This window comes from Streptomyces sp. NPDC005811, from assembly GCF_040630405.1.
Lineage (GTDB): Bacteria > Actinomycetota > Actinomycetes > Streptomycetales > Streptomycetaceae > Streptomyces.
This window is the reverse complement of sequence record NZ_JBEXXK010000011.1, coordinates 114426-172096: the sequence shown is the minus strand read 5'-3', so window position 1 is coordinate 172096 and position 57671 is coordinate 114426. Positions and strand designations below refer to the sequence as shown.

Below are 57671 nucleotides of genomic sequence, written 5' to 3'. Positions count from 1 at the left end.
ACGGTGTAGGGAGCGGGCCCGGTGGTCTCACGCGGGTGAGCGCGTCGTACTCGACGCCGCCTCCGCCACCATCCGCGCCAGCTCCACCCGTGAGTGGATCTGGAGCCTCTGGAAGACGTGCCGCAGGTGGTAGTCCACGGTGTGGGGCGACACGGACAGCAGCGCGGCCGTCTGCCGGTTGGTCAGACCGCGCGCCACATGCACCGCCACCAGCCGCTGCGCCCTGGTCAGTTCGGCCCACTCCAGGCTCCGGACCCGGTACGGCGCCGGGACCCGCGGCGGCCGGGCGGGCGCGGTCAGCCGGACCACCGCCCCCACCAGCGCGCGGCCGGCCCAGACGCCCTCGCAGAGCCCCGGGCGCGCCCCGGACGCCAGCACCACCCCCGACGGCGGCGGAGCCGGAGCCTCCGTCCGGGACGCGACCTCACGGCGGGCCCACTCCCACAACGGCGCGCGGTCCGCGGCCCGTGCCAGGACGGCCGCCGGGCCGTTCACCAGGAAGGTGCTGTCGCCGACCGCCACGACGGGGCCGTCGGCCGTGCGCCGTGCCCTGAGGAAGCGTTCACGCAGCAGCCGGGGGTCGTCGATGATCGTCGGGTGCATGGGGTCTCCACAACGCCTTTCACGGGCCTCGGACTCAGCGGGTCCCGACGCTACGCGGGGCGCGGTGCGGGATATGTGACCGGAAGGTGACCCCCGGTGCCGCGTTCCGTTCCGGCCGCGACCTCGTAGACTCCGGTCCTGTGCGTGTGACGGTTCTCGGCCCGCTGCGGGCCTGGCGGGAGGGGACGGAACTCGAACTCGGCCCGCCCAAGCGCAAGGCCCTGCTGGCGCTGCTGCTGACCCAGGCCGGCCGGCCCGTGCTGACGTCCGAGATCGTCGAGTTCCTGTGGAGGGAGAGCGCCCCGGACAGCGCGGTCAACGTCGTGCACCGGCACATCGGTGTGCTGCGCGGAACGCTCGGTCCGGTGCTGGTGCGGGCCTCCGGCGGATACCGGCTCCAGCTCGAGACCGAGCAGCTGGACCTGCTGCGGTTCCGCGCGCTGCGGGCCCGGGCGGCGGAGAGCCGGCGGACGGGCGACGACATCGCGGCCGTACGGCATCTGCTGGCGGCCCTCGCCCTCTGGCAGGGGCCGGTCGCCGACGGACTGCCGCCGTCGCTGCGCGCCCACCCGCTGTTCTCGCGCGTCGAACGCGAATACCCGGACGCCGTCAAGGAAGCCGTGGATGCCGCCCTACAGGCCGGTGACGTCCATCTGGAGCGTCTGCTGACGCCGCTGCGGCAGGCCGCCCGCGCCCATCCACTGGACGAGGCGCTGCACGCGCGGCTCGTCACCGCGCTGGCCCGCACCGGGCACACGTCCGAGGCACGGCGGGCCTTCGAGGCCGTCGGCGAACGGCTCGACGAGGAGCTCGGCCTCGATCCCGGCCCGGAACTGACGGAGGCCGCGGCCCGTCTGCACCCGCTCCCGGAGGACCGGGCCCCGTGGGAGCCCACCGGCTCAGTCTCGTGCGAGCCCACCGGCCCGGCCTCGCGCGAGCCTGCCGGCGTGGCCCCGTGGGAGCCCACCGACCCGGCCCCGTGGGAGCCCGCCGACCCGGCCTCGCGCGAGCCTGCCGGCCCGGGCTCGCGGCAGTCCGCCCGCCCGGCCCCGCTGGAGTCCGCCGATCCGGGCGCTGTCTCGTCCGCCCCCTCGGCCGCCGCCCCGGCCGACGGAGTCATCCGCACCCGGCCGGCCCAACTCCCCCCGGACCTGGGCGTCTTCAGTGGCCGGAAGGCCGAGATGGCCCTCGCCCGCAGGCTGCTGCCCGTGGCCGGACCATCGGCCCGGTCCGTCGTCATCAGTGCCATCGGGGGCATGGCCGGGGTGGGCAAGACCACGCTGGCCATCCACTGGGCGCACGAGGCCGCCCCGCACTACCCCGACGGACAGCTCTACGCCGATCTGCGCGGCTTCGATCCCGGCGGCGCGACGGTCGCTCCCGCCCAGGTCCTGCGCAGCTTTCTCGACGCGCTGGGGGTGGCCGCGCACGACGTCCCGCCGACCGTGGAAGCCCAGACGGCGCTGTACCGGAGCCTGCTGGCCGGCAGACGGGTCCTGGTCGTGCTGGACAACGCCCGGGACACCGAGCAGGTACGGCCGCTGCTGCCCGGCGCCGACGGCTGCCTGGCCGTCGTCACCAGCCGCGACTCGCTGTCCGGACTGGTGGCCGAGGGCGCCCGGCCCATCGCCCTCGACGTGCTGGACGAATCCGCCTCCCGGGCCTTCCTGGTCCGTCGCCTCGGCGCGGAACGGCTCGCCGCGCGACCCGACGCGGTCCGCGACATCGTCCAGGCGTGCGCCGGGCTGCCGCTCGCCCTGGCGATCGTCGGCGCCCGGCTGTCCATGAACCCGTACGGCGACCTCGACGTCCTCGCGGCCGAGCTGACGGAGGAGGACGACCGGCTCGGCGTGCTCTCGGCCGGTGATCCGGCCACCGACCTCAGAACGGTCTTCTCCTGGTCGTACCGCGCACTCACCCCGCTCGCCGCCCGCCTGTTCCGGCTGCTGGCCCTGCACCCCGGCCCGGAGGTGTCCCCCGGCGCGGCAGCCGGGCTGCTCGGGCTGCCCCCGGCCGAGGTACGCCCCGCGCTGGCCGAACTCGCCGGTGCCCGCCTGCTCACCGAACGCTTCGCCGACCGGTTCCACTCCCACGACCTGTTGCGCGCCTACGCGGGCGAACTGCTGCGGACCCATGACACCGAGGAGGAACAGGTTCTGGCGCTACGGCGGTTGCTGGACCATCTGCTGCACAGCGCGTACCGCGCGGTGGCCGTCCTCGCACCGCGGCAGGAGCGGCCGGCCCTCACCGAGCCCGCCGCCGGAGCCGCCCCGGCCCGGTTCCACGACCGCGAAGAGGCGGCGCACTGGCTGGAGACGGAGCGTGCCGTCGTGCTCGCCGCGGTCGCCCACGGGCCCGCCCGCGCCCACGCGGCGTCCCGCTGCTGGCAGTTGGCCGCCACGGTCGAACTCCACCTGGACCGGCTCGGCCGCTGGCAGGAGCAGCTCACCCTGCAGAGCGCCGCGCTCGACGCCGCGGAGCGTTCCGGGGACCGGTCCGGGCGGGCCCACGCCCACCGGGCCCTGGGCTTCGTGCACGGAAGGCTGGGCGACGCCGCGGCGGCCGTCCGCCATCTGACCGTCGCCCTGGAGCTGTTCGGGGCGGTGGCCGACCGGGCCGGGGCCGCGAGGACCCAGCGCTATCTGGCCTTCCAGGCGAACCGGGGCGGCCGGTACGAGGACGCCCTTGCCCACTACGGCCTCGCCCACACCCTGTACACGGACGCGGGCAGCCGGATCGGACAGGCCCAGGTGCATAACGAGGTCGGCTGGACCCACATCCTGCGGGGCGACCACGCCCGGGCGCTCGTCGAGTGCCGCAAGGCGATCGACCTGCACCAGCAGCTCGACGATCCCAACGGCGAGGCCGCCGCCTGGGACAGCCTCGGCTACGCGCACCACCATCTGGCGGCCCACGAGCGGGCCATCGAGTGCTACCGCCGTGCTCTGACGCTCTACCGCTGGCTGCACGACGCCTCCCTCGAGGCCGACACCCTGGTCCACATCGGCGACAGTCAGGAGGCCGCGGGGGACCGCGCCGCAGCCGGTACGTCCTGGCGACAGGCCCTGCGGATCCTCGAACGCCTGGACCATCCGGACGCCCGGACGGTACGGGAGCGGCTGGCCCGCTGACGCCGGCGGTGCGGCGGGCCGCACCTTTCGGTCACCTCGCCCCGGCTACCTTGGCCCGGCCGCGCCGCCAGCCGAAGGGAAGTCAGGCCGTGCCCACGATCACCACAGCGGACTGCGTCGACATCTACTACAAGGACTGGGGCAGCGGTCCGCCCGTCGTCTTCAGCCACGGGTGGCCGCTCAACGCGGACGTCTGGGACGGGCAGCTGCGCCTGGTCGCCGAGCACGGATTCCGGGGCATCGCCCACGACCGGCGCGGGCACGGCCGTTCCGACCAGCCCTGGGGCGGGAACCACATGGACCGCTACGCCGACGACCTCGCCGAACTGCTGGAGACCCTCGACCTGCGCGACGTCGTCCTGGTCGGGCACTCCACCGGCGGCGGTGAGATCGCGCGCTACATCGGCCGCCACGGGACGGACCGGGTCGCCAAGGCGGTCCTGCTCGGCGCCGTCCTGCCCCTGATGCTCCGCACGGACACCAACCCCGGCGGGCTTCCCCGCGAGACGTTCGACCGGATGCGCGCCGCGGTGACGGCCGACCGCTCGCGGTTCTACTGGGACCTCAGCGAGAGCTTCTACGGGTTCGACCGCCCCGGCGCCGTCGTGTCCGAAGGGGTGCGCCACGCCTTCTGGCTGTGGAGCATGCAGACGGGGCTGAAGGCCGCTCACGACGGAGTCCGGCAGTTCTCGGAGACGGACTTCCGCGCGGACCTGGCCGCGTTCACCATCCCTACGTTCGTGGCGCACGGTGGCGACGACCGGATCGTCCCCGTGCACCTGTCGGCCGAGCGGACCGCGGAGCTGCTGCCCGACGCCACGCTCAAGGTCTACCCCGGCGCCCCGCACGGGCTGGTGGGCGCCTACCAGGAGGCCTTCGACGCCGATCTGCTGGCCTTCCTCAGGGAGTGACACACGGCTCGCCGTCGGTGTCCCGGATCGCGGTGTCCCGGACCCTGGACAGCTTCTCCCGGATCTCGGCCGCCCAGTCGGGATCCATCTCCGTGAGGATGTCGAACGCCAGCCGCCAGCACTCCCGGGCCTCCTCGGAGGCGCCCGCCTCGGCGAGCGTGTCGCCGAGCCGGCTGAGACTGCCCGCCTCGTTGTAGCGGTCGCCGCTCGCCCGCAGCAGCCGGATCGCGCGCTCGTAGCAGCGGCGGGCCCGGCGCAGGGCACCCAGGTGGTGATGGGCGAACGCCAGGGTGTCCCAGGCCCTCGCGTGCCCCGAGCCGCCGTCGGTCGGGATACGGCGGTAGAGCAGCAGCGACCGCACCGCGCTCGGCACGGCCTCCTCGTACGCCCCCAGCGACGCCTGGTACCAGGCGAGCGCGTTGAAGGATTCGGCCTCGGCGCTGAGATGACCGGCGGCGCGGTACAGGTCGAGCGAGCGCCGCGTGTGCTCGATCGCCAGGACGTCCCGTTCGGTGCGGGTCATCAGCCAGCCGAGCAGCCGCAGGGTGTGCGCCTCGCCCACGGTGTCGCCGAGGGACGCGAACAGCGCCCGGGCCCGGTCGAGGTGTTCCTCGGCCGACGCGTACCGGCGCAGCATGGAGTGCGCGCGTCCCAGTCCGGCGTGCGCGTGCGCCACCCCGAGCGGTTCGCCCGACCGCCGGGCCGCCTCCAGCCCGGTGACCTGGAGGTCCGCCCACTCGTGCCAGTGGCCCACCTTCTCGTAGACGCAGTCGAGCAGCCGGGCGAGCCGCCAGGCCTCGCGGGTCCGGCCGTCCTCGACCGCCTGGCGGACGACCGCCGTCAGCGTCAGGCGCTCCTCCTGGAACCACCGCACCGCCGCCGCCACATCGGCGGGCTCGGCCGCGGGAGCCGGCCCCATCCCGTCCGGCAAGGTGAACTGGTGCGCCGGGTCCAGCAGCAGCACGGCCGCGTGGGCCGTGCGCAGACAGTGCCGGAGCAGCCGCTCCCGCGCCGCGTCCCGGTCCTCGGCGGTGTCGTACGACTCGGTCGCCTCCCGTGCGTAGGCGCGCAGCAGGTCGTGCAGCCGATGGCGGCCCCGCGCCTCCTCGCCGACGAGGTGCGCCCGGACGAGTTCGGCCAGCAGCGGACGGGTGCCGCGGGCGGTGAGCCCGCCCAGCGCGGCGGCGGAGGCGATGTCGAACGTCGCTCCCGGATGCAGCGACAGCAGCCGGAACAGCCGGGCCGTACCGGCGGAGAGGGTGCGGTACGACCAGCCGAACACGGCCCGGATGTCGGTGAGCGGGTCCGTGCCCTCGAAGGCGTCCAGGCTGCCCTTGGCCTCCAGCAGCTGTTCGGCGGTCGCGGCGAGCGGCAGCAGCGGGTTCATCAGCGCGCGTGCCGTGATGACGGACAGGGCCAGCGGCAGTCGCCCGCACAACGCGATGATCGTCTCCACGGCCTCCGGCTCGGCCTCGACCCGGTCCGCGCCGAGCCGTCGTACGAGACTCTCCCGGGCGCTCCCGGCGGACATCACGTCGAGCTGGAGCGGGTGCGCGCCGTGGGCCGCCACCAGACTGCTCAGCTGGTTGCGGCTGGTGATGAGGACCAGACACCCCGCGGACCCGGGCAGCAGCGGCCGGACCTGCTCCGCGTCGCGGGCGTTGTCCAGCAGGACCAGCATGCGCCGGTCCGCCAGGAAGCTGCGGTACAGGGCGGCCTGGGCGTCGAGCCCGTCGGGGATCTGCTGGGGCGGGACCCCCAGGTTCTCCAGGAAACCGCGGATCGCCTCGGCGGGCGTCATGGCCGAACCGTTGAGATCGAAACCCCGGAGGTTGACGTAGAGCTGCCCGTCCGGATACCGGTCGGCCACCCGGTACGCGAGATGGATGGCGAGGGTGGTCTTGCCCACGCCCGCCATCCCGCCGATGGCACTGATGATCATCGTGGGCGAGACGGGAGCGGTGCGTCCGCCGGGGACCAACTGCCGCAGCAGACCGTCGACCTCGTCCTCCCTGCCGACGAAGTGCGCCGGTTCGGCGGGCAGTTGGGCCGGGCGGGGCAGAACCGCCCGGTATCCGGGCCGGGACGACGGTCCGGACTCCTGCCCGGCCTGGTCCGCCGCCGGAGGGGCGGCGGGTGCCGCGGCCAGGATCCGCCGGTGCGCCTCGGCCAGCAGCGGGGAGGGCCGGACCCCCAGTTCGGTGCGGAGCCGGCCGGCCAGGACGTGGAAGACGTCCACGGCCTCGGCCTGCCGCCCGGACGCGGACAGCGCGAGCATCAGCCTGCTGTGCACGTGTTCGTCGAGCCGGTGCTGGTCCGCCAGCGCCTGAAGAGCGGGCAGGACCGGACCCGCCTCGCCGTGCCGCAGCGCGAGGTCGGCCGCCTCCACGGCGACCGTCAGCCGCTCGTTGTCTAGCTGCGTGAACAGCGGATGCCCCCGCACCTCCGTGCCGATCCCGGCCGCCACCGGGCCACGCCACAGGGCGAGGGCCCCGGCGTAGAGGCGTACGGCCTCCCCGGCGCGCCCCCCGTCACGGGCGTCCCGGGCCCGCGCGTAGAGCTCCCGGAAACGCAGCAGATCGAGCGAGTCCGCGTCCACCGCGATCCGGTAACCGCCGCCGCCGCCCCCCACCAGCCACCGCCCCGCCGCCATCCGCGGCAGACCCGGTTCGATCGTCCGCCGCAGCGCGCCCGCGTAGCGCCGCAGGACGTTCGTCGCGCTGGCGGGTTCCGCGCCGCCCCACAGCAGGTCGACCAGAGCGGCCAGCGACACCGCGTTGCCCGCGTTGGCCAGCAGCACGGCGAGCATCGCCTGTTGCTGCGGGGGCCCGGCGTGCAGTTCCGTGCCGTCCCGCCACACCCGTACCGTGCCGAGTACGGCGAAGCGCACCTCGGACGTCGCGACCATCCCTTCCTCCACCGTTCGCTCTCAGTCGGCCGGCCGCAGCAGGCGCCCCAGGGCGGTGCGTGAGGTGACGCCCAGCTTCGGGAAGACGCGGTGGAGATAATTGCTGACCGTCCGGTGGGAGAGATAGAGCCTCTCGCCGATCTCCCGGTTGGTGAGCCCCTCGGCGGCCAGCAGGGCGATCTGCAACTCCTGGGGGCTGAGCAGCTCGTGCGCTCTCGGGACCCGCTGCGCACTGGCCTCCCCCGAGGCACGCAGCTCCCGGCGGGCCCGCTCGCCGAACACGACCGCGCCCAGCGCGTCGAACGCGTCCCGGGCGGCCCGCAGCGGGCCCCGGGCCTCCCGGTCGCGGCGCCTGCGCCGCAGCCACTCCCCGTACGCGAGCTGGGTACGGGCCCGGGCGAACGGCCAGCGCGTCAGATCCGCGGCCAGCGCCTCGGCGAAGAAACGCTCGGCGTCGGCGTCCTCGTGCGCCAGCACGGCCCGCGCGAACCGCACCCCCACGTGCAGCGCGGTCGAGGGCGTGGCGCCGGCGACGGCCTCCATCCGGCGGACGATGTCCCGGATCTCCTCCGTGCGGTGCGCCCGGTGCGCCACGTCGACGAGATCGATCAGGCCGTAGCAGCGCAGCGCCGGGTGGTACGCGGCGGCGGCCGGATCGTGCAGTTGCCGCAGCTGCCCCAGCGCCTCGTCGAACGACTCGTGTGCCGCCGCCACCTGGGCGAGAGCCATCCGGGCGGTCGCGAGCACCGGCCGGGCGCCCATGCCCGCGATGAGGGCGATCGACTCCTCCGCACGCGCCCGCGCCTCGTCCGGCTCTCCCCGTAACGCCGCGATCAGGGCCTGCGTCGAGCGGGTGATCCCGTGCATCAGGGGCTGGCCGGTCTCCTGGCTCAGCCGGCCGGCCTCCTCGGCCGAGGCGACGGCCACCGTCAGATCGCACAGCAGTGCCGCGCTCCACGCCCGGGCGGCGAGCGCGCGGGCCAGCCGGACCAGCCGGCCCTGGGCCCGCAACCCCGACAGGGAGGCGGCGGAGAAGCTCGCGGCCAGGTCGAACGCGCCGACCAGCACCGCGGCCGTACCGAGGAGCCGGTCGGTGACGGCGTCACGGCCGGGGCTGGCTGCCCAGTGCCGGAGCCTCGCGATGACGTGCGCTCCCCGCTCCACCGGTGCCGTGTAGGCCAGGATCGCGAGGATCTGCGGTTCGTCGTCGGACGGCAGGCGAAGGGCGAGGTCCGCCACGTACCGCGAGGCGTCGTCACCGGCCTCCACCCAGAAGCAGCGCCGGGCCGCCGTCCACAGGATCCGCAACGCGAGCCCGGGGTCGCCGGCGGCGACCTCCTCGGCCAGCGCCGCCAGCGTGAAGGCGTCGGTGCCGTCCCGCACGCCGTCCTCGAAACGGGCGGCCGTCCAGGTGGCCCGGGCCCGCTGCTGCGGGGTCAGCGGGTGGGTGGACGCCCGGTCCAGCAGCCGGAGCACCTCGTCCGGCCGCCCCGACTCCACGGCGAGATCGGCGGCGCGCAGGAGCAGTTCGGCCCGGCGCTCGGGCCGGCTCGCCAGCCGTGCCGCGTGGTCGAGCGCGAGGACCGCCGACATGACCCCGCCGCGCCGCTCCATCCGGCGGCCCGCCTCCTCCAGAGCGGTGGCGATGCCGTCGTCCGGCGCCGGGTGCGCGGCGGCCAGATGCCAGATCCGGCGCTCGGTCTGCTCCTCCAGAACCTTCGCCAGTGCCGCGCGCACCGCCCGCTGTTCCCGCGGTTCCGCGCCGGCGAGGACGGCGGCGCGGATCAGCGGATGGCGGAAGCGCAGTTCGCCTCCGGACAGGGCGACGAGACGGGCCTCGACGGCCGGTGCCAGATCGTCGGTGTCGGCCGGCCGCCCGTCGAGCAGCCGTACCGCGTCCAGGACCTCCGCCACCGCGCTGCCGTCGTTGGCCGCGGCGATCAGCAGCAGGGTTCCGGTCCGCGGGGGCAGCGCGGCGATCCTGCCGCGGAAGGCCTCCTCCAGCCGGGCGGACAGCGGCAGCCGCGCCGTGCCCGCCGGCCCGGCCGCCGGGGCCGTATCGCCCGACTGCCGTGCGGCGAGCGCCAGTTCGGTCAGCGCGAGGGGATTGCCTCCCGCCTCGGCCAGAACACGTTCCCGCAGCACGGAGGAGAGGCCGGGGGCCACGGAGTCGACCACCGCGGCGGCGTGCGCCGGGGCCAGCGGCTCCAGCGTCAGGGTGGGCAGACCGGCGCTGCTCAGGGGCGAGCCGAAGTCCTCGCGCAGGGCGGCGAGCAGCGCGACCGGCTCCGGGGCGAGCCTGCGCGCCACGAAGGCCAGCACGGTCGCGCTCGCCGCGTCCAGCCAGTGCAGATCCTCCACGACGAGCAGCACGGGGCGCCGAGTGGCCGCCTCCGTAAGAAGGCCGAGGGTGGCGAGGGCCACGAGGAACTGACCGGCCGGACCGCCCCCGCCCTCATCTCCACCCTCCCCATCGGTGTCGACGGCCCGTGCGAGCGCCGCCCGCTGGGTGGGCGGCAGCGCGGCGTCGTGGGCGCGCACCGGGGCGAGCAGCCGGCGCAGACCGGCGAAGGGCAGCGGGGAGTCCTGCTCGGTGGCCACGGTCGACAGCAGTCGCACCTGCCCCGCGGGAAGCCCGGCGAGCGCGTGCTCCAGCAGCGCGGTCTTGCCGATCCCGGGGTCCCCCGTGATCAGGAGCGCCCCGCCGTCGCCGCCACGCACCCGGTCGACGACGGCCGTGACAGCGGCGATCTGGGGATCCCGTCCGATGACTGGCACTGCGCTCGATTCTCGAACTGATGATCTTTCCGAGCAGTCTACGTCGAGACGGACCGGTGCCACAGGGCCTGCCGCGCACCCCGGCCGTGCTCACGCACCACGGTGACCGCGGCGCCGGCCCCGGCGGCGGCCGGAGCGGCGGCGGGAGCGGTGGCGGCCGGAGCGGCGGCGGGAGCGGTGGCGGCCGGAGCGGTGGCTGCGCGGAGCGCGGCCCGCAGCTCGGGGCCCGGGCCGATGCCCAGATCCTCGCGGAGCCGGCCACGGACGCCGGCGTAGACCGCGACCGCCTCCGCCCGGTTCCCGGCGGCCGTCAGCGCCGTCATCAGTTTGGCCTGGAGCGCCTCGTCCAGCGGGTGGTAGTCGGCGATGCGGTACAGCTCGTCCACCACCAGCTCGCCGCACCCGGCCCGCAGCGCCGCGTCGGCCGCGTCCTTGGCGGTCGCCAGCCGCTCCCGGTCGAGCGCGCCGAAGACGGGATGGCACCGCACCTCGGACGGCACGTCGGCCGCCGCGGGCCCCCGCCACAGCAGCAGCCCCTGGACGTACCTCTCGGCGCCCTGCCGGTACTCCCCCTGCCGGCAGTGGTCGCGAGCCTCGGCCCGCAGCCGCCGGAACAGGACGAGGTCCAAGTGGTCGTCCGGAATGGCCAGCCGGTACGTTCCGGCCTGGCCCAGCAACCAGCGGCCCGCCGCCAGGGTCGGCAGGCCCGGTTCGAGCAGCCTGCGCAGTTCACCGACGTACCGCCGCACCAGATTGACCGCGCTCAGCGGGGGCGACTCGCTCCACAGCACGTCCACCACCTCGTGCAGGGTGGTCGCCTCGCCCGCGCGCGCGAGCAGCAGCGCCAGCAGCGAGCGCTGCCGCGGCGGACCCACGGGAAGGGCCGCACCGTCACGTCGTACCTGCAACGCTCCCAGTACCCCGAAACTCATCTGCGCCATGGGAAGACGGTACGGCCGGGCGCGCTTTCCTCGCGTACGTCAGATGACGCTCATCGGGAGAGTTCCCGGAATTCGTTCTCTCGCGGTTCCGCCGCCCGGGAATCCACGGCCCGAGTATCCCTTTCCCGGCCGGAATAGAGGGAGGCGGCCAGTTCGGCCCGCGAGGCGATGCCGAGTTTCGGGAAAACGCGGTGCAGATGAGTACTCACGGTGCGATGCGAGAGATAGAGCCGCTGTCCGATCTCACGATTGGTCAGCCCCTCGGCGGCCATATGCGCTATCTGCGCTTCCTGACGCGTCAGCCGGTCACGGGCATCGGGTGCACGGCGGTTGCCGGACGACGCTCCGGAGGCCAGGAGTTCCCGGCGGGCGCGGTCCGCCCAGGGAACGGTACCCAGAGCGTCGAACGCGTCCCGGGCGGCGCGCAGTTGGACACGGGAGTCCATGGCCCGCCGCTGCCGCCGCAGCCACTGTCCGTACGCCAGCTGCAGCCGGGCGCGGTCGAAGGGCCACGGGCAGAGCCCGCCGTCCAGCGCCGCCCGGAACCGCCCTTCGGCGTCCGTGTCCTCGGCGAGCACCGCGCGGGCGTAGGACAGACCGCTGTGCAGGCCCGGGGACGGGGTTTGGGCCGCGGCCCGCTCCAGCCCGGCGATCACGGAACGCGCCGAGTCCCGCTCCCCGCAGTGGACGGCGGCGTCCGTCAGCTCGATCAGGGCGTAGCAGCGCAGGGCGGTCTGGTACGCGGGGTCCCGCGGGTCGTGCATCCGCCGAAGATGCCCGTAGGCCTCGTTGAACCTCCCTGCCCCCATCGCGGCCAGCCCGCGCGCCAGTTGGGCCGTCGCGAGCACCGGACGGGCCCCGACCGGCAGCGCGACCCGCTCCGCCGCCGCGGCGAGTTCGAGGGCGCGCTCGGGCCTGCCCCGCAACGCCGCGGCCCGGGCCTCCGTCGCGAGACCCAGCGCGCGGAGATACGGCTGTCCGGTCTCCCGGGCCAGCCCTGTGGCCTCCTCTGCCACCGGCCCGGCCGACGTGAGCCGGCCCAGCTGGGCGCCGCTCCAGGCCTGCGCGCCCAACGCCCTGGCGAGGAGCCCCAGTCGGCCTTCCGCCCGCAGCCCGGGCACCGACTCCCGGGACAGTCGCCGGGCCAGTTCGAACTCACCGACCAGGAGTGCCGCCGCGCCGATGAGACGCTCCGCCCGGGGGTCCGCCGCGGCCAGTTCCGCGGCCCGCCGCAGCCGGTCCAGCACGCGCCCGCCGCACTCCAGGGGCTGGGCGTGGGCGATGATCGCCAGCAGCGACGGTTCGGTGTCGGACAAGGGCAGTTCGCCGGCGAGCGCGACGATGTCGTGCCGGGCGGCCGGTCCCGGGTCGGACCAGAAGCAGCGCAGCGCGGCACTCCGCAGAACGCTCACCGCGAGTTCGGCCTCGCCGTCCACCAGGGCGGTCCGGGCCAGCCGGGTCAGCGCGGCGACTCCTTCGGCCGCGTCGCGCATCCCGTCCTCGGGACCGCCCTTGATCCATCGCAGCCGGGCCCGCTGCCCGGGCGTCGCGGCCCATGGCTCGGCGCGCTCCAGCAGCCGGGTGACGAGGTCCTGCCGACCGGCGTCGACCGCCTGGACGGCGGCCCGCAGCAGCCGGTCGACCCGTTGCGCGGTGTCGCCGCTCAGCCCGGCCGCCTGTTCCAGGGCCGTCACGCAGTCGTCGGCGGCGCCTCCGCGGGCGGCCCGGCGGGCGGTCTCGTCGAGCCGCAGGGCCAACCGCTCGTCGGGACCGGTCGCCGCGGCGGCCTCGTGCCGGGTCCGCCGGTCCGAGCCCGCCGGAAGACACCGGGCCAGCGCGGCGTGCGCCGCGCGGCGCCGGTCGGCGGGGGTGTCCTGGAGGATCGCCGACCGCGTGAGCGGCTGCCGGAAGCGGACGGTGTCGCCGTCGACGTCCACCACACCCACGGAGACGGCCGGGGCCAGGCCGGACACTTCGGCGTCGGGCGGGGCCGCGTCAGGGGTCCTGGAGGGGGCGGACGGGGCCGGGTCCGAGGTGCCGGAAGGGGTGAACGGAACCGCGCCCGAGGTGGCGGAGCGGCCGGGCGGGGGCGCACCCGGGGCGGCAGAGCAGGCGGACGGGACCGCGTCCGAGGTGGCAGAGCGGGCGGACGGGACCGCGTCCGGGGCGGCAGAGCAGGCGGACGGGACCGCGTCCGAGGTGGCGGAGCAGGCAACCGGGACCGCGTCCGAGGTGGCAGAGCAGGCGAACGGGACCGCGTCCGAGGTGGCGGAGCAGACGGACGGCGGTGCGTCCGAGGTGGCGGAGCAAGCGAACGGCGGTGCGTCCGAGGCCCCCGAGTCGGCGGGCGGCACCGCGACCGAGACGCCCGAGCCGGCGGGCGGCACCGCGACCGAGACCCCCGAGCCGGCAAGCGGCGCCGCAGCCGAGCCCCCCGGCCGGGCGAGTCGTGCCGCGGTCAGGATCTCTGTCAGGGTGGCGTGTTCGTCGCACGCGGCGATCAGCAGCAGCTCGCGGGTCTCGGCGGGCAGGGCGGGGAGCCGGCTGGTGACGGCGTCCCGCAGGCGCCGGGACATCGGGGGCCAGGACATCGGCGGCGGCATCGAAGGCAAGGGCATCGGGGGCCAACGTGTCGCGGGCCAAGGGGCGGTGGGCGAGTCGGTAGTCACCGGGGCCGTCGCGGTGGTGGACAGCTCCGTCAGCGCCAGGGGGTGGCCCGCCGCCTCCCGCAGCAGCGCCGCGCGGGTGGCGGCGGGCAGATCCGGGGTCCGGACGTCGAACAGGGCGGCGGACGCCTCGGCGGGGAGGGGGCCCACCACCAGGCCGGGTACCCCGGCCGTGGCCAGCGGGGAGAAACAGCCTTCGCGCAGGGCCGCCAGCAGCAGTACCGGCGCGGACCCCGGCCTCCGCAGCCGCCGCGCGAGCACGGCGAGGACGTCCGAGCTGGCGCGATCGAGCCAGTGGACATCGTCGACGACCAGGAGGACGGCGGAGTGCGCGGCGGCGCGGGCGAGGAGTTCCAGGGCGGCCTGAGCCACCAGGGAGAGGCCGGGGGCGGCGGACTCCCTTATTCCCAGGGCGACTTCCAGGGCCGCGCGCTGCGTTTCGGGCAGTTGCCCGATGGAAGAGCGGACCGGATGGAGCAGTTGATGCAGTCCGGCGAAAGGCAGGAACGCCTCCGATGCCACACCGACCGCCGTGAGAACACGCACCCCGCTTTCCGCGGCATATCGTGCGGCCTCGGCCAGCAGGGCGGTTTTCCCCATTCCGGGTTCGCCGTACAGGAGAACCGCTCCGCCGCCGTTGTGAAGTGCCCTGACGCTTTCGTGGAGAAGGGCGGTTTCCTTCTCCCGGCCGTACAGACAAGGCGTGCGCGCATTCAGCACCGGGGGCACCTCCGGAATCAGCGCGGCACGGATTTCCGGCCCGTCGGGTCGACCGCGAACCAAGTCGTCCCGAGCCCCTGGCCGTTGGCGTCTCCCGCCTTCTCGTCTCCCGAGTAGCGGTAGACCGGCCAGCCGCCGATCGTCAACTGCACCGATCCGTCGTCCCTTCGGATGGCTCCCACCTGTTTCTCGCTGACCCCGGCGAGATAGACGTTGCCGCCCTCCTCGATCGTGACGGGCGGCCAGGTGACGGCGCACTCGCCGGCACACGCCGACTTGGACGGCGCGGCCGAGTCGTCGTCGAACCGGTACAGGGTCGCCTGGTTGACGTTGATCAGATGGGTGCCGAGCGTGGGCGACCCCACGGCGGACAGCTGCACCCACTTCGGCGGCACCTCCTGCACCTGGCGGCCGGTGACCGTGCCGCCGGTGCCCTGGAGGCCGTTGGCCGCGGCGGTGCTGTCCACGAGCTGCAGACCGGTGTTGCCGCCGGCCGGCGGCGTCGAGGAGGTCCGTCCGGACGGCTGTGCCGGGGAGCTGCCCACCGAGACGGTCTTGCCGCACGCGGTGGTCAGCGTCAGCCCGCACAGGACGAGAGCGGCGAGTGCGGCCCGGGCGAGCGGGCCGCGTGACGTAGCGCTGTTGAGACTCACATGGCCATCACGAGACCGACGGCCGAAAGGTTCACGCGTTCTTGTGTGCGGCTACCGAACGATCCGGGGTTCCACATCGTGTTCCCGGCGAGGCAGCGCACCCGGCATCCGGTGTGCGCATCCGACACCCGACCCGATCAGCGGCAGGATTGTGATGGCCAATATTTCGATACCCAAGACGGCACTGGACGAGGTCAGCGCGTCCCTGAGCTTCGTCATAGACCATATCGACATCGGCGAAGTCCACATCGACTTCGACCGGGCGCTGGGCTACCCGCTCGTCGACGCGGCGCGCACCTTCGAGAACCGGTGGAGCGACGGCCGCTTCCAGATCCAGCGGGAGGCCAAGGGCATCCGGGACGCGGTGGCGAAGATCGTGGAGCAGTTCACCGAGACGGACAACAACGCCGCCGCCAACCTCGGGAAGCCCAGTTGAGCGCCCCCGACCGCTTCGTCCTGCGGGTGCCCGAGTCCTGGTCGGAGGCCGACCTCAGCGGGGACTCCCTGGCCGCGACGCGGGCCGCCGCGCTGGCGCTGACGGACGACCCCCGGCAGCGGGCGGAGATCAACGACATGTTCCGGCAGGGCCGTGAGCTGACGCACGCCGCACGGCGGCACGGCGCGCTCTACGCCGCGGGCACGGTCACCCTCTTCGACGAGGGCGTCTTCATGGCCAACGTCATGGTCTTCGCCGTACGCGCCCCCGAGGGCCAGGAGCTGGACCTGGCCACCCTGTCGGCCTTGTTGGGCAGGCCGGCCCGCAAGGGGCGGACCCCGTCGAACCGTCTCGTCACCTCGGTCGAGATCCCCGAGGTGGGGACGGCGGCCCGGGTGACCGGAGTGGAGGAGGTCTCCCTCACCGCCGACGTCACGATGAGCGTCCTCACCATGAACACGGTGATCCCGGTTCCCGGCGAGCCGAGGAGCTATCTGCTGGTGGCGTGTTCCAGCCCCAACCTGCCGCTGGAGACGGACGTGTACGACCTCTTCGACGCCATCACCCATACGTTCCGCTATCTGAGCTCGCCTGTGGAGACGGCGCAGTGAGGACGGCACCGCCGTAGCGCAGGGGGCGCGGACCCATCGGCCCGCGCCCCCTGCGCCACCTCCCGTCCCGCGCCCTGCCCTCCCCCGTCCCGCGCCTCACTCCTCCGGACGCGCGTCCGGAACCTGCACCGCGGTCAGCCCGCCGTCCCCGAGATGGAGCAGTCCGCGTCCCGCCTGCGGCGCACCCCCGATGAGCCCGCGGGTCAGACGTACGCCCACGACCTCGCCGTCGCTCAGGCTCTGCGGCGAGAGCAGCATCCCCGACCGGTTCCGCTTCACCTGCCCCACCCACCCGGCGAGACTCAGCGACAGCGACTCGGCGTTGCCCGCCACCACCAGCCCCCAGCCCGTCCCGGCCCCGCCGCGCGCCAGCAGTGCCAGGTCGGGGTCGATCTCGGCGCCCATGAACAGTTCGGCGTCGTCCACCAGGATCACCGCCGTCTCCTGGGGGACGTTGCCGAGCGCCTCGCGGAACACCGCGGTCGACACATCCGCCTCGGTGAGGACCGCGACCACGCCCGGCCGCCCGGCGAGCCCGCGCAACGGCGATCTGCGCGGGGCCAGGGCGATGACGCCGGCGCCCGCCGCCAGGACGGAGAGCGCCGCGCTCAGCAGCGCCGTACTGCGCCCGGTGCGCGGCGGCCCGGCGATGGCGAACGTGGGCACGTCGGCCAGGTCGGGGCCGAGGGAGGTGAGCCGGTCCCCGCCGACCGCGACGAGCGGGCGCAGCGGGCCTCCGGCGGTGTGCAGGGCCAGAGCGTCGGCGTACGGGATGCGGTCGGGCAGCACGTCCAGCCGCAGCGGTCGCCGTGCCTCGGGCACCTCCGCCTCCCGCTCGGTCAGAGCGGCGCCCAGTTCCATGAGCACCTGGGCCTGTGCGGTGCCGGCCAGATCCGTCGAGAGCACGGCGATCTGCGCCTCGCTCAGATCCTGCGCGCGCAGCGCCCGGCCCGGTACCGGATCCGTCGGCGCCGACCGGGAGGGGATGCCGACCGTGCCGTAGTCCGAGCGGTCGTTGAGCCGCAGGACGAGCTTGTCCTCGGTCGTGCCGGCGAACCGGCCGCTGCCCAGCACCCGGTCACCCGCAAGTACCAGGTGCAGGCCCGCGCCCGCCCCGTCCCTGAGGAGCTTGAGCATGCGCTCCAGGTAACTGCCGTTGTCGAACGCGGCGAACTCGCGCTCGAAGACCTCGAACCGGTCCACCAGCACCACGATGTGCGCCAGCCGCTCCGCCGCCGGTGTCATCCGCCGCAGCTCGGCCAGGTCGGCCGTGCCGCGTGTGCCCAGCAGCGTCTGTCGCGCGGTGAGTTCGGCGACGAGCCGGTCGAGCAGCCGGCCCAGCCGCTCGGTCTGGTTCCGGTCCACCACGGCGCCGCAGTGCGGCAGCGCCGTCAGCGCGTTCAGGGCGCCGTTGCCGCAGTCGATGCCGTACAGATGCACGTCGTCGGCCCCGTGCGCCTGGGCCAGCGCCGCCGACAGCGTACGCAGCGCCTGGGAACGTCCGCTGCGGGCGGAGCCGATGACATGCAGATGGCCCGCGCGGTCGAGGTCGAGGAGCAGCGGGACCCGGCTCTGCCGGGCCGGCAGGTCCACCTCGCCGTAGGCCACCGCGGGCAGCGACGCCTCGCGGTCGGCGATCGGCTTCGGGGGCGGCGCGGGGGTCCAGGCCAGGACCTCCGGCAGCGCGGGCAGCCAGGGGCTGGGCTGCCGCGCCACCCCCGCGACCCGGGCCGCCTCGGCGATCGCCGAGGCCAGCAGGGAGAGATCCGTGACGGGTGACACCTCCTCGGTGGCGCCGCCCGCCCGGCCCGGCCCGCGGAGCACCGGGCCGCCCAGCTCCTGCCAGCTCACCGTGCGCGCCCGTACCGGCACCTCGGTGTCCGTCACCTCCGCCGTCCAGGGCCGCCGGCCGCCCACCCGGGCCGACTGGAACGGCAGCAGCGCGGAGGGGCCCAGCCGGGCATAGGCACGCCCGGGCGTCGCCGAGGAGATCTCACCGGCCTCGGGGGCGTCGATGATGTCCCGGCTCTCATTGGTGTCGGTGGTGCGCAGCGCGATCCGCAGATTGGTGTTGGCCCGGATGTCGGCGGTGACGGCACCGCTGGGCCGCTGCGTGGCCAGGATCAGATGGATGCCCAGGGAACGGCCCCGCTGTGCGATATTGACCAACCCCGAGATGAAGTCGGGAAGTTCGCGCACCATGGAGGCGAACTCGTCGATGACGAGCAGCAGTCGCGGCAGCGGCGGCACCGCGTCCCCGCCGCGCTCCCGCTTGTCCAGATAGTCCTCGATGTCCTTCGCCGCCGCCGTCGCGAGGAGCGACTCCCGGCGGCGCAGCTCCGCGCCCAGCGAGACCAGCGCCCGTTCCACCAGATGGGTGTCCAGGTCGGTCACCATGCCGACGGTGTGCGGCAGTTCGGCGCATTCGGCGAACGCGCTGCCGCCCTTGTAGTCCACGAGGACGAACGTCATCTCGTCCGGCCGGTTCGCGACCGCGAGCGTGGCGATGAGCGTCTGCAGCAGCTCCGACTTGCCCGAACCGGTGGTTCCCGCGACCAGACCGTGCGGGCCGTCGCGCACCAGGTCCACGGCGAACGCGCCGTCGTACCCGGCCCCGATCACCGCACGGGTGCCGCGCCCCGACAGCGCCCATCCGGCGACCACGGCCTGTGCCGTCGGCGGTTCCACGCCCAGCAGGTCGAGCAGCCGGACCGAGCCCGGAAGCACGCTCTCGTCGGAGTCTCCCACCCCGCGCAGCGGCGCGAGCACCCGGCCCAGCCGGTCGTACCAGCCGGGGTCGGGCACATCGGTGCGTACGCCCTCCAGCGCGGCGCCGCTGCCGGTGCGCACCCGGGAGCCGTCGCCGCTCCCGCCGGACGGCCGCGGCCCGCGGTCGGAGTCCGTCCCGCCGGGCAGCACCACGACGGCCCCGCACTCCTCCGGCAGCAGCCGCTCCTCGCGGTCCATGCAGATCGTGTGCACCCCCACGGACGGGCCGTCGCGCAGCAGCGCGACCACCCCCGGCAGCGAGCGGGCCCGGCGGGCGTGATCCAGGATCACCAGGATGTCGGGCACCCCCGCCACCCCGCCCCGCTGCTGTTCGGGCCCGGCGGCGAGGCGGGCCGCGACGATCCGGCCGAGTTCGCCGATCCGCCGGGCCAGCGACTCGCTGGTGGACCCCACCAGCGCATAGGCGTCCTCGGCCTGCGGCCGGCAGTGCGGCAGCCAGCGCGTCCAGGCCCAGTCGCGTTCGGCGTCGGGCCCGGCCAGTACGACGATCCGCAGATCGGCGGGGCTGTGCAGACTCGCGGCCTGCGCCACCATCCAGCCGGCCGGTCCATGGGAGCCGGGACCGGCGATACCCGCCACCCCGGCACGCCGCAGGGCCACGGTGACGGGGACCTGGTGCAGACCGGGCACGGTCGTGCGGCGGTGTTCGTCCAGCGTCGGATCCTCCACGCTCACGGAGGAGGGGATGTCCGCCGTACCCACCCGGACCGTCAGGAAGTCCGAGTCCTGCCAGCGCCGTTCCCAGAGCCGTTCCGAGGGCAGCGAGGCCATCTGGAGCAGTGCGGCCGGGTCCGGGTGCGCCGCCCTGAGCGCGTGCTGCTCCTCCCGTACGGCGGTGTCGATGTCCGCCCGCAGCCGGCCCATCGTGGCCTGGTGCTCCGCCAGCTGCTCCTGGTACTTCAGCATCGCCTGCTTCCGGCCGCCGAACTGGGTGACCAGGGCGGCGATCGGCGAGAGCAGCGCCAGGAAGACGAAGGTCCAGCGCCCCGTGGTGACGATGGCGACGACCGCGCTCCCGGCGGGCAGCAGCAGGATCGGCAGCAGCGGGATCGGACGCTTGTCGGGCTTGACGGGCGGGGCGGGCAGCCGGAACCGGGCCCCGCCCGGCGTGGGCAGGAAGCGCGGCGGCCGGTTGAACTCCAGGCCGAGCCCGTCCTCGGACGGCGTGAGCGGCGCCCGGACCGACGTGCTCGGCGCCAGCTCCAGCAGGACGTCCCCGACGGCCAGCTGGCTGCCGGCCCGCCAGGCCACCGCCCCGTCCAGCGGACGGCCGTCCAGCCGCGCGGCCTCGATGACCGTCACGGACGCGGTGCCGTCCACCCTGACCTGGAGCCGGGCGGCGAAGGCCGGGACCGAGGGGGCCAGCCGGATACGACAGCCCGGCGCGCTGCCGAGGTCGTACTCGCCCGGCGTCAGCCGGAAGACCGTGCCGGCGCCCGGTCCGGAGACCAGCCGGAGTTCCGTGAGGCCCTCGGGCTCGGCCTCCCGGGGCAGGGGCACGCCGAGGCCGAGGTCCATGCCGTCGCGGATCCCGGAGGCCTGCAGGGTCAGGGCCGGGTCGACGGGTTCGGCTCCCAGGTAGAGGGCGGGGTCGGCACCCCACCCTCCGCCGGTTCCGCCTCGCTCGACAGCACGGGCGAGTTCCGCCGCGAGCCGGCCCGTCCGGGCGGAGGGCTCGGTGTCGACGACGACCGGGATGGACACCCCCTCGTCCTGGGGGTCACGGACGCTGACGTTCAATCGCACGGTGATCTGTCCTTCCACACGGGGTGAGGGGCAAGGGGCGAGGCGGGATGCCGCCGGGGTCAGCGCAGGTTCGACCCGAGCTGCTCGTCGGTCTGGGAGAAGGCCTCACCGACGGCCTTGACGTACTGGCTGATCCCCTGGAGCCCCTGGTTGACCTGCTCGAAGCCCTTGGCGAACTCGTCGAAGAACGGCTGGAACTTCTGCTGCGCGGCGGGGGTGCTGTAGCCCTGGGCCAGCAGCTGGGTGATCCGGCCGCGCACCTCCGTGAGCTTGTCCTGCAGCGCGGAGAAATCGTTGAGCAGGGAGGCCGAGGCGGCGGCGGTCTCGTCCGAGTTGACGGCGAAGTTGGGCATGCGTGTGCTCCTTGTACGTGGATGGACGATCCGCCCGGGAAACGGACGGAAACCTCTGGCCCGCCTGGGGCGGTCGCCTACGGGGCGCCGGGGGAGGCGGGGCGGGGCGCGTCGGCCGGCCGATCGTTGACCGGCGAGGACGGCGCGGTGGTGAAGCCGTCGGAGGTGGTCGGGCTGGTGGGAGTGGCGGGAGTGGTGGGCGCTTGGGGTGCCTGCGGTGTGTGGGGTGCGTTGAGCGAGGGGCCCGGTGTTTCGACGGTCGGGGAGGACGGGGCGGTGGTGAAGCCGTCGGACGTCGGGCTGGTGGGGGAGCTGGGGGCGTCGGGCGTATCGGGGGCGTCGAAGGGACGGCCCGGCGTCTCCGTGATCGGCGACGAAGGTGCGGTGGTGAAGCCGTCCGTGGAGGTCGGAGAGGTCGGAGAGGTAGGGGAGGTAGGGGACGAGGGCGCCGACGGCCCGTCGCCGGGGGCCGGTGATGTGGGTCGGTCGGCCGGAGGGGCGTCGTCGCTCACCGAGGGCCGCGGGCCCGGCTGGGCGGGCGGTGCCGGGGGTGTCGGCGGCGCGGGCGGCGCGGACTTGGGCGGAATGATCCGGTCCACGACCTTGTCCGCCCGCGCCTCCAGCCCCCGGTGCGCCGCCGGTCCGGACGCCTTCGGGACGAAGTTGGCGGCCTCCCCCGCCACCGCCTCGCCGAGCGGCGTGCCCTCCGAGACGGCCACGCCCACCTTCGCCCCCGACTCCGCACCGGCCGGAACGAGTTCCTCGGCCTGCTGCTTGAGCCCGGCCTTGAAGCGTTCCCCGAGCGAGGAGCCGGCGGCGGGGGCGGCCGGCGCGGGAACCTCCGGCGTCGCCGGGCGGGTGGCGGCCGGCCCCTCCCCCCGGTTGCCGAACACACCGCGGTTGCGGATGAGGCCGCCGACCACCGCGCCCGCCGCGGCACCGGCCAGGAGGTTGCCCGCGGTGATCTTGTCGTGGTTGGCGGCCTTGACGATGGCCTCGGTCCCGACCCCCACCGCGAACTTCCCGGCCACCTCCCCGCCGATCCGTGCCGCCGTGCTCCCCAGCAGCGCGCCACCGGCGCGCGTCGCGGCGAAGGCGTCCCGGAAACCCGTGATGGAGCCCTTGACCCGGGTGACGAAGCCGCCGACCGACTTGCTCAGCGGCGCCGCGAACCTGGTCACCACGGCACCCCCCACCTTGAACACGGCGGCGCCCGGGATCAGGGCGACGATCCCGATGAGGAGGTCGCCGAGTTTCAGCGCGCCGGTCTTCGCCGCGACGATCTGGTTGAAGACGAACGCCGCGAGTCCCAGCAGGAATCCGGCGACGGGAAAGAAGATGGACGTCACGGCGATGACGATGGACAGCAGGATCTGGAAGAACGGGGCGTCCTGGAAGAAGTCGGCGACCTTCTTGAAGAAGTCCCGTTCCGGAATGGCCTTGGCGGCGGCGTCGTCCAGTGTGGCCCGAGCCTTGTTCGAAGCCCTTTCCCGCAGCTCACGGGCGTCCTCGGCGAGCCGCTTCGCCGTGCTGAGCCGGTCCTGCGCGGCGGACACCTGCGCCTGTTGCTGCGCCGCGGTCGCCCGCTGCTCCGGAGTGGCGTTCGCGGGCAGCTCGGGGAGGGTCCGGGTGGCGGTGCCGGCGACCGACTGGGCGTCGTTCATCGCCCGGTCGACCATCCCCTGGCTCTCCGCCAGCGTGGTGGCATAGGTCTTGTACGCCCCGGCCGCGGCCTGGAACGACGTCTCGGCCGAGCGCATCTTGCCGGGCAGGTCCTTGAGCTTCTCCCGCAGCGCGTCCATCGCGTCGCCGGTGCCCTGCTCCACATCGCCGCCCGACTCCAGATGCCGGGCGGCGACCCCGGCGTTCTCACCGATCTCGCGGTAACGGGTGGCCAGACGGCCTATCTCCTCGGGATCACCGGGCGTCGGGTCCTGGGACATGCCGAGCACCTCGAAGCCGGAAACGTGCTGTCGTGCCACGGTGTCCCCCGAAGAGATCGGCTGCTGGTCGACAGGTACACGAAGCAGCCCTTCGCGGAGTTCACGGCAATCGGCGCGACGGCGCTGCGAGGCTCCGGGGCCGCGGCACCTCGGTGGCGTACGGCCGGGCCCCGCCCCGGACGCGAACCTTTCGCGCGCCGGTCCCGTGTACCCCGTGACACACGCCCGTGCCCACGCGCCGTCAGCCGGCGGACAGCGGCGCACGGCGCGCAGCCACATATCCCGGGAGACACGGATGGACCGATCATGATGGGCTCGGCGGACCGCGGCGGATCCCGCCGGCCACGAGGCGTGCGGCGGGCACTCGTCGGCTGCGGCACGCCGCTGCTGCTGATCGCCCTCGCCCTCACCGTCGCCACGGCGGGGACGACGGGCCGTGCCGCCGCCGACGACGGGGATCTGGTCAAGGTGTTCGTCGTGCGGACCGCGGGCGGCGACACCCTGGCTTCGGTCGCCGACGACACCCTCGGCAGCACGGCGCGGGCGGGGGAGATCTTCGACCTCAACCGGGGTCTGGCCCAGCCCGACGGAGGAGCGCTCACCAGTCCCGACGACCCGCTCCACGCCGGCTGGATCCTCCGGCTCCCCGAGGACGCCGCCGGGCCCGACGTGCGGTTGGCGCAGGACACCGGTCCCGGTCCCCGACCCTCCGCTCCCTCCGCTCCCTCCGCTCCCTCCGCTCCCTCCGCTCCCTCCGCGACGGCGAACGACACCGACACGAAGTCGTCCACGATCGTCGTGCCGTTGCCGGCGCTCCTGGCGGTCGCCGGGGCGGTGCTGCTCGCGCTGGTCACCGCCGCCATCCTCGCCAGAAGGCGGGTGCGCGGCGCGTGGCGGGCGCTCGTCCGCCGGCTGCGCGGGCTGGGCGAGCCCGCCCGGCGCCGCCGCCGACTGCGTCGTCGTACGGCGCTCTCCGCGATGTTCGCCGCCGACGCCGACCCGGTCCGGCGGGCCTACGACGTGCTGCCGGAGTTCGCCGGCGCGGGGAGCCGTCCGGACACGGCCGTGCACGCGGTACGGGTGGACGGTGACGGCACGACGGTCTGGCTGGAAGCCTCGGCCGAGGCCCCCGCGTCCTGGCAGCGGATCGACTCGACCCGCTGGCGCCGCCGCCCGGGCGACTGGCTCGGCGGTGGCGCCGGCCCGGCCACGGCGGCCCGCACGGGTTCTCCGGACGGTACGGCGTGTCTGCTGAGAGTCGGTGTCGACGAGCAGGGGGCTCCCCTGCTGGTGGATCTCAGCCGCCTCGACGGTGTGCTGAGTGTCACCGGAGACGCCGGGGTCGGCCGGGCCGTCGTCGGCGGGCTGCTGGCGGAACTCGCCCGCAGCCGTCCGGAGATTCCGGTGACACTGCGTCAGGGAGCGCAAGGCGGCGCGGGGTTCGCCCTGCCCGCCGGGCTGCGCGAACCGGAGACGACACACGGCCGGACCGCTCCCGCCGACCACGACGTGCGCGGCACCGGAACCGTCCGTGCGGGTGCGCTACGACGTCCGGTGCGCGGGGTGGTCGTGGTGGCCGGTACGCCCACCCGGAGCGAGGCCGCGGAACTGCTCGAACTGTGCGGCCCGGGAGGCGCCGGCTGGACGGGGCTGGTCTGCGGGGAACTGCCCGACGCCCGTTGGCGATGGCACGCCGAGGCCGAGGGCACGGTCGAGCTCCCGCTCCTCGGGCTGAAGGTCACCGCACCGGCGTGACCCCGTAGCCCCCGCCCTCCCCGCCGCCGGCCCGGCTAGCCGAGGCTGTCGGCGGGGAAGCGCCGTCTGAGCCGGCTGATGGCGTAGTGCTGACGGGACTTCACGGTGCCCGCGGGAACCCCCAGCAGCCGGGCGGTCTCCTGGACCGTACGGCCGCACAGGTAGGTGTGGAACAGCACCTCCCGGTGTTCCATGGGCAGCCGCCGCATCAGCGCGGTCGTCTCGATCGAGGCCACCACGGCATCGGCGTGGTCGCGCTGGGCGACGTCGGCGTCCTGGGTGCCGATCAGTTCATGACGCGCGGTCGCGCTGCGCAGCCGGTCGATGATGAGGTTCCGGGTCACGGTGATCAGCCAGCCGCGGACGGACCCGGACCGGCCCATGAGCCGGTCGATGTGGTGCCAGGCCCGGATGAGGACTTCCTGTACGACGTCCTCGGCGCTGTGGCGATCACCGAGAAGCTTCTCCGCGTAGGCGAGCAACGCCGGCCGGTGCTCGGCCAGCAGAGCCTGGGCGCCGGGCGAGGGAGGGGACGACAAGGCAGCGGGTGTCATGGGGACGCATCCTGGGGAGAAGGGTTGCCCGCACGGTCCGGGGACCGGGGCAAAGGGCTGGAACACCGCCTCACCTGCGGGATCGCCCCGCCGGTGTGCGATGTTACGAGCCTAGGAAGACCCCGATGACCAACCAGTGCCGAGAAGGTTCATGCGCCGGGATCCGCCATACACCGGCCACGCCCGTATGCCGGGTGCCGGGTACACGAGGCCGTGCGCGAGATCGTTCACCGTCAGCGGCGAGGGCGAAAGAAGAGGCCGGCCGCCACCGTCGTACCGGTGGCGGCCGGCCTCGTCGTACCGCAACCCCTCGGGGCCCGGCCCGGACCGCGGGACCTCAGCCGCGTACCCCCTGTCGCGTCGCCCATTCGAGGACGTACTCGGCGACCGCGCGCCAGCCCTGGTCGATGGTCAGGGAGTGCCCGCGATCCGGGAACTGCTTGAGTTCGGTGACGGCCGACGAACCCCGGTACAGGCGGTGGGCCGAGCGGGTCACCACGTCCGGGACGGTGTGGTCGGCCTGTCCCGAGACGAAGAGCAGCGGACCGCGATCGATGCGGTCCGTGGCCACCTTCGCGGGCGAACGTGGGGCGAAGTTGGCGAAGGCGGCCTCGAAGAGGGGGCGCCCCGGCGACGGAATCGTGTACCGCTCGAACAAGTCGTCGGACTCGGCCTGCGGCAGCGCGTTGCCGAAGCCGTACCGGAACTGCGCGGCGGTCAGCGACACCGCTCTGCGCCGGTTGGCGGGGCTCCCCAGCACCGGGAAGCCCGACCGCAGCTGGGCGAACGGGAGTGCCTTGACGCCCTTGATCTGGGCCGGATCGATGGCGACCGCGGCCCGGCCGAGTCCCTGGCCGAGCAGCTTCTGCGCGATCAGCCCGCCGAAGGAGTGACCCACCAGCAGCGGCGGCCGGCCGAGACCGCGTACCACGCCGGCGTAGTGCCCGGTGACGTCGTCGATACCGAAGCCTGCCACCGACTCCGGCCGGGCTCTGCTCTCGGCCACCGTCGCGCCCTCGCCGGGCCAGCCCGGCGCGACGGGATCGAAGCCGTGCTGCGAGAACAGCTCCTGCCATGGCTGCCACGACGAGGCGTGCAACCACAGCCCATGGATGAAGACGACCGGAACCAACGACGTCGACATGGTCTGCTCCTGGGGAGTGGGGACTGGGAAGTCGGAAGCGGGAAGTCGCGTGAACATCAGACGCCGCTACCCGATCAGTGTCGGCCTCCGTCCCCGCTCACCGAATCCGTCAGATGACTCCCCGCCCCCGGCCGGGCACACGGGATCAGAACCGGGCGGAGACCCGGACACGGGCCCGGACCACTGCCGGCACGATCGGGGCCATCGCGTGCGATGGCCCCACGACAAGAACAGAGCCCTGGGGATCGACGTGCTGGACCACGAACGAAGCCCCCAGCCCACCTCCGCAGTAGCACGACCACTGACGCCGCCACGATGAAGCGCCGCAGAGCCACCTCGCCGGACTCCTTCGGTCGACGCTCCGTCAGGATGGGGTAGTTCGCTTCTTGATCGCCTGTGCGTCGGATGTGGTGGTGTCCTGCTGCGCCGCCTCATGGAAGTCGGCGACGGCGGCGCCGTACGTCTTCGCCCAGTCGGTCAGGGCGGCGATGGGTTCGGTGAGGGTTTGGCCGAGCTCGGTGAGGCTGTATTCGACCCGCGGGGGTGCCTCGGCATAGGCACGGCGTTCGATCAGGCCGTAGCTCTGAAGTCTGCGCAGTGTCTGGGTGAGCACCTTGCGGGAGATGCCACCGACAAGGTCGACGAGTTCACCGTGCCGACGGGGTCGGCGGCTGAGGGCGAACAGTACGACGACGGCCCACTTGTTGGTGATGATGTCGACGGCGAGCCGGGCGGGGCAGTCGGCAAGGAAGACGCTTCCGGCTGAGTCGTGCATGGTCGAAGGTTACCAAGAGGTACCTATCGGCTCGGTAGCGTCTTTCCACATGAGTACGTCGCACACGAAAACCTATGTTCTCGTCCATGGTGCTTGGCACAGCGGGCGCGTCTGGGACCGGGTGGTTCCCTTGCTGGCCCGGGCCGGGCATCAGGTGTTCGCTCCTTCGCTGACCGGCCACGGAGAGAAGGAACACCTGCTCACTCCAGAGGTCGGCCTGGACACCCACGTCGCCGACGTCGTCGCTCTCCTCAGTGACTGGGATCTCACCGACGTGGTCCTGGTCGGGCACAGTTACGCCGGGATGGTCATATCCGGCGTGGCAGGCGAGGTCCCGGACCGGATCGCGCATCTGGTCTACGTCGACGCGATGGTCCCGACCGACGGTGAGAGCGCACTGGACGTCATACCGGAGAAGACCCAGCGACTGATCGACGCGGCCGCTGCCTCCGACGCCCCCTGGCGTATCCCCCCTGTGCCGGAAATGCCCGCGCCCATAGGCCTGTTCGGGGTGACCGACCCGGCGGACACGGCGTGGCTGCGCACCATGCTGTCGGACGAGTCGGTGCGCTGCTTCCTCCAGCCGGTCCGGCTGGACAACCCGGCCATGGACGCGATCTCCCGGACACACATCCACTGCGTGGGCAGCGCACCGGAGGACGTCACGCGCCGCCCGGTACCGGCGGTGCGGCCAGGCGGCGCCGCGTCGCGGGTGTGGGAGCTGCGGAGCGGCCATGACTGCATGGTCACCGAGCCGGACGCACTCACCGACCTGCTGTTGAAGGTCGGCTGCAGGCACGGGCTCGTTGATCATGTAGGCGGCAAGTCCACCTGACCACGACCGAAGACCGTGCCTTCCGTCTCATGCACCCTGACTGACCCTGACCAAGCCTTGGGACGTGCCGATGGATGATCGCGCGGACGGCAAGTCCGAGGAAGGCCTCGTGGATGTCGTCGTGTCGTTCCCACCGGATCCGCAGGCGGCGGAGGCCATGCGGCCAGGAGATCGTCAACGGCTCCTGGCGCGGAGCGCTTCGCGACGGCCGCGGCCGTGTGCGAGCGAGCCGGCGCCGGACTGGCTGATCGAGCGCTGGCCGCTCCCTACGTGCACACATCGCGAGAGCCGGAAGCGTTCCTCTGGGCTCAGAGGACGCGTTCGAAGCCGGCGGTCCCGAGGATCGCCGCGACCACCGGACCGCCCGACCTCAGCACGTCCGCCACGAAACGTCCTCGCCCGACCCCGAGCCTGCGCAGTGCCCGCCCGTGATCGGCGGCCACGATCACCACCGCGCCGAGGAGCATCACCCGCCAGCCCGCCAGCAGGGGCCGCCGGGCTGCGCGCGGCAGCTCCGCGACGGACGCGCGCAGCCGCGCGCAGTGGAACGGGACGTGCCGCTCCTCGTCTGCCAGGATGCGGTCGGCGACCTCCGACGTCAGCGGATCGTCGGTGCCGTCACGCAGCGCCCGGTAGTAGTGCAAGGCAACCACCTCCGCGACCATCAGGAGCAGCAGCTCCGTCCGTAGCCCCGGCACGCGGCGCAGGCGCGCGAAGGCCGTATCGCTCCAGTGCCCGGCCTGCGTCGTCGCCCCGCCCGCCTTGAGCAGCAGAGCGAGGAGCCTCGCGTGGTTCTTCTCCTCTGCGACGAACAACCGCAGCGCCGTTGAGTACTCCGGATCGCCCGCCGCATCCGCTTTGGCGAACAGCGCCGAGCTGTCGCCGTCCTCGCCGGCCTGGAACCGCTGGACGCTCACCCGCACCGCCGGGGGCAGTGAGGCACCCGCCTCCCAGTGCGGGTCGGACCGGGCTGCGCGGCGGTCCCGTTCGGTCTCGAAGAGTCGGGCCCATTCGGCGAATCCCGATGCGCTCATACGGCTCTCTTCCATCCCCCGCCCCGCACGAACAGGGCAGGGTCTCCGGTCGTGGGGACGCGGCGGGAGGTGGCACAGTTCCCCGTCCCGATCTCCTGTCGGTGTGTGACCGGTCGGCCTCGTGCCGGTCCCGACCGGGTGGTGGACCTCGATGATCAGCCCAGCCGCCCGCGCGGCTGGACGCCGGGGCGGGCGTCCTCAAGGAAGACAAGCACGGTCCCGGTCAACGCGCCCCAGCACCGCTTCTCCTATCGCGGACGCCGGCGCGGACGACGGGCTGTGGCCTCGGCACCCTCCACCCAGTGGAGGTACCAGCGTGTGAATCCGACGGGCACCCGTGGCTCGCCGAGGGGGCGGAACTCACCGTCCCCCGGGCGGTCGTCCGCCCACATACGGCCGCTCTCCGGACCTGTGAGGACGAGCCAGTCGCAGTAACCGCAGCCCTCATGGCTGAGCTTCAACGCACCGCGCGTGACCCAGTCGAAGAGTTCGTCACCCGCTGTCATCCAGGCGCTGTATGCCGCGAAGTACGCCTCTTCGTCGTCGAAGCCGGACAGAAATGGCTGCCTGTCATCGTGCTCCGCCAGAACGCGCCATCTTTCCTCCGCCGTCAGAAACGGAAGCCGCAGGTAGTCGTGGCGCAGGTAACGGTCCACGTTGCTCCACAGCCATCCCGCGTCCGTCCGGCGCAGGATGCTGAGCCCGTAGCCCGGCCCCGCGCCTCCGGCACCGACCTCGAGCAGGAAACTCCGGTACTCCGCCGGCAGCGAGACACCCCACTGCGCCTCCGCCTCGGCGACTTCCGACTCCGCGAGCGGATCCGCGAACCGGAAATGATGACCCGATCCCCCGGCCAGGTCCCAGGCCCCGAAGACCTGCCGTGCCTCATCCACCCGGGCCAGTGCCTCCACCCGCTCACGGACCCCACGCCACCGCGTCTCCCCCATGACCGAACTGTAGGCCAGACCAACGGCGCTCTCAGCCGTTGAGGCGTTCCAGAGGAGCGTACGGCTCGGTCCGCTTCGCCGGGTCCAGATGCCCGTGACGCGCACGCGCCTGACGGACCGCCCGCTCCCCCGCGCTCCGTCAGCGCGGAGCTGCTGCCTGCGGCCGTGCGCCTGAGCACGGTGCGTCGGCGGCGCCGCTGCTGCTCCCGCGTCTGTCGGCACACCTCGCACTCCCTGCCGCTCGTGCCTCGGTTCGGGCGTCCGCGGTGCATGGGGGCGGGGCCGGCCGCAGCGGCCGCGCAGGGATACGCCGGCCTTCGACCCGCAGGAATGGCTGCGGGGCGGCCGGGAGACGCGTTCGGTGAGGCGGTCCGGCCGCGTGTAGAGGGCTGGCTCCCGTGAAGGCACTCATCCCCTTCGAGCCCGCGTGTGATCGGGGGTTCCTGTGCAAACCGGTCACCGCCGCCACGCCCGTCCCCACGGCCCGGCGGCGGCAGAACGACGTCCGGTCAGCAGTGCGGAATGGACCCGTTGGCAGCAGCGCTGCCGTCCACGTACGGGGCGTACGTCCATCCGGTGACGGTCGTCTCGAGTCCGCCGAGGTGGAGGTACCGCTCGTCGATGGTGTGGTACCAGATGTTGCCCCTGTTGTTCAGGTTCTGACCGGTGCTCCAGCAGTCGGCCAGGAGCAGGTCGCCGCTCCACAGGTCCGGAACTCCGACCGTGCCGGCGGCCAGGTTGGGCTCTTTGAAGACGGCCGCGCCGGTCTGCACGGTGAGCCACGAGCTCGCGGACGCGCTCCCCGCCGTCGCCAGAACCAGACCCCCTGCGCTCAGTGCGGCAACCGCCGCTATCGCCGCGCCACCTCGCCGGAACGTGCCTCTCATATCCGCCTCCCGATCACTTGGGTGAGTTGTCGCTTCGAGCAGCTGACTGCTGCTGCGCACCAAGGTGCCGGGCGGGCCTGGGACAAACGTTGGACAAACCTTGAGCAGTGCGTCACCGGTCAGGGCGACCGCCTGTCCAGGCTGTGGAGAACCTGGATCCGCAGGGGCGCGGTGTCCGGGAGGGGGATGTCGTCGATGACGGTCAGGGCCTGGGTCCAGGCGGTGTGAGCGGCGTCGGGGTGGCCCGCGGAAGCGTGGGTGTCGCCCAGGTCGGTGAGACAGGCGGCTTCGTGGTAGCGGTCGTCGGTCTCGCGGACAACGGCGACGGCTTGGCCGTAGCAGTCGACCGCCCGCTCGTACCGGCCGAGTCGACGGTGGATGTGGCCGAGACTTCTCCAGGCGCGGACCTGGCCTTGCAGATCTCCGATCTCCTCGGTCAGGGCGAGGGCCTGCCGGCTGTGGGCGAGGGCCGAGGGTTGGTGATCGTCGAGCCCCGCGAGCATGCGGCCGATGTGGTTCAGGGCGATGGCTTGTCCGCGCGGGTTGTGCTCTGCCCGGTAGTGGGCGAGGGCCTGGCGGGCCTCATCGAGTGCCGCCGGACCGTCGCCCGTTTCCGATGCGTACGTGTTCCCGTCCGATCGGCGTTCACCGTGCTTGAGGGAGAGTGTGGTCAGTTGGCTGTGGATGCGGGCCTGGCCGGCGTGGTCGCCGAGTTCCCTGAACAGGTCCAGCGCGAGCCGGTAGTGGGTGTGGGCCTGGTCGGGGCGGTTCAGCTTGGTGTGGGCGAAGGCAAGACCGCGATGGGCGTAGGCCAGGCCGACCCTGTCGTTGTGGCGCAGAGCAGCGTCGAGGGCGGTCGTGTGGGCCGCGGCCAGGGCGGGCCAGCGTCCCTGCCGGATGAGGAAGGTGGCGGTGACCGCGGCGAGCTGCCAGGTGTGGGTCTCGAAACCGGCAGGGGCCTGCTCGACGGCGGCGAGGACGACGGGGTGCTCGGCGGTGAACCAGGCCAGCGCCTCCCGGGGGTCCGAGAGTTCCTCGGTGACGGTCCCCGGCCGGACGGCGGACAGGCGGAGCGGGTCCTCCTTGCGGCTCAGCAACGCGTCGGCGGCGTGGGCCGTGTGCAGGTAGTGGTCGAGCATCCGGTGTACCGCCGAGCGGCGGGCATCGTCGCTGTCGCGGGCGGTGACCAGTTCGGTGGCGTACACGCGGAGCAGGTCGTAGCACGCGTACCGGCCGGGGGTGTGATCGGTGAGGAGGTTGGCGCGGGACAGCTCGTTCAGCAGGGGGCCGGTGCGGGCGCGCGGCAGCCCGGCCAGGGAGGCGGCCGCGGGCAGGGTGACTTCGGGTCCGGGGTGGAGGCCGAGGAGCCGGAAGAGGCGGGCGGCGTCGCTCCTCAGTGCCTGGTACGAGGTGGCGAACACCGCGCGTATCCGGGTGGCCGGGTCCCCGCCGTCCAGGGCGTCCAGGCGGTTCTCCGCCCGGCGTAGTTCGGCGGCGAGGGCCGTGAGCGGGAGGCGGGGCCGGGCTGCGGCGCGCGCGGCCACGATCGCCAGGGCCAGCGGCAGTCCGGCGCACCGGGCGACGATCTCGTCGACGGCGGCAGGCTCGGCGGCTGTTCGCCGGGCGCCGAGGCGGCCGGTGAGCAGGTCCCGGGCCTGAGCCGGGGTGAGCAGGTCGACGGCCAGCAGATCAGCGCCTTCCACCGCGGCCAGGCCGGTGAGGCGGTCGCGGCTGGTGACCAGAGCCATACAGCCAGGCGCGCCGGGCAGCAGCGGTCGTACCTGTGCGGCGTCGCGGGCGTTGTCCAGCACGACGAGCACCCGGCGGCCGGCCAGCAGGCTCCGATAGAGACCCGTCTGGGCCTCCAGGCTCTGTGGGACGCGCGCCAGGGGCACCCCGAAGGCGTCCAGGAACCCCCGGACCGCGTCGGCCGGGCTCAGCACACGGCCGCCGGGGTCAAATCCGCGCAGGTTCACATACAACTGCCCGTCCGGGAAGGCGTCGCGTACCCGATGGGCCCAGTGCACGGCCAGCGCGGTCTTGCCCACCCCGGCCGTGCCCGACATCGCCGAGACGACCACGGCGGCGGGCCGTGCCGGGCCGGCCTCGGAGGCGCCGGGCAGCAGGCCGTCCAGGCGGGCGAGTTCATCCTCGCGCCCGGTGAAGGCCACGACGGACAGCGGCAGTTGAGCTGGAGGTGCCATCGGCTGCGTCGGCGTCCCCAGCTGCGGGACCGGAGCGGAGGCGGTGTCCGCGGTGTCCTCCCGGCGCAGGACGGCGCCCTGGGCATCCCGCAACGCCTGCCCGGGCTCGATGCCCAGCTCCTGCGCCAGTCGGCCGCGGGTGCGGTGGAAGTGGTCCAGTGCCTCGGCGGAACGGCCGCAGCGGTGCAGCGCGAGCATCAACTGCGCGGCGAGACGTTCGTCCAGCGGATACGCCGCGGCACGGGCCGACAGCTCCGGCAGCAGGGCGTCGTGCTGTCCGAGACGTAATCGCACGTCGCCCAAGTCGAGTTGGGCTGCCATCCGCTCCTGGACCAGGGTGTCGCGCAGGGCGTTCAACCAAGGGGTGTCCAGCGTCGCGAAGGGTTCCGAGCGCCACAGCCGCAGGGCCTGTTCGAACAGGGCCGCGGCAAGGGTGTCGTCGACGGCGGCGCGGGCCCGCACCAGGAGCCCGCGGAAGGTATGCATGTCCACGGTCACGGTGCCGGCCGTGTTCAGAACGTAGCCACCCGGCTGCCGCACGATGGCCGCCTCGCTTGTGGCCGCCAGGGCCTGCCTCAGCCGGGAGAGGTAACCGCGCAGGGTGGCGACGGCCTGCCCCGGCGGACGGCCTCCCCAGACCCGGTCCACCAGCTGATCGGTCGTCACCGGACGGTTGACGTCCACCAGCAGCACCGCCAGCACGCCCCGCTGGCGGGCATGCCCCAGCAACGCGGACCGACCGTCGATATCGGCCTCGACACTGCCCAGCACCCCGAATTCCACCGTCATCCCGGCCCGCCCCCCATGTCGGCTGTCGCACGCACACACCCAGCTCGTCCGGTGATCCGTTCGATCAATTGTCCAGCTGTCGCGGGGTCGTTGAACAGCACGACTGATTCCGTGTCGCCGCTTGTACGACGTGGGCGCGGCCCCGGTGCGGGCGCCCGCGGGCCCGGACGACATGCGGGGGCAGGTGAACCATCTGATCCACGGCCTGCGGGCCGTGCCGTATCGGCGCGGTCAGTCGAACGACACCACAAAGGTGAAGATGCGGTTGGCACCCTCGACGACAAAGCTGTGATCGGTGAGCCGCCCGAGCCGGCCGTTGCTCGTCAGGGCTGTCCGCAGGTGCGAGGAGACCCTGCCCAGATTCTCGGCGGTCAGGTCGAAGTAGCCCACGTGCCCGTAGTCGAGGTTGTTCCAGAGATTGCCGGGCAACTCCCAGCTGTTGCCGGACAATCCCGCGTTCCACCTCGCCGAGCAGGATCGTCGGCGAGGAAGCGCGCCATGGGATGCCCGGCCGAACCAACGGCATCCAGGACGGTCGGCGTGCGGCACTGTTGATGCCAGAGGTACGTGAGCACGGCCGGCCCTGCCGGAGGTGGGAGCTGCGAGGACAGCGACCCGGCGCCCGTCAAGCGTCCTGGTGCCCACGCCGCGGTGCCGTACGGTGCAGGCCAGTGCCCCGGTCCAGCGCCCTGGGGCGGTGAGGCTGCGGGTACCGTCAGAGAGGAGGACGCGCCGCAGCGATGCCCGTCGTGGCCGACCAGGCCGTGGGCGCCGACGGTGGCGATGATCCGGTCGCAGAGGGCACCTTCCACGAGATCGCTGTCCACCCCGATGGTGATGACGTGACCGGCCTCGCCGACCAGGCGGGCGATCAGCCCTGCGGTGCAGCCGGCGCCGGGTTCGAGGATCCGCTCTCCGGGCCCGGGCGGAGGGATCGAGGCGCTGAAACGCCGAAGGCAAGGAGATTCGTCTCCTTGCCTCTCCTAACTTATAGCGCACCGGGGGGCTTGCGGCAAGGCCCCGGGTACGGCCCAGAATTGTCGGCCAAGGCCACCACCTGCGGAAACGGGAGTGCGGTTGCGGGCGCGGCGCGCGGACGGGGAGTGCGCGCCGCCCGGGTCGCAGGCAGGAAGGCAACCAAGGATGAGGACGCGCATGGTTGAGCAGTACGTGTTGGACCTTCGGGAGACCGACGAGGGTCAGGTCGCCGTCGTAGGCGGAAAGGGCGCGCATCTGGGCGGGCTGTCGCGCATTGACGGCATCCGCGTGCCGGCCGGGTTCTGCGTGACCACCGACGCTTTCCGGAAGGTCATGGCGGACGCGCCTGCGCTCGACGGCCAGCTCGAGCAGCTGTCGCGGGTGGCCCCCGACGACCGGGACGCACTCGGCACACTCAGTGCGGAGATCCGCCGGACCATCGAGGGAACCATCCTCCCGGACGATCTCGTGGCGGCGATCACCCGCGCGCTCGCCGGGCTGGGCGAGGACTCCGCCTACGCCGTGCGCTCCAGCGCGACGGCGGAGGACCTGCCGACGGCCTCCTTCGCCGGCCAGCAGGACACGTACCTGAACGTCGTGGGACGGACAGCGATCCTCCAGCACATCAGCCGGTGCTGGGCCTCGCTGTTCACCGAGCGGGCCGTGACCTACCGCAGGCGGAGCGGCATCGACGACCGTACGGTCCACATGGCCGTCGTGGTGCAGCAGATGGTCGTCCCGGACGCGTCCGGCATCCTGTTCACGGCCGACCCCGTGACGGGCAACCGGAAGGTCGCCACCGTGGACGCGGGCTTCGGCCTCGGCGAGGCCCTGGTCTCAGGACTGGTCAACCCGGATGTCTTCAAGGTGCGGGACGGTGAGGTCGTCGCCAGGGCGATCGCCGCCAAACAGCGTGCCGTTCGGGCCGTGGCGACCGGCGGCACGCAGGACGTGGCGATCGACCCACGCCAGCAGGAACAGCCGGCGCTGACGGATACCCAGGTCGTGCGGCTCGTGGAGCTCGGGCGGCGCATCGAGGCGCATTTCGGCCGCCCGCAGGACATCGAATGGTGCCTGGCCGACGACGAGTTCCAGATCGTGCAGAGCCGTCCCATCACGACCCTGTTCCCCGTCCCCGAGAGTGACGACCAGGACCATCACGTCTACGTCTCCGTCGGCCATCAGCAGATGATGACCGACGCCATGAAGCCCCTGGGGCTGTCCATGTGGCAGTTGACGGCCATGGTCCCGATGCCCGAGGCCGGCGGACGGCTCTTCGTCGACGTCACCCGGCGGCTCGCCTCCCCCGCGAGCCGCGCCGCGCTCCTGGACCTCATGGGCCGGGGCGACCCGCTGGTCAGGGACGCTCTGGAGACCGTCCTCGACCGCGACGACTTCGTCCCGACCGCGTCGGACGCCACTCCCGGCGGGCCGCCGGCCCGCAGTGCGTCCGTCCCGGTCGAGGCCGATCCGGCGATCGTCCCCGAGCTGATCGAACGCAGCCGTGCGTCCGTGGCCGCGCTTCAGCGCGATGTCGCGGCCAAGTCCGGCCCGGCGCTGTTCGACTTCCTGCTGGATGCCTTCGAGGAGCACAAGCGGATCCTCGGCGATCCGCTGAACTTCCAGGCGATCATGGCGGGGATGGACGCCACCTGGTGGCTCAACGACCACCTTCAGGAGTGGCTCGGCGAGAAGAACGCGGCTGACACACTGACCCTGTCCGCTCCGGGCAACATCACCTCCGAGATGGGGCTGGAGCTGCTCGACGTCGCGGACGCGATCCGCCCCCACCCGGAGGTCGTGGCGTTCCTCGAGGGCGTCGAGGACGAGGCCTTCCTGGACGAACTTCCCAAGCTCGCGGGCGGCGCCGAGGCGCGCGACGCCATCGAGACCTACCTCGGCCGGTACGGCATGCGCTGCGTCGCCGAGATCGACATCACGAGGCCGCGCTGGAGCGAGCGGCCCACCACGCTCGTGCCGGTGATCCTCGACAACATCAGGACCTTCGAACCGGGCGCCGCGCAACGGCGTTTCGAGGAAGGGCGGCACAAGGCGCTGGAGAAGGAACAGGATGTACTGGCACGTCTGCGGGCTCTTCCGGACGGGGAGGCCAAGGCCGACGACACCAAGCGGATGATCGACCAGGTTCGCGCCTTCATCGGCTACCGGGAGTACCCGAAGTACGGGATCGTCAGCCGCTACTTCGTCTACAAGCAGGCCCTGTTGAAGGAGGCCGAGCGCCTGGTGCAGGACCGTGTGCTGGCCGAGAAGGAGGACATCTTCTATCTCACCTTCCAGGAACTGCGCGACACGGTGCGTACCAACCAGGTCGACGAGCAGCTCGTGCAGCGGCGCCGAGACGCGTTCCGGTCGTACGAGTCGCTCACACCGCCCCGGGTGCTCACCTCTGACGGGGAAGCCCTCAGCGGGGCATACCGGCGCGACGACGTGCCCGACGGTGCCCTGATCGGTCTGCCGGTGTCCGCCGGGACCGTCGAGGGGAGGGCCCGCGTCATCCTCGACATGACGCAGGCCGACCTCGAGGCGGGCGACATCCTGGTCACCACCTACACCGACCCGAGCTGGTCCCCGCTCTTCGTCGCGGCCGCGGGTCTGGTGACGGAGGTGGGCGGTCTGATGACCCACGGCGCGGTGATCGCCCGGGAGTACGGGCTGCCGGCTGTCGTGGGGGTGGAGCGGGCCACCCGGCTGATTTCCGACGGTCAGCGGATCCGCGTCCACGGAACCGACGGGTACATCGAGATCCTGTCCTGACCCACCCGTCGACTGCGCCCCCGCGAAAACGCCCGGACGAGGCGGCAGCGGTCATCGACAGGGCCGGGGCCGGGGCAGCCGCTCACGCCCCGCAGTGACGCGGCGAGGACCTGCTGGTAGCCGAGCGCGCGCGACGCCGTACGCCTCCCGCGCAGGCCTTGCGCCGATGTACTGGGCAGTGGTGTCGGACAGCAGCGGTCGTACCCGTGAACACGCCCCGTCCACGCCGGCCGGCAGACTGGTGGTGGGTGTGGTGCCGTCAGCGTTCGGGTGGGTTCGCTGGTCGTGGGGGGCCGGGACGATAGCGTGAAAGGCATCGGATCCAGACCGGACGGAGGACCCCCGACAGGCTCGACGGACCGCAGGATCTCGACCCGTAGGACATTGGCTAAGCCTGCGGAGAACGGACGGGCCCAGCGGTGGCTGACGTCGGCGTCTGGTAGGGCGCCGGCCTCAGTGTTGCTGTCAGGACGTAACGATGCGTCTCACTCAGCTGCTGGTGTCACCGGAAACCTATGGCTGCCTCGGCGCTGCCGCTCTGAGCGATTCCTCGTACTGCGGGCGGGAGAAGGTGAAGCTCCCGAGGGCACTCAGATCCCAGTCGCGGAAGGTGTTCCGGAGCGCCGACCACGTCACGTTTTGTGATGTCACGGTGATTCGGGCCATCACTCCAGAAGCGTCGTTTCGCCTTCCCTCCCGCCGCGAGGGAGGTTCTTCGGCTCCCCAAGGAAGTGTCGATTAGGCCAGCCGAACCCAGCGGACAGCGGCATGTAGTCGCCCGCAAGCAGCGGGGCGGCGTCGGTGGGAGATTCTGTGGCGAGATTTTCCTGCTCGGTTTGCGCGTAGGGCAGTTCCACTCGCCGGACGAGTTCTATCAGCGGAATTCCGTCCACCGTGATGTTCAGAAAAGCCGTCCCTTTGGAGTTGGTGCGGATTTCCTGCGAAGCCGTGGACGCAATGACGCGATGTGTCACCTGGAAGTTGATTGACTGCACCTTTGCAGGGTATCAGCGTGCGGTGATTGCGACTTGTGGTTGCAGAACTCATCCGTTGGCCCACAGAGGTCAGTATTGGCGGCGTTTTTTCTGTGTCCGGGCCAGGCGGAAACTATCGGTCCGGTCTCGACGAGGTGCGCGTTGAACGTGACCCGGTCCACGATCGCCGAGCAGAGCTGGGGGGGGCGGTGAATGAACAGTCGGCTTCGCACCGGTCTTGTCCAGGTCGGTCAACGCGCCCGTAGCGGGCCGGTGTCCGGTACAGCTTCTTCTCCATCGCGGCCTCGGCGAGCTCGCTCACGAGGTTGGCCGTGGTCGTGCAGCGGACCCGCAGGCCCGTCTCGGCGATCGCGGTCACTGAACCTCTTTCATCCTGTGCTGACGGGTGAAATGGGCTGGTCAGTGGGTGTGGTGACGAGGCAGGGCCCCTCGTCGTTGGCGTGGTGATTCCACTCAGCACACCGGCGACCGAAGGGGCCCTGTTGGTTCCGTATCCTGCCATCCTCGACGTCCCACATGAGCTCGTTGAGCACGTTGCCTGGCTGCTGTACGAGCACCGCCGCGCACGTAACACCCGCTGGCGGAAGCTCAGCTGCTTCGACCAAGCGCTGCTCACGCTGGTCCACCTGCGTAAGAACGAGACGTTCGCCCAGCTCGGCGCCGGGTTCGCGATATCGCAGGCCACCGCCTGGCGCTACGTGGACGAGGCCCTGGACGTGCTGGCTTCCTGGGCCCCAGGTCTCCATGAAGCCCTCACCGGCCTCGGTGAGGGCGACCACGTCATCGTTGACGGCACGCTGATCCCCACCGACCGCGTCCGCGCCGATCAGCCGTACTACTCGCAGAAACACAAGAAGCACGGCATGAACGTACAGGTCATCGCCCGCCCTGACGGCACACCCCTGTGGTTCTCCCGCGCGACACCCGGCCGCACACATGACCTGACCTCGGCCCGCGCCCACGGCATCGTCCAGGCCTGCCTGACCCGACAGATCCTCGTCCTGGCGGACCGCGCCTACCAGGGCGCCGACGCCACATTCCGCACCCCGTACTACCACCACAGCGAACAGCCCGAGCACTACCAGCAGTTCAACCGCGACCACGCCCGGCTCCGAGCCCCCGGCGAACGCGCCTTCGCCCGGCTCAAGTCCTGGACCATCATGCGCAGGGCACGTTCCTCCACCCGCTGCATCAGCCGCACCGTCCAAGCCATCCACGTACTACTGACCTGCGACTATTCAGGATGAAAGAGGTTCACTAAGCCATCAAGTCGTGGACCCCGCTCGGGACCGTTGACCTGAGTCGGGAGTGGTGACGTGGGTGCCTACACCGTTGCTGAACTACTTGAAGAGGGGGAGGGGTTCGACGCTGGAGACCAGACGGAAGAGTCCCTGATCCTCACCGTGGATTTCGTGGAGGTCAAGGGCAAGGTGGTCCGCATCTGAACGAAGGAGCCTGCCTCTCCCTTGGCTGCCAAGGTCGGCGAACAGGTGACGTACGCCGACGAGTGAGGGGAGGGACTGGCCCGCCTCACCGCGCGCTGGTGGCACTGGTGTACCTGCGCTCGCACCTGGCGCGGTTCGCGTCCGGTTTCCCTGTACTTAGCCGTTGAACGGGCAAGGACGTGGAAACGTCTGCTCACGCCTGGCACCATCGTGTTCCGCGGCAGCTAGTGATACAGAGAAGGCAATCACGCCGTCGTCAGCCGCTGTTCGGTCGTAGTGCGGGCCGATCGTGGCCCTTGCAAAGCTCAACCAAGCGGAAGAAGTTGACATGGCATACACGAAGAGCCCCGCTGCGGAGCGGGCGGAGGTAGCGGTGCAGCCACGCACCGCAGGGCGTTTCGCCCGCCGTGCGGGGACGATGACGCTCGCTCTGGCGGCGTCCATGGGGCTCGTGTTCCTGAACTCCGGTTCCGCGTACGCTTCCAATCCCGGCGACATCATCAAAGACAACGTTCTACGCAACTGGGAAACCGGGCTCTGCCTGTACAGCCAAGACCCACCCAACGTCAGCACAGTCTCGTGCAACCAGAATAATACGAATCAGAGGTGGCAACTCGTCTACCAGTACCACGGCTCCTATGATGTGGTCAAGATCCGGAATGCGGGGACCCATCAGTGCCTGGCCCACCTCGGCGGGGATGCTATTCAAACCCGAAGCTGCAACGAGGGCGTTGCGATGAATTTCGCCGGTATTGGGTCGAGCTGGGACCAGGTTCAGCTCCAGTCAACTTCCAGTGGGGCGTGCTTGGACAGCAATTACAGTGGAAACGTCTACGCGATCGGCTGCAATGGCGGCGGCTACCAGCTGTGGAAGTCAGGTATCTGACATAGCCTGATCAAGAGGGAGGGCGGCTCCGCATGGCCCTCCCAAGATCTTCGGCGGGTGGTACGCCAGGGGCCGTTGAGTGATCGCGTTTCGTCCGGAGTGCCGTGCCGGCCCGTCCTTGGAGGGGACATCCCGGTTCGGGCGGGTGCGGACGCAGTGCAGGCACGGTCTCAGTGAACCTCTTTCATCCTGGGGTCTGAGGAGTGAAACAGGCTGGTCAGTGTGGTGACGTGGCGAAGCCCCTTGTCGTTGGTGTGGTGATCTCACTCAACACGCCGACGGCCGGGGGGCTTCGTTGGTTCCGTATCCTTCCACGCTCGATGTGCCGTACGAGCTGGTCGAGCATGTCTCCTGGCTCATCTACACCCGAAGGCGTGAACTTCGCTCGCCGTGGCGGAGGTTGAGCTGTTTCAGACAGGCCCTGCTGGCACTGGCCCACCTGCGGAAGAATGAGACGTTCGCCCAGGTCGGCGCCGGGTTCGAGGTGTCGGAGGCGACGGCGTGGCGCTACGTCGACGAGACGCTCGAGGTTCTGGCCGCCTGGGCGCCTGGCCTGCACGAGGCCCTGGTCGGGCTGGCCGAGGGTGACTTCGTCATCGTCGACGGGACGCTCATCCCGACCGACCGCGTCAAGGCGGACGAGCCGTACTACTCGCAGAAACACAAGAAGCACGGCGATGAACGTCCAGGTCATCGCAGCCCCGGACGGAACCCCGCTGTGGTTCTCACGCGCGACACCGGGGCGGACCCACGACCTCACCGCGGCCCGCGCCCACGGCATCCTCCAAGCCTGCCTGACCCGGCAGATCCTCGTCCTGGCCGACCGGGCCTACCAGGGCGCCGGCGCCACATCCCGCACCCCCTACCACCACCACGAACAGCCAGAGCACTACCAACAGTTCAACCGCCACCACGCCCGGCTACGGGCTCCCGGCGAGCGCGCCTTCGCACAGCTGAAGTCCTGGCGACTGTTACGGCGAGCCCGATGTTCAACCCGGCGTATCAGCACCGCCGTCCAAGCCATCCATACACTCTTGAACTGCGACTATTCAGGATGAAAGAGGTTCACTGAGCTTCTTCAACGTTGCCGCTCCAGGGTGAGGACGGCCTTGGCGATTGACGTCATGCGGTTCGGAGGGCATCGCGACCTGCGGAAGATCCGCCAGGACTTCAGTCTCGCGACGCCGCGTTCGACGGGCGCTCGTGCTGCGGCCAGTGCCTGGTTGAGGGTCTCCTCGGTGGGGGTGAGGTCCTGCAGGGGCCTGCGTTTGATGCCGGTGGTCAGCCACGGGCCGGCGCCCTGGTAACCGGGATCGGCCAGGATGGGCACGCCCTGGCGCTCGCGGATTCGGATGCCTCTCGCAGCGTCTTCAGCAGGCCGGGTGCACGTTCGGTGAGGAGGCCGAGAGTGGTGTGTTCGCGCAGGTACACCAGTGCCGCCATCGCGCGCTGGGACGGACGGAGCTTGCATCGCCGGTCGCCCTCACGGGTGACGATCGGCATGGTGACCCACTCTACGAGTGCGTGCGGCAGATCGGGTGCGGCAGGATGGACGACCAACGAGGCCTCCGAGCAACGTGATGGAGACGTCAGACATCTCGGTCAACAGCTCGGGGGCACCGAGTTCCATGTCCGGTACGCGGGACGGTCCGTGAACGGCCACAATCGGCACGCACTCGCCCTTGCCATCGCCGACCAGGAGCGTCTGAGTCGACTGCTGTCTTCACACGCTGATGTCAACGCCCGTTCCAGCGGGCAGCCAGCGGAAGCTGTGCCGGATCTCGGCCGGGGCGGAGGCCAGGCGCCGTTCGATGGCTTCACGGCTCTCGCGGAAGTGGTGCCAGCCCTCGAAGTGGACAGGGAGGGCAGTGCGCGGGGTGAGCAGACGGCATAGTTCCACGGCTTGAGCAGCCGTCATGGTGTAGCGGATCGGGCCCGTCAGCGGGAAGCGCACGCCGCCCATGTGCAGCAGCGCGGTACCCACGTTCAGTCGACGGGCCAGGTGTCGCACGCCGTCGTAGAGGACGGTGTCTCCAGAGATCCAGAGCACACCGTGCCGTTGGCCCTTCCAGTGGAGTGCGAAACCGGTGACGTCACCCGTGATCCGCCGGGACAGCGGCGGTCCGTGGCGGGCGGGGGTCGCGGTGATGTCGATCGTCATGCGCCGTGGGGCCTGTAGGCGCGTGGTCGTCCAGGGTGCCAGTCCACGGGTGTCGCCGCCGAGTCGTCGTGCTCCGGACACAGTGGTGAGTACAGCGCCGGCGTTCGGCAGCAGGGCGCGCCCGGCCGTGTCGAGGTTGTCGCCGTGGTGGTCGTGGGTGAGCAGGACGGCGTCAACCGGCGGCAGATCGGCGGCGGCGAGGGCGGGGCCGGACGTCTTGCGGGAGGAGGTGCCCCAGCCGAACGAGTAACGACGCCCTGGGGGATCGAATGTCGGGTCGGTCAGCAGCCGCCAGCCGCCGACCTCGATCAGTGTGGTCGGGCCGCCGATGTGAGTGACACGGACGTCGGTCATGCGGTGATCCCTTCAGGTGGCCGGGACGGCGGGGAGGGCCGCCGTCCCGAGCGTGCTGGTGGCTACCTGGCGTGGGACAGCGCCCACGACAGTGCGTGGTCCGCGACCTCCTCCCATCCTGGCGAGGCCGGCATCAGGTGCGGCTGCCCCGGATACACCTTGACCTCGGTGAGGGTGTTCGACTTGTAGTGCTGGGCGTTGGACTGCTGAACCGCGGGCGGCATGAGGTGGTCCAGCTCGCCGGAGAGGAACAGCAGCGGTGCACGTGCGTCGTTGTGATAGTTCACCCAGATGTCCTGGTGGCCGGGCTGGAGATTGGCCAGCACGCTGTTCCACAGGATGCGGCCTGACGCGGGGATCGCGTAACGCTCGTAGAGCGCCCGGGACTCCTCCTCGGAGAAGGTGTTGGTGAAGGCGTAGTGCCACTGCTCATGGGTGAGACCGACCGCCTTGTGCCGGTTGGCAGGGTTCTTCAGCACGGGGAAGGTGGACTTCACCTGGCTCAGCGGTACTACCTTCACGCCTTCGGTGGGCGCGGAGTTGATGGCCACTCCGGCCGCGCCGAAGCCGTGGTCCAGCAGTACCTGGGTGAACGCCCCGCCGGCGGAGTGGCCGATCAGTACGGGCGGCTTGTCGAGGCCGCGGACCACGTTCGCCAGCCTCTCGATGATCTGCGGTGCGGTCACCTTCTCGATCGGGGTCGGGTCGGCGTTCAGGGATTCGACCTCGACGTCGAAGCCGGGGTAGGCGGGCGCGAGCACACGGTAGCCCTGCTTCTCATAGCGGTCGATCCAGTGCTCCCAGCTGCGTGGCGTCACCCAGAAGCCGTGGATCAGGACGATGGTGTCCGGCTCGGTCATCGGTTTTCCTTCCCAGGCGTCAACGGGTGGCTCGGTGGGCGGCCAGGATCTGGCGGACGACCGTGTCGGGATGGGACATCATCACGACATGGGAGGAGCCCTTCACCTCGACGGTCGTGCTCCCGGCACGCTTGGCCATGAAGCGTTGTGCCGCAGCCGGGATGACGTTGTCCGCAGTGGGGATCACGTACCAGGACGGCAGGCTCTTCCAAGCCGGTACACCGCTGGCGGACGCCAGTCCGCCCACACTGCCGGGGCGCTGAGTGGCCGCCATGAGCCGTGTCACGGAGACCGGCAGGTCTGCGGCGAAGACCTGGCGGAACTTCGCCGGGTCGATGTAGCCGTCCGTGCCGGTGGTGCCGTCCGGCAGAGGGAACGGGCGGGTCACCAGCGCGTCCGGCAGTTGGCTGCCCGGGAACATGCCGGCCAGTTGCAGCGCGCTCTCGCCCTCGTCGGGCGCGAAGGCCCCGACGTACACCAGCGCCTTGACCTGGGAGTGACCGCGCCCGGCGTTGCTGATGACCTCGCCGCCGTAGGAGTGACCGACCAGGATGACCGGGCCGGGGAGAGTGTCGATGACGCTGGAGACGTACGCCGAGTCGCCCGCCAGGTCGCGCAGGGGGTTCGCAGGGGCGATGACCGGGAAGCCGGCCTTGAGCAGGAGCGTGATGACGTCGTTCCAGCCGGAGGAGTCGGCGAACACGCCGTGCACGAGCACGACGGTCGGTCTCGTGCCGCCGTCCGAACGGGGCGAGGCCGAGGCGGGGGCGGCACCGAGGGTGACCGCTCCTGCCGCGAGGAGGCCACCGAGGACGCGACGGCGGGGCTGACCTTCGGGAATCATGCGGTGGTTACCTTCCGCAGTCAGAAGTTGAGGAAGTCGAGCAGGTCGGCGCCCAGCTGTTCCTTGTGCGTGTCCGTGATGCCGTGCGGCGCTCCCGGGTAGATCCTCAGCGTCGCGTTCTTGATGCGGTCCGCCGACGCCTTGCCGCCCACCTCGAAGGGCACGACCTGGTCGTCGTCGCCGTGGATGACCAACGCGGGTACATCGACAGCGTCCAGGTCGGAGCGGAAGTCGGTGGCCGAGAAGGCCGCGATGCACTCATACGCGTTGCGGTGTCCGGCCTGCAGGCTCTGGCGCCAGAACGCGTCCCGGATGCCCTGCGAGACGTCGGCACCGGGCCGGTTGTGGCCGAAGAACGGTCCGTCGGCCAGGTCCCGGTACAGTTGCGAGCGGTCGGCGAGGGATCCGGCGCGAATCGCGTCGAACACCTCGATCGGTACGCCCCCGGGATTGTCGTCGGTCTTGAGCATGAAGGGCGGTACGGCGGAGACCAGCACGAGCTGTGCGATACGGGCGGTACCGTGCCGCCCGATGTAGCGTGCGACCTCGCCGCCGCCCGTGGAGAAGCCGACGAGCGTCACGTCTCGCAGGTCGAGCGTCTCGATGAGGGTGGCGAGGTCGTCGGCGTACGTGTTCATCTCGTTGCCGTGCCAGGTCTGGGCGGACCGGCCGTGGCCACGGCGGTCGTGGGCGATGACGCGGAAGCCGCTCGATGCGAGGAACAGCTGCTGCGCCTCCCAGCTGTCCGAGTTGAGCGGCCAGCCGTGGCTGAGCACGACCGGCCGGCCCGTGCCCCAGTCCTTGTAGTAGATCTGCGCTCCGTCGCTTGCGGTGACGTATGGCATGGATACTCCCGTCCGCGGGACCTGCTGTCCGGTCACCTCAGCGTGTGCCAGGACGGACGATGCTCGAATCCCGTGGAGCGCGTAGTCGTGACCGGACTCAGTCGTCCCATACCTGGTTAAGTTGCCGCCGGGACGTCACGTCGAGCTTCCGGAAGATCTTCCGCAGGTGGTAATCGACCGTGCTTGCGCTGATGAACAGCTGGGCGGCGATCTCGGCGTTGGTCGCGCCGCCCTTGGCCAGGCGGGCAATCTGGTGTTCCTGCGGGGTGAGCGTGTTCATCGGCCCGGCCGGCCCGCGCTGGGGGCTGGCCCCGGTGGCGGCGAGTTCCTGGGCAGCGCGCGCCGCGTATGCCGTGGCCCGCATGGCGTCGAACATCGCGACGGCTGCGTGCAGGTGCTCGCGGGCGTCCTTGCGGCGCTTGCGGCGACGCAGCCACTCGCCGTACAGCAGGTGGGCGACGGCAAGATCGGAGCGCGCTCTCGTGCCCGACAACAGGGTGATCGCCTCACGGTACAGCGGCTCCGCATCGCTGACGGCAGCGAGCAATGCGCTCGAGCGAGCCAGCAGGCCCAAGGCCCAGGGCGTGCCGGAGGCCGTAGCCCGGGATGCCAGTGTTCTCAGCGTGGCCGTCGCCAGGACCCTGTCCCCGCACCGTACGGCCGCCTCGACAAGGTGAGGGAGCACTCGGGAATGCACCCCGAGCACATCGTGCTCGATCAGCTCGTGCCCGATGGTGCGTGCCTCTGCGTAGTCGCCGCGGCTGAGGGCCAGCACCATCATGCCGATGCGGGCGATGGACTCGACCGCGCCGCTGCCGAGCCAGGTACCGGCCTCCATCGATCCACGCAGTACGGCGTCGAGGTCCTCTCGCTCACCATGCCAGGCGAGCAGTTCGGGATGCCGGTAAATGGCCCACACGTCGTCGTTCGCGCCGATCGCCGCACGAATCTGATGTCCCTCGGCAAGCACGTCGTCGGCAGCGGCCAGCTCGCCGAGATTGGTCTCGGACATAGTGGCGCAGTACAGCGCCGTGTCCAGCTGCCACAGGGCGCCGGTCCACCGGGCGACGTCAGCGGCCCGCCCGATGACAGCGGTGTGCGTCTGCTCATCCCACAGGACCATCGACATGGTGATGGCGGGCAGATAGCCGCGCAGCACCGACTCCTCGGGGGTGTCTGGGTCCAGCACCATGGCGCAGGCCCGCCGTAGGTGGGGCACGGCACTCTCGTAGCCGTCGATGGCCAGGGCCGCGAAGCCGCGCAACACGAGGTCGACGCCGGTCGCCTCACCGGTGCGCGGCACCAGTGACTCCACGGCCCGGGCGATCTCGACCGGCGTCGTGTCCTCCATCAGATGCTCGGCGGTGATGGCGCGGTCGATCGCTCTGAGGAGTGCCTCACGAGCCAGGTCCGGAGCACCGTCGGAGAGGAACTGGGCGGCGCGCACGCACAGCGCCGGCGCCTGCGCGAACGAGTCCTCTCGACCCAGCGCGATGGCCGTGGTCGCCCGGACCAACAGCGCCCGGCCCTGGCCGACATCGCCGAGCAGCTCCGCGTCGATGCCGTCCAGCAGCGACTCCGCCTGCAGCGGCGCCCCGGACCGCAGGGCCGCCTCGGCGGCTGCCAGCAGCCGCCCCGCTCGTACCTCACCTTCCGGCGTCAGCTCGGCTGCCCGGGTCAGAAAGGTGGCGCGCGCGGCATAGCCACCCCGCGCGCCCGCCCGGTCGGCTACGTGTTCCACTTCCGCGGCGACACCGGCATCGGTCCCGATCGCAGCCGCAGCGAGATGCCAAGCCCTCCGGTCGGTGTCTGCCGGGCGGTCGGTCACCTCCGCCAGCGCGCGATGCGCGCGCCTTCGCTCGACGCTGGTGGCGCCACCGTACACAGCCGACCGTACGAGCGGATGGCGGAACTCCGCGGCGCTGCGCAGCACCACCAGACGCGCGGCTTCCGCCGGACCTGAAGCCTCCATACCGATCCCGAGCCGACGCGCCGCGCTCATGAGGTAGCCGAGGTCTCCACCCGGCTCGGCGGCGGCAAGAAGCAACCAGGTCTGCGTCGGCTCCGGGAGCTCGCGGACCTGCTGAAGGTAGTGAGCCTCCAACCTGCCGCCCACCGGCAGCGGTTCGGGCAGCACGAGCCCTCCGGCAAGCTGGTCCGCGGACAGCTCACGCCCCAGGTCAGCCAGCGCCAGCGGGTTCCCGGCCGTGGCGGCCACGATGCGCGCCGCGACACGTGTGTCGAGCTGTCCGGGGACGGTCTGCCGCAGCAGTTCCAGAGCGAACTCGTCCTCCAGGCCGACGACCTCGGTGCATGAAAGGCCCGTTGGCGCGGCGAATCCAGTTCGGGCGGCGAACAGCAGGCCGACGCTCTCGGCGTGCAGCCGTCGGCTCACGAAGGCGAGCACGCCGAAGGACTCCTCGTCGAGCCACTGAGCGTCATCGACACAGGCCAGAACAGGCCGCTGCTTCGCGGCCTCCGCCAGCAGAGTGAGTGTCGCGAGCCCCACCAGGAACGGGTCGGCGGACGGACCGTCGGCCAGCCCGCACGCCACCCGCAGCGCCGTGCGCTGGGTTTCGGGTAACACGCCGGGCTCCTTGAGATCGTCGAGGAACGACACGAGCAGCCGGTGCAGCGCCGCAAAGGGGAACCCGGACTCCGCCTCCACCCCGGCCACCCGCAGCACGCGCAGGTCAGCCGCCTCCGCGGTCGCATGATCCAACAGGACGGTCTTGCCCATGCCGGCGTCACCGCGCAGAAGGACGGCAGCACTCAATCCCTCACGCAGACCCGCGACGAACCGATCGAGGGCCTCACGTTCCCTGATCCGCCCCTTGAGTATCACACCGACGCCTTTCAGAAGGGTGGGATAGCAGGGTCGACGGCGACGCGGCCCCCACACACATGCACGCCGTCGCACCCTCCGCTGGTGCTGCCCATACTGCACATGCCCGTCCGGACCTACAGGGGCATTGCACAAGTCATATGCCTCTCTCCACTTTTTCGCTGTTCCTCCTTGACCGGCTCCCCCGGCCAGGTCCCAGGCCCCGAAGACCTGCCTTGCCTCGTGCACCCGGGCCGGAGCCTCTACCCGCTCGCGGACATAGCGGTCCACCGACGGCGGTGGGCGCCGGTCTTCGGGCAGAGCGGCCCGTCGTTGGGGCAGCGACAGCACCCGTCCGACGTTCGCCTCGGCCCAGGGCGGAGGATCGTCCTTGTCGTGCTCCGGCTCGGGATCCCGTACGGCGGCCTCAGCCCTCCCCAGGAGATGAGCCGCCACGCCTCCGGCAGGAATTGGCCCGCGAGTTCGGCGCGACCGCGATCGTGGCCGAGCGCAGCGAGGAGGGTCCGTGCTGAACCGGCTGATCGTCCTCCTGGCCAGTCAGCGAGCCAACTCCGACCACGAAGTGGCGGGTGCACTGGCTGGCGCCCGTAACGGACGGGGAATACCCGGCCGCTCGGCCATCTCTGACCGTGGATCTTCGGCATGAACGGGGAAGCCTGGCGCCGGGGCGAACCGGCGAACCCAGCCGCCCGCCTCTCTCCGGTACGTCCGCCCAGGACGGTGGGCTGGCCCGTGCTCGCCCGCCGTCGACCGCACAGGCCGCCCCCCCTCGTCCCGCGAGTGACGACCCGTCATCGTGTGTGCTACTCGGTCAGGGAATCAGAACGGTGGCTCCTCGCCGGACCACAGGCGTGTCGTCGGCACGAGCGGTGCTGGGGGGCTGGTGTGCTGAAGGACGGCCAGGGCCTCCTCCACGCGGTCGAGGTCGATGAGGTACTTGGCGAGGTCGTGGCTGTTCCTGCGGTCCTGCTGCTGGAGCACGGCGACGGCTTCCTCGGTGCGCCCGGCACCGGCGAGGAGGCGGGCGATGTGCTCGGCCGCGTACCAGGTGGCGCCTTCGGGGTGGGCCCGGGCCCGTCCGACCGCCTCGTCGACCCCGCTGCAAGCGGCGATCAGCGGCAGTCGTATCCGGAACACCTCCCACTCCTCCTCACCCCCTCGTCGGGCGGCGAGGGCGTCGAGGTGGGCCAGGCCGTCGGCGGGCCGGCCCTGGGCGAGACACAGCTCGGACAGGATGCGGAGGATCCAGTCGTCGCCGTTGCGGCCGTCGGCCTGCGCGCGCATCACGGCGATCGCCTCGTCGACGCGGCCGTGCCGGACCAGAAGCTGCGCGAGGCAGTACGCCGAGTTCGGGTGCAGGTCCGCGGGCCCGTCGGCCTGTCCGTACACGGCGATCGCGCCCTCGACCTCGCCGCGCTCCTCCAGCAGCTCCGCCAGCCGCTGCACGACCCCCTCATCACCGCCCGTCGCGGCGTAGCCGCGCAGTGCCTCGATCCGGCCGTGCCGGGCCAGCAGGTCGGCGAGCTGGTCGCGGCCGTTGACCGAGGTGACCTGTCGGCGGCGGAGCAGGGCGACGGCCTCGTCGATGCGGCCCTGGCGCTCGCGGATCGCCGCGAGCAGGCCGATCGCCGCGTCGGGTTCGACACCGCGGCAGCACCACGGGAAGTCGGAACACTCGTGGTCGGCCCGGATCCGGGCGGTGAGCAGCGCGGCGGCCTCCTCGTCCCGGCCCGCGACTCCCGCCACGTCGACCAGGGCGGTCGCGAGTGCCCGGTCGTCAGCGTGCGGGAGCAACAGCGTGAACGCCTCCGCGGCGCGGCCGTGCCGGGCCAGCAGCCGCGCGTACGTCTCCAGCCCCATCGGATGCCCGGCTTCCATACCGGCACGGGTGACCCCGATCGCCTCGTCGACGCGGCCCCAGCCCTCCAGCAGCCCGGCGGTGGCGGCAACCGCCGTCCACCACCCGGTCGCCAGGTACGGATCGAGCACCCGCAACGCATCGGCCTGCCGACCCCGTCCGCCCAGCACCCGCGCCCACGCCAGCGCGCAGAACCACTCCCCGCGCCCCGCCTGCACCTCCACGATGTCGGCGTGACCACGCTCCAGCAGCCGCGCAACCAACTCCGCAGGAATACAGCCGGATCCCGTCCGTGCCCGGTGATCAAGATCAGAAACGTCCACGGCCACGCACCTTAACGCTCACCCCCGACACCCCACCGACAGCCTCGCATCACCCTGCGCGGCGCCGCCGGGCGACGGACCTGCCCATACGGCACTGGCTCGGGCCCGGCTCAGCACCCCGGCGCGCTTCCACGCCCGGCTCCCCGGCGACGCCTTCGGCCGCCTGAAGCGGCGGGGGACTGTCAGTGGCTGGTGGCAGGATCACCGGCATGGGTTTCGTACGCACTACTCCCCCGCGGCCTGTCGAGGTGACCGCGGTCTTTCCCGAGCTGGCCCCGTTGGCGCGACCTGCCATCCGGCTGCATCCGCGTCCGGGGTCGCCTTCGGTGAGGGACAGCTCGGTCGGCGGGCCGTTGTTGTGGCCGGCAGGGGAGCCGTGGCCGCACTGCGAGGACGCGCACCTGCACCTGGACACGGGATTCCGCGAGTCGCCAACCGAAGTGCGGCTCCGGAGACGCCTGCAGTCGCGGCGGCGCCCCGACGGCCGGCCTGCCGTGCTCACGCCCGAGGAGGAAGCGCTCAAGGAACGCAATGCCGCACGGCTCGCTGCACGCCTCGACGCCGACCCCCGCCAGCCCGCCGAATGCCCGGTCCCGATGCTGCCCGTGGCTCAGCTGTTCCTGCGTGACATACCCCTGTTGCGGCCGCCCGGGCAGGCCGATCTGCTTCAGATCCTCTGGTGCCCCTACGAGCACGAACCCGATAACAAGCCCTCGACCGCACTGCTCTGGCGGTCGGCCGCGGACGTAGGCGACATCCTCACCGCGCCACCGGAACCGTACGAGGCGGACTATCCCGGTTACGTGCCCGAGCCGTGCGTGCTGGCGCCGGAAGCGATCACCGAGTACCCCAACAGTCTGGATCTGAGCCCGGAGCTACAGCGCATGCTGGAGGACTGGAACAGGTGGCAGGCAGCCGGCGCCGACGTGGACAGCTCCTACGCGGAGTATCCACGCGACTTCTACTCCATCCATCTGGGCAACGCACCCGGCTGGAAGGTCGGCGGCTGGCCCCCTTGGGGCCGCACCGACCCCAACCCCCGGTACTGCGCCGTGTGCGAGGTGCAGATGGTCCCGCTACTGACGATCGCGTCCTGGGAGTGGGACGGCGGGGAAGGCCGCAACTGGGCGCCGCAGGAAGACCAGGCCGCCGCCCGAGCCGGCTCGTCCTACGCGGGCCAGCGTCTCTCGCAGCCGACCAGGGTAGAAGTAGGCAGCGCGGACAACATGCAGATCTACGTCTGCCCGACCTCCCCCGAACATCCACACACCGACCTCATCCAATGAACCGCCGGGCCTGACACCTACCCACCCTCCTGGTCCCAGCGACGGCAAGCACCTACAACCGCCCGCCTCTTCGATCAAACCTGACCAATACGGTCTGGCAGCGGCGTCGGGCACGCGGGGATGGCTGTGGCTGCCCGCTGCGGCGCCGATGTGGAGGAGGGCCGGGATTCCCGACGAACACCGGATGAAGGGGGGGGCGGTGCCGAGTTCCAGGGGCACGGCGAACCATCGACCGCGGCTGGCTCATCGAGCAGTACGTTCACCGCCGCCGGACCCTGCCCGATCTCGCCCAGACCGCACCGAAACGAGAAAGCGTGCCAGGCGGTCCGTGATCCCGCAGACGTCTTTGCAGATCGGGCCCCCCGATTGCTTTCCTAGGAGCCCTAGGTTAAAACTAGGACCTCAAGGATCCTAGGAGGGCGCATGCTGTGGGCCGGGCTGACAGCGATGTGGGTGACAGTCGCGGCCGCGGAGCTGGCGGATGACGTCGGGCTCGACCAGGCGACCACCTCGCAGGTGGCGCGGCGGCTGGGCGTGAAGGACGCGAGCCTCTACACGCACGTCCGCAGCCTGGAGGATCCGCGCGGGCGGATCGCCCCGCTGGCGGCGGACGGGAAGACCATCCGCATCGCGGAGGCGACTGCCGGGCGAGCAGGCAAGGACGCGCTCGTCGCCTTCGCGCATGCCTGGCGGGAGTACGCCCACCAGCATCCGGGCCGCTGCGTGGCAACGCAGACCCGATCCGGATCGATCCCGAGCTGGCCGCCAAGGCGCCCGGACCACGGCGGGCGGTCGAGCTGACGTACGGCATGCTGCGCGGCCACGGACCGGCCGAGCCGGATCTGACCGACGCGGTCCGGTTGCTGCGCAGCATGTTCCACGGGTGCGTCGCCCTGGCAGTGGCGGGGCGGCTTCACGCACGAGCGTTCGCCGCAGCAGTCCTGGACCCGCGCGCTCGACGCCCTGCACACCCTCCTGGAGCACTGGCCCCGTCCCGAGATGGAGACTCCTCATGACCGACCGCACTGTCGGCAGCCTGCGTGTGAACGGCGCGACCTTGCACTACGAAGTGCGCGGCCAGGGCCCGCTCGTGCTGCTGATCCCCGGAGGGACGGGCGGCGCGGCGTCCTTCGACGGCATCGCCGACTACTTGGCCGCCGCGTACACAGTCGCGACCTACGACCCGCGCGGCATGTCCCGCAGCACGCTGGACGACCCCGACGCCGAGCAGCACGTGGCCGAGCACGCCGAAGACGCGTTCCGGTTGCTGGAGCTGCTGTCACCTGGCGAGGCCGCCAGAGTGTTCGCCGCCAGTTCGGGCGCGATCACCGCGCTGCACCTGCTCACCGCCCACCCCGAACGCATGACACGGGTCGTGGCGCACGAGCCGCCCGTGGTGGAGGTCCTGCCGGACGCGGCTCAACACCGCACGCTCATCGCACACGTGCAGGACACGTTCCGCGCCCAAGGGCTCATGCCGGCGATGGCCGTGTTCGCCGCGGGCCTCAGGAAGGACGGCGACACCACCGAGCCGAAGGCCGAGCTGAAGCTTCCGCCCCAAGCGGCGGCGCGGGCCGAGCAGACGATGGCCGACCTGCCGTACTTCGTCGGGCGGATCGTGCCCAGCTTCATGTCCTACACGCCGGACATCCCTCGGCTGGAGGGGCTGTCGGACCGGCTCGTGATCGCCGGCGGCCAGGACTCACGCGGTGAGCTGCCCTACCGCTCGGCAGCTTTCCTGGCCGAGCGTCTCGGCACGGAGCTCCAGCACTTCCCCGGCGGGCACATCGGACTGACCACGCACCCCGCAGAGTTCGGCGAGCTCCTGCGGAAGGCCCTCCGAGGCGATCATCGCTGAAGGCGGTGCCGAGGATCCTGTCCCGGCCCTGAAGGTGCACGGTGGCTCTCCGGCCAGCCGTACGGGAAGGCGGGTGCACGACCGACCGGCACGCTGCACCTGCCTACCTGCATGCCCCTGACAGGCCGACCCGGTCTACGAGCACCTCGCCCGCCGACTACCGCACTCCCCCACCGGGCCGCCGCCCGCGGCCCGCGTCGGAACGCCGAGCGTGAGGGCGGACAGGACCGCGGCTTGCGGTCCTCATCCTGCGCGGCGGACGCGGGCCGACAGGAGTTGGGCAAGCAGAGGGCCTCGGCCCAGGGCTGCCCGCCAGGCGGCGCGGACGTTCGTCGGGCAGCATGTTCAACGCGGGGGCGGGAGTCGCGTGATGCTCGCTTGACGGCTCGGCGCACGCGAGAACGGGAGACACCACCCCTCCCTCTCGTTCAGATGACTCCGAGGAGTCCGTTGCCGCCGAGGAGGGTGCTGTCCCTCTGCGGGAAGCCGACGGACGGAGCGGTGATCATGCTGCTGCCTTGGGCAGTGGGGCCGTTGGTGCCGCCCGGGAGGACCCAGACGGCGCCGGTGGAGTTGTTCTCCTCCGCGGCGCTGATGAAGAGTTCCGGTTTGCCGTCCTTGTTGATGTCGCCGACAGCCACGGTGGTACCGAACATGTCGTCGGTCTCGCCGGCTCCGGGGATCTTGGCGGTGTCCTGGGTGAAGCCGTAGGCGCCGGTGCCCAGGGCCCCGGTGCGGCGGCCGGGGACGACCGTCACCCGCCCGGCGTTCGGCTTACCCGTGTCCTCCGTCGGCGAGCCGATCACGATGTCCGCCAGCCCGTCCCGGTTCAGGTCGGCCACCGCGAGGGCGCCGCCGAAGTTGTCCCACTTCTCGCTCGTGTCGGGGACACCGGGGGTGTTCTGGGTGAGCTGCACCGGCTTCGCGTCCCGCGCGATGCCCTGAGCCGAGCCGTACCAGAGCAGGACCCGGCCGCCGAGCGCACCGTCGGCGGTGCCGTGGTCCGGCTCGTCCGGGTCTCCGACCACGAGATCGGCGTAGCCGTCGCCGTTGATGTCCCCGGTGGCCGCGATCAGGCCGTTGCCCGTCTGCTGTGCGCCGCCGTAGACGGGGTTGACGTACACCTCGCCGCCGCTGATGTCGCTGAGGCGTACGGTGACGGCCACCTCGTCCGGGACCCCGCTGTGGGCGAAGTCCCCCAGCGTGACACTTCCGACCGAAGCCGTGTCACGGTTTTCGTCGGCCGAGCCGTAGGTGCCGCTGCGGCTGAACGGCCCCCTGAAGCGCATCGCCCCCTCATACCCGGCCACGAGCACCTCGGTCCGCGCGCCGGCACCGGTGCTGAGCGCTGCCACGTCCAGTCCGTAGTACTTGCCGGCCGTGATCGCCGGCAGATCGGTGCCGGACGTCAGCCCGGACCTGCTGCCCCACAGGACCGTCACCGTGCCGGCGTCCTGGCCCCGCGTGGTGTCCTCGTACGGCGCGGAGACCACCAAGTCCGCGTAACCGTCCCGGTTCAGGTCGGCCGTCGCGGTAGCGGCACCGAACCCGTCGTTCGACTCGGCCGTGCCCGGCACACCCGCGGTGTTCTGCGTGATGGTCGCCCGCCGGGACACCGACAGCCCGGCCCGCCCTCCGTAGAGAACGACCACGGCACCGGCTCCCGCCTTACCGGCAATCTTCGCCCCCGGCGCGGGCAGCACGGCGTCGCGGTAACCGTCCCCGTTGAAGTCACCGGGCACCGCACCGTGCACGGCCGCCGCGGGCGCGGCCGACAGCAGCGGAGCACCCACGACAACGGCGACCAGAAGCGCCCCTGCTCGCCAACCCCCGTGCAGATTGGGTCTGTTCATCATGAGCTGGATCCCCTCCCCCTCGACGCACCTGGCGTGCGCCACCGTCCAGGGCATCGTAGAGGGCGCCCCCGAACGGACACTGTCCGGCGCATCATCACGATTCCGGTGCCATCCGGCGCAGAGGCTGCGGCCGAACGACCCCGCAGGCGAGGAGCTTCGCTGCCCGCCCTGACGCCCGGCACAGCAGTCCGCGGCTCAGAACCCCACCCGATGCCGTTCCGCGTTCCGGAAGGGAGCTCGACAAATGTCGAAAGGCTCGCGGCCCATCTCCCATCGTTTGCCGGTGGTGACCGATTTCGACCGCGCCGTACGGTCTGCGCACCGTCGGATTCCGGCTGCGCGTGCTGAAGGCAGCGGGCCGGAGCCCAGCTGAGATCGGAGAGCCTTGGATGAGTGCAACAGTCGCCTTTGTCGGGCTGGGGAACATCGGGGGACGCGTGGTCGCCCATCTGGTGAAGGCCGGGCACGACGTGGCCGTCTTCGACCTGAACACCGCCGCGGTCGCGTCCGCCGTGGAGGCGGGGGCGCGGCCCGCGGAGTCGGCCGCCACGGCCGCGGCGGGCGCTGAGGCGATCTTCCTGAGCCTGCCCACGCCGGCGATCGTGGAGGCGGTCGTCGGGGAGATCCTGCCGTACGCCGGGAAGGGTGCTGTGATCGTCGATCACAGCACCATCGACCCGGACACCTCCCGCACACTCGCGGCGACGGCCTCCGGGGTCGGCGTGAGTTTCCTGGACGCCCCGGTCAGCGGTGGTGTGCAGGGGGCGGAGGCCGGCACGCTCGCCATCATGGTGGGCGGCGACGAGGCCGCCCTCGACAAGGTACGTCCGCTGCTGGACACATACGCGGGAAGCGTCGTGCGGGTCGGTGACAGCGGCAGCGGTCAGGTGGTGAAGCTGGCCAACAACCTGATCACCGCGATCAACATCGCGGCGCTGGGCGAGGCGCTGACCACGACCGTGAGCCAGGGTGTCGACCTCGACACCGCGGTGAGCGTGCTGACCAGGTCCTCCGCCAACAGCAACGTGCTGTCCAACTACTTCCCGCGCACCCTGTTCACCGCCGAGCGGCCGACCGGCTTCGCGCTCGACTTCATGCACAAGGACCTGGGCCTCTTCCTGGCCTCCGCGGCCTCCGGGCCGGTGCCGCTGCCCCTGTCGAACGCCGTGCGCGATCTGTTCTCGATCGGCCGCCGACTGGGTCGCGGCGGCAAGGACTTCACCAGCGTCGTCGAGTTCTACGAGGACTTCGCCGGCGTCCGCCTCCAGACCGAGGAGACCAGCAAGTGAGCAGCACCACCGTCGGCACGCCCACCGTCGACACGCCCACCGTCCACCAGCTGATCGGCGGGGTGTGGGGCCCGGCCGACTCCGATGAGTGGATCGAGG

At 71.9% G+C, this 57671-nt stretch carries 41 protein-coding genes and 4 pseudogenes (2 of these 45 cut by a window edge); 18 read left to right on the top strand and 27 right to left on the bottom strand.

What is annotated here, in order from left to right; all coding sequences use genetic code 11:
- Positions 1-9, top strand: the 3' end of a protein-coding gene (locus ABZ490_RS14490) for an oxidoreductase (RefSeq protein WP_358989101.1). Its footprint begins 780 nt before the window's first position; the window shows 9 of its 789 coding nt (coding positions 781-789); its start codon lies off the left edge, out of view; its stop codon occupies positions 7-9.
- An 18-nt stretch (positions 10-27) separates the two neighbouring features.
- Here ABZ490_RS14490 and ABZ490_RS14485 read toward each other — a convergent pair whose 3' ends face one another.
- Positions 28-603, bottom strand: a complete 576-nt coding sequence (locus tag ABZ490_RS14485) for a helix-turn-helix transcriptional regulator (protein ID WP_358989099.1) — start codon at positions 601-603, stop codon at positions 28-30.
- Positions 604-743: 140 nt separating this feature from the next.
- Here ABZ490_RS14485 and ABZ490_RS14480 point away from each other — a divergent pair, with 140 nt between their 5' ends.
- Together ABZ490_RS14480 and ABZ490_RS14475 are read left to right on the top strand one after the other, a co-directional pair.
- A complete protein-coding gene (locus tag ABZ490_RS14480) occupies positions 744-3734 on the top strand; it encodes a BTAD domain-containing putative transcriptional regulator (RefSeq protein ID WP_358989097.1) in 2991 nt (996 codons plus the stop codon).
- A gap of 89 nt (positions 3735-3823) precedes the next feature.
- Positions 3824-4645, top strand: a complete 822-nt coding sequence (locus tag ABZ490_RS14475; RefSeq protein ID WP_358989095.1) for an alpha/beta hydrolase — start codon at positions 3824-3826, stop codon at positions 4643-4645.
- On the opposite strand, the gene ABZ490_RS14470 is transcribed toward ABZ490_RS14475, so the two are convergent.
- The 5 genes from ABZ490_RS14470 to ABZ490_RS14450 are packed head-to-tail and all read right to left on the bottom strand — an operon-like array spanning position 4635 to position 15311.
- Positions 4635-7553, bottom strand: a complete 2919-nt coding sequence (locus tag ABZ490_RS14470) for a BTAD domain-containing putative transcriptional regulator (protein WP_358989093.1) — start codon at positions 7551-7553, stop codon at positions 4635-4637. The genes ABZ490_RS14475 and ABZ490_RS14470 overlap by 11 nt on opposite strands.
- Positions 7554-7574: 21 nt before the next feature.
- Positions 7575-10331, bottom strand: a complete 2757-nt coding sequence (locus ABZ490_RS14465; RefSeq protein ID WP_358989092.1) for an AAA family ATPase — start codon at positions 10329-10331, stop codon at positions 7575-7577.
- Positions 10332-10369: 38 nt separating this feature from the next.
- Positions 10370-11272, bottom strand: coding sequence for an AfsR/SARP family transcriptional regulator (locus ABZ490_RS14460; RefSeq protein ID WP_358989090.1), 903 nt, complete (start codon positions 11270-11272; stop codon positions 10370-10372).
- Between the two features lie 50 nt (positions 11273-11322).
- Positions 11323-14658, bottom strand: coding sequence for an AAA family ATPase (locus ABZ490_RS14455; protein ID WP_358989088.1), 3336 nt, complete (start codon positions 14656-14658; stop codon positions 11323-11325).
- A gap of 17 nt (positions 14659-14675) precedes the next feature.
- A complete protein-coding gene (locus tag ABZ490_RS14450) occupies positions 14676-15311 on the bottom strand; it encodes a hypothetical protein (protein WP_358989086.1) in 636 nt (211 codons plus the stop codon).
- Positions 15312-15465: 154 nt separating this feature from the next.
- Here ABZ490_RS14450 and ABZ490_RS14445 point away from each other — a divergent pair, with 154 nt between their 5' ends.
- Both ABZ490_RS14445 and ABZ490_RS14440 read left to right on the top strand, forming a co-directional pair.
- Positions 15466-15747 carry a hypothetical protein gene (locus ABZ490_RS14445; RefSeq protein WP_358989084.1) on the top strand — a complete coding sequence of 94 codons (282 nt, stop codon included), beginning with the start codon at positions 15466-15468 and terminating at the stop codon, positions 15745-15747.
- A complete protein-coding gene (locus ABZ490_RS14440) occupies positions 15744-16358 on the top strand; it encodes a hypothetical protein (protein ID WP_358989082.1) in 615 nt (204 codons plus the stop codon). The genes ABZ490_RS14445 and ABZ490_RS14440 overlap by 4 nt, the downstream gene beginning before the upstream one ends.
- 96 nt (positions 16359-16454) lie before the next feature.
- Here ABZ490_RS14440 and ABZ490_RS14435 read toward each other — a convergent pair whose 3' ends face one another.
- The 3 genes from ABZ490_RS14435 to ABZ490_RS14425 all read right to left on the bottom strand — a co-directional run bounded on the left by ABZ490_RS14435 (position 16455) and on the right by ABZ490_RS14425 (position 23229).
- Positions 16455-20894 carry an FtsK/SpoIIIE domain-containing protein gene (locus ABZ490_RS14435; protein WP_358989080.1) on the bottom strand — a complete coding sequence of 1480 codons (4440 nt, stop codon included), beginning with the start codon at positions 20892-20894 and terminating at the stop codon, positions 16455-16457.
- Between the two features lie 59 nt (positions 20895-20953).
- A complete protein-coding gene (locus ABZ490_RS14430; protein WP_358989078.1) occupies positions 20954-21247 on the bottom strand; it encodes a WXG100 family type VII secretion target in 294 nt (97 codons plus the stop codon).
- A 77-nt stretch (positions 21248-21324) separates the two neighbouring features.
- Positions 21325-23229, bottom strand: coding sequence for a putative T7SS-secreted protein (locus tag ABZ490_RS14425; protein ID WP_358989077.1), 1905 nt, complete (start codon positions 23227-23229; stop codon positions 21325-21327).
- Between the two features lie 267 nt (positions 23230-23496).
- Here ABZ490_RS14425 and ABZ490_RS14420 point away from each other — a divergent pair, with 267 nt between their 5' ends.
- Positions 23497-24945, top strand: coding sequence for a hypothetical protein (locus ABZ490_RS14420; protein ID WP_358989075.1), 1449 nt, complete (start codon positions 23497-23499; stop codon positions 24943-24945).
- A gap of 35 nt (positions 24946-24980) precedes the next feature.
- Here the strand turns inward: ABZ490_RS14420 and ABZ490_RS14415 are convergent, their stop codons facing one another.
- From ABZ490_RS14415 to ABZ490_RS14405, 3 genes are all read right to left on the bottom strand, one after another.
- Complete coding sequence (locus ABZ490_RS14415; protein WP_358989073.1) at positions 24981-25499, bottom strand: sigma-70 family RNA polymerase sigma factor; 519 nt, start codon at positions 25497-25499, stop codon at positions 24981-24983.
- A 337-nt stretch (positions 25500-25836) separates the two neighbouring features.
- Positions 25837-26643: an alpha/beta hydrolase gene (locus ABZ490_RS14410; protein WP_358989071.1), complete on the bottom strand. Its 807-nt coding sequence runs from the start codon at positions 26641-26643 to the stop codon at positions 25837-25839.
- 364 nt (positions 26644-27007) lie between these two features.
- Positions 27008-27418, bottom strand: coding sequence for a helix-turn-helix domain-containing protein (locus ABZ490_RS14405; RefSeq protein WP_358989069.1), 411 nt, complete (start codon positions 27416-27418; stop codon positions 27008-27010).
- A 49-nt stretch (positions 27419-27467) separates the two neighbouring features.
- On the opposite strand from ABZ490_RS14405, the gene ABZ490_RS14400 reads away from it, so the two are divergent.
- Positions 27468-28253, top strand: coding sequence for an alpha/beta fold hydrolase (locus ABZ490_RS14400; RefSeq protein WP_358989067.1), 786 nt, complete (start codon positions 27468-27470; stop codon positions 28251-28253).
- A gap of 88 nt (positions 28254-28341) precedes the next feature.
- Here the strand turns inward: ABZ490_RS14400 and ABZ490_RS14395 are convergent.
- From ABZ490_RS14395 to ABZ490_RS14370, 6 genes and pseudogenes are all read right to left on the bottom strand, one after another.
- Positions 28342-28428 (bottom strand): annotated as a pseudogene (locus ABZ490_RS14395) (IS5/IS1182 family transposase); the annotation flags it as partial.
- A gap of 133 nt (positions 28429-28561) precedes the next feature.
- Complete coding sequence (locus ABZ490_RS14390) at positions 28562-29287, bottom strand: ferritin-like domain-containing protein (RefSeq protein WP_358989065.1); 726 nt, start codon at positions 29285-29287, stop codon at positions 28562-28564.
- 248 nt (positions 29288-29535) lie between these two features.
- Entirely contained in the window at positions 29536-30234 is a 699-nt protein-coding gene (locus tag ABZ490_RS14385; RefSeq protein ID WP_358989064.1) for an SMI1/KNR4 family protein, read from the bottom strand.
- A gap of 509 nt (positions 30235-30743) precedes the next feature.
- Positions 30744-31121, bottom strand: a complete 378-nt coding sequence (locus ABZ490_RS14380; protein WP_358989062.1) for a hypothetical protein — start codon at positions 31119-31121, stop codon at positions 30744-30746.
- A gap of 119 nt (positions 31122-31240) precedes the next feature.
- Entirely contained in the window at positions 31241-34114 is a 2874-nt protein-coding gene (locus tag ABZ490_RS14375; protein ID WP_358989060.1) for a BTAD domain-containing putative transcriptional regulator, read from the bottom strand.
- A gap of 231 nt (positions 34115-34345) precedes the next feature.
- Positions 34346-34564 carry a hypothetical protein gene (locus ABZ490_RS14370; RefSeq protein WP_358989208.1) on the bottom strand — a complete coding sequence of 73 codons (219 nt, stop codon included), beginning with the start codon at positions 34562-34564 and terminating at the stop codon, positions 34346-34348.
- Positions 34565-35269: 705 nt separating this feature from the next.
- On the opposite strand from ABZ490_RS14370, the gene rph reads away from it, so the two are divergent.
- On the top strand, positions 35270-37867 hold the full coding sequence (rph, locus tag ABZ490_RS14365) for a rifamycin-inactivating phosphotransferase (protein ID WP_358989058.1): 2598 nt from the start codon (positions 35270-35272) through the stop codon (positions 37865-37867).
- A 665-nt stretch (positions 37868-38532) separates the two neighbouring features.
- On the opposite strand, the gene ABZ490_RS14360 is transcribed toward rph, so the two are convergent.
- Positions 38533-38862: a hypothetical protein gene (locus tag ABZ490_RS14360; RefSeq protein ID WP_358989056.1), complete on the bottom strand. Its 330-nt coding sequence runs from the start codon at positions 38860-38862 to the stop codon at positions 38533-38535.
- 440 nt (positions 38863-39302) lie between these two features.
- Here ABZ490_RS14360 and ABZ490_RS14355 point away from each other — a divergent pair, with 440 nt between their 5' ends.
- The 4 genes and pseudogenes from ABZ490_RS14355 to ABZ490_RS14340 all read left to right on the top strand — a co-directional run bounded on the left by ABZ490_RS14355 (position 39303) and on the right by ABZ490_RS14340 (position 42251).
- Positions 39303-40109, top strand: a complete 807-nt coding sequence (locus ABZ490_RS14355) for an IS5 family transposase (RefSeq protein WP_358989054.1) — start codon at positions 39303-39305, stop codon at positions 40107-40109.
- Positions 40110-40178: 69 nt separating this feature from the next.
- Positions 40179-40307 carry a hypothetical protein gene (locus ABZ490_RS14350; RefSeq protein WP_358989052.1) on the top strand — a complete coding sequence of 43 codons (129 nt, stop codon included), beginning with the start codon at positions 40179-40181 and terminating at the stop codon, positions 40305-40307.
- Positions 40308-40635: 328 nt separating this feature from the next.
- Complete coding sequence (locus ABZ490_RS14345; protein WP_358989050.1) at positions 40636-41193, top strand: ricin-type beta-trefoil lectin domain protein; 558 nt, start codon at positions 40636-40638, stop codon at positions 41191-41193.
- A 254-nt stretch (positions 41194-41447) separates the two neighbouring features.
- Positions 41448-42251: pseudogene (locus tag ABZ490_RS14340) on the top strand (IS5 family transposase).
- Between the two features lie 20 nt (positions 42252-42271).
- On the opposite strand, the gene ABZ490_RS14335 reads toward ABZ490_RS14340, so the two are convergent.
- The 7 genes from ABZ490_RS14335 to ABZ490_RS14305 all read right to left on the bottom strand — a co-directional run bounded on the left by ABZ490_RS14335 (position 42272) and on the right by ABZ490_RS14305 (position 51283).
- Positions 42272-42664, bottom strand: a complete 393-nt coding sequence (locus tag ABZ490_RS14335) for a transposase family protein (protein WP_358989048.1) — start codon at positions 42662-42664, stop codon at positions 42272-42274.
- Between the two features lie 252 nt (positions 42665-42916).
- Positions 42917-43708, bottom strand: coding sequence for an MBL fold metallo-hydrolase (locus ABZ490_RS14330; RefSeq protein WP_358989046.1), 792 nt, complete (start codon positions 43706-43708; stop codon positions 42917-42919).
- A 62-nt stretch (positions 43709-43770) separates the two neighbouring features.
- On the bottom strand, positions 43771-44568 hold the full coding sequence (locus ABZ490_RS14325) for an alpha/beta hydrolase (protein ID WP_358989044.1): 798 nt from the start codon (positions 44566-44568) through the stop codon (positions 43771-43773).
- Positions 44569-44587: 19 nt separating this feature from the next.
- Positions 44588-45412, bottom strand: coding sequence for an alpha/beta hydrolase (locus tag ABZ490_RS14320; protein WP_358989042.1), 825 nt, complete (start codon positions 45410-45412; stop codon positions 44588-44590).
- 20 nt (positions 45413-45432) lie between these two features.
- Positions 45433-46257, bottom strand: coding sequence for an alpha/beta hydrolase (locus ABZ490_RS14315; RefSeq protein WP_358989041.1), 825 nt, complete (start codon positions 46255-46257; stop codon positions 45433-45435).
- A gap of 97 nt (positions 46258-46354) precedes the next feature.
- Positions 46355-49102: a LuxR C-terminal-related transcriptional regulator gene (locus tag ABZ490_RS14310; RefSeq protein ID WP_358989039.1), complete on the bottom strand. Its 2748-nt coding sequence runs from the start codon at positions 49100-49102 to the stop codon at positions 46355-46357.
- Between the two features lie 819 nt (positions 49103-49921).
- Positions 49922-51283: a hypothetical protein gene (locus ABZ490_RS14305; protein ID WP_358989037.1), complete on the bottom strand. Its 1362-nt coding sequence runs from the start codon at positions 51281-51283 to the stop codon at positions 49922-49924.
- A gap of 67 nt (positions 51284-51350) precedes the next feature.
- On the opposite strand from ABZ490_RS14305, the pseudogene ABZ490_RS14300 reads away from it, so the two are divergent.
- From ABZ490_RS14300 to ABZ490_RS14285, 4 genes and pseudogenes are all read left to right on the top strand, one after another.
- A pseudogene (locus ABZ490_RS14300) lies at positions 51351-51449 on the top strand (carbohydrate kinase); the annotation flags it as partial.
- A 43-nt stretch (positions 51450-51492) separates the two neighbouring features.
- Positions 51493-52569: a hypothetical protein gene (locus ABZ490_RS14295; RefSeq protein WP_358989035.1), complete on the top strand. Its 1077-nt coding sequence runs from the start codon at positions 51493-51495 to the stop codon at positions 52567-52569.
- Positions 52570-52992: 423 nt separating this feature from the next.
- A pseudogene (locus tag ABZ490_RS14290) lies at positions 52993-53559 on the top strand (WHG domain-containing protein); the annotation flags it as partial.
- A 22-nt stretch (positions 53560-53581) separates the two neighbouring features.
- Positions 53582-54427, top strand: a complete 846-nt coding sequence (locus ABZ490_RS14285; protein WP_358989033.1) for an alpha/beta hydrolase — start codon at positions 53582-53584, stop codon at positions 54425-54427.
- A gap of 428 nt (positions 54428-54855) precedes the next feature.
- Here the strand turns inward: ABZ490_RS14285 and ABZ490_RS14280 are convergent, their stop codons facing one another.
- Positions 54856-56283, bottom strand: a complete 1428-nt coding sequence (locus tag ABZ490_RS14280; protein WP_358989031.1) for an FG-GAP repeat protein — start codon at positions 56281-56283, stop codon at positions 54856-54858.
- Between the two features lie 389 nt (positions 56284-56672).
- Between ABZ490_RS14280 and ABZ490_RS14275 the strand changes: the two genes are divergently transcribed.
- Both ABZ490_RS14275 and ABZ490_RS14270 read left to right on the top strand, forming a co-directional pair.
- A complete protein-coding gene (locus ABZ490_RS14275) occupies positions 56673-57572 on the top strand; it encodes an NAD(P)-dependent oxidoreductase (RefSeq protein ID WP_358989029.1) in 900 nt (299 codons plus the stop codon).
- Positions 57569-57671, top strand: the start of a protein-coding gene (locus ABZ490_RS14270) for an aldehyde dehydrogenase family protein (RefSeq protein WP_358989027.1). Its footprint extends 1376 nt past the window's final position; 103 of the gene's 1479 nt are visible here — the first part of the coding sequence; the start codon lies at positions 57569-57571; its stop codon lies off the right edge, out of view. Before ABZ490_RS14275 ends, ABZ490_RS14270 begins: the two co-directional genes overlap by 4 nt.

Excerpts from the sequence above, each read along its gene's own strand:
- ABZ490_RS14485 (WP_358989099.1), bottom strand. The coding sequence starts at position 603 with ATGCACCCGACGATCATCGACGACCCCCGGCTGCTGCGTGAACGCTTC.
- ABZ490_RS14470 (WP_358989093.1), bottom strand. The coding sequence starts at position 7,553 with ATGGTCGCGACGTCCGAGGTGCGCTTCGCCGTACTCGGCACGGTACGG.
- ABZ490_RS14460 (WP_358989090.1), bottom strand. The coding sequence starts at position 11,272 with ATGGCGCAGATGAGTTTCGGGGTACTGGGAGCGTTGCAGGTACGACGT.
- ABZ490_RS14445 (WP_358989084.1), top strand. The coding sequence starts at position 15,466 with ATGGCCAATATTTCGATACCCAAGACGGCACTGGACGAGGTCAGCGCG.
- ABZ490_RS14430 (WP_358989078.1), bottom strand. The coding sequence starts at position 21,247 with ATGCCCAACTTCGCCGTCAACTCGGACGAGACCGCCGCCGCCTCGGCC.
- ABZ490_RS14420 (WP_358989075.1), top strand. The coding sequence starts at position 23,497 with ATGATGGGCTCGGCGGACCGCGGCGGATCCCGCCGGCCACGAGGCGTG.
- ABZ490_RS14415 (WP_358989073.1), bottom strand. The coding sequence starts at position 25,499 with ATGACACCCGCTGCCTTGTCGTCCCCTCCCTCGCCCGGCGCCCAGGCT.
- ABZ490_RS14410 (WP_358989071.1), bottom strand. The coding sequence starts at position 26,643 with ATGTCGACGTCGTTGGTTCCGGTCGTCTTCATCCATGGGCTGTGGTTG.
- ABZ490_RS14405 (WP_358989069.1), bottom strand. The coding sequence starts at position 27,418 with ATGCACGACTCAGCCGGAAGCGTCTTCCTTGCCGACTGCCCCGCCCGG.
- ABZ490_RS14400 (WP_358989067.1), top strand. The coding sequence starts at position 27,468 with ATGAGTACGTCGCACACGAAAACCTATGTTCTCGTCCATGGTGCTTGG.
- ABZ490_RS14390 (WP_358989065.1), bottom strand. The coding sequence starts at position 29,287 with ATGAGCGCATCGGGATTCGCCGAATGGGCCCGACTCTTCGAGACCGAA.
- ABZ490_RS14385 (WP_358989064.1), bottom strand. The coding sequence starts at position 30,234 with ATGGGGGAGACGCGGTGGCGTGGGGTCCGTGAGCGGGTGGAGGCACTG.
- ABZ490_RS14380 (WP_358989062.1), bottom strand. The coding sequence starts at position 31,121 with ATGAGAGGCACGTTCCGGCGAGGTGGCGCGGCGATAGCGGCGGTTGCC.
- ABZ490_RS14375 (WP_358989060.1), bottom strand. The coding sequence starts at position 34,114 with ATGACGGTGGAATTCGGGGTGCTGGGCAGTGTCGAGGCCGATATCGAC.
- rph (WP_358989058.1), top strand. The coding sequence starts at position 35,270 with ATGGTTGAGCAGTACGTGTTGGACCTTCGGGAGACCGACGAGGGTCAG.
- ABZ490_RS14345 (WP_358989050.1), top strand. The coding sequence starts at position 40,636 with ATGGCATACACGAAGAGCCCCGCTGCGGAGCGGGCGGAGGTAGCGGTG.
- ABZ490_RS14335 (WP_358989048.1), bottom strand. The coding sequence starts at position 42,664 with ATGCAAGCTCCGTCCGTCCCAGCGCGCGATGGCGGCACTGGTGTACCT.
- ABZ490_RS14330 (WP_358989046.1), bottom strand. The coding sequence starts at position 43,708 with ATGACCGACGTCCGTGTCACTCACATCGGCGGCCCGACCACACTGATC.
- ABZ490_RS14325 (WP_358989044.1), bottom strand. The coding sequence starts at position 44,568 with ATGACCGAGCCGGACACCATCGTCCTGATCCACGGCTTCTGGGTGACG.
- ABZ490_RS14320 (WP_358989042.1), bottom strand. The coding sequence starts at position 45,412 with ATGATTCCCGAAGGTCAGCCCCGCCGTCGCGTCCTCGGTGGCCTCCTC.
- ABZ490_RS14315 (WP_358989041.1), bottom strand. The coding sequence starts at position 46,257 with ATGCCATACGTCACCGCAAGCGACGGAGCGCAGATCTACTACAAGGAC.
- ABZ490_RS14295 (WP_358989035.1), top strand. The coding sequence starts at position 51,493 with ATGGGTTTCGTACGCACTACTCCCCCGCGGCCTGTCGAGGTGACCGCG.
- ABZ490_RS14285 (WP_358989033.1), top strand. The coding sequence starts at position 53,582 with ATGACCGACCGCACTGTCGGCAGCCTGCGTGTGAACGGCGCGACCTTG.
- ABZ490_RS14280 (WP_358989031.1), bottom strand. The coding sequence starts at position 56,283 with ATGATGAACAGACCCAATCTGCACGGGGGTTGGCGAGCAGGGGCGCTT.
- ABZ490_RS14275 (WP_358989029.1), top strand. The coding sequence starts at position 56,673 with ATGAGTGCAACAGTCGCCTTTGTCGGGCTGGGGAACATCGGGGGACGC.